Origin of the sequence: Dyella sp. (assembly GCF_035486915.1) — a bacterium.
Taxonomy (GTDB): Bacteria; Pseudomonadota; Gammaproteobacteria; order Xanthomonadales; family Rhodanobacteraceae; genus Dyella_B.
This window is the reverse complement of sequence record NZ_DATHMR010000020.1, coordinates 1-57,671: the sequence shown is the minus strand read 5'-3', so window position 1 is coordinate 57,671 and position 57,671 is coordinate 1. Positions and strand designations below refer to the sequence as shown.

Here is a 57,671-nt window from a genome sequence, read left to right as displayed (position 1 = left end):
CTCGCCGGAGTCCTTGGGGGAGGGGAGATGAGAGAGCGCTGCATGGCATCAACCCACTTTCTTCAGCTGAGGTTGCTCGGCTTTCGCGCCGGCTTGCAGCCATGGCATGCGTGCGCGCAGCTTTGCGCCAACCTGCTCGATCGGATGATCCAGATCGGCTTGCTTGAGCTTCTTGTAGTTAGGCAGGCCGGCCTTGTATTCGGCAATCCAGTTGCGTGCGAACGTGCCGTCCTGGATGTCCGTGAGCACGCCCTTCATGCGTTCCTTCGTGGCCGAATCCACAATGCGCGGGCCGCTGACGTAGTCGCCGTACTGTGCGGTTTCCGAAACGAATTGCAGCATGCGCGTGATACCGCCTTCGTAGAACAAATCCACGATCAGCTTCAGTTCGTGCAGCACTTCGTAGTAAGCGATTTCAGGCTGGTAGCCCGCTTCGACCAGCGTTTCGAAACCCTTGATGACCAGTTCGCTTGCGCCGCCGCACAAAACGGCCTGCTCGCCGAAAAGATCGGTTTCCGTTTCTTCCTTGAAATCGGTCTTGATCAGCATGGCGCGTGCGCCGCCGATACCGGCTGCATAGGCTTTGGCTTTCTCTTCGGCGTGGCCGGTCTTGTCCTGCTGCACGGCGTACACGCAGGGAACGCCGCGGCCGCGTTCGTATTCGCTGCGAACCAATGCGCCCGGGCCTTTCGGGGCGACGAGAATCACATCGATATCGCTGCGTGGTTCGATCTGTTTGAAATGCACGTTGAAGCCGTGCGCAAACAACAGTGCCGCGCCGGCCTTGATGTTCGGTTCGATCGATTCCTTGTACAGCGTCGGCTGCACCATGTCGGGTGTCAGCACGGCGACAAGATCGGCATCGCGCACTGCTTCGGCCGGCTCTACAACGTGGAAGCCATCGGCGACGGCCTTGCTCCATGTCGGCCCGTTCGGGCGCAGGCCGATCACAACATCCAGGCCGGAGTCTTTGAGATTGAGCGCGTGGGCGCGGCCCTGGCTGCCATAGCCAAGAACGGCGATGCGCGCCTTGGCGAGCGTATCGGTAGTTGCAGTGGTGCTCATGCGGGAACTCCTGCTGGGGTCTTTGTCGTGGTGTGTCGTTGAATGGAAGGTGGTGTCGAGACGGCGGTGCGCGGATGCGTCGTGGCGCCATCCGATGCAGAACCGACCAACTGCGCGTACTTGGCGAGTGCGCCGTGCGTGACTTTTGCGGCGGGCGCTTTCCAACTGGCGCGGCGGCTTTCCAGATCGGCGTCTGTGCGAAGTTCGCGGCTGTCGCCATCGATGAAGATGCGATCGCCGTCGCGCAGCAACGCAATCGGTCCGCCTCGCGCGGCTTCGGGCGCGATATGGCCGACCATGAAACCGTGCGTGGCACCGGAGAAACGTCCATCGGTAATCAGTCCGACGTCATTCCCCAACCCGCGCCCGACCAGTGCTGCCGTGACGCCGAGCATTTCGCGCATGCCGGGGCCGCCAGCGGGGCCTTCATTGCGAATGACGATGACGTCGCCCGGTTTGATCTTTCCGCCTTGCACGGCGGCGAAGGCTTCTTCCTCGCTTTCAAAAACGCGCGCAACACCTTCGAAGTGATTGGCGCCTTTTCCGGCGAGTTTGAGAATGCAGCCCTCCGGTGCGAGATTGCCGTAGAGAATGGAATAGCCGCCGCGTGGTTTGAGCGGCTTGTCGACCGGATGCACGACATCCTGTTGCTCGGCGCGCGGTGCCTTGGCGCATTCTTCAAACAGATGAAGGCCCGTTACGGTCGGGCGATCTTCGAGCATCCCTGCGGCGATGAGCTCCTGCGCCACACGCGCGCTACCGCCCGCGCCGAACAACTCCACGGCGGTGTAACGACCGCCGGGCAGTAAATCGGCAATGACGGGCGTGTGTACGGATGCCGGTTCGAAATCTTCAATCGTCCACGGGACACCTGCTTCGCGTGCGATAGCCAGCAAGTGCAGCACGGCATTCGTCGAGCCAGCCGTCGCGGCCACCATGCGCGCAGCGTTGCGGAATGCGGTGACATCCAGAATGTCCAGCGGTTTGCGTTCTGCGCGCAGACAATCCATCACCAGTTCGCCGCAGCGATACGCGGCATGCGCCTTGGCGGGGTGGGTGGCGGGAATGTCGTTGAAACCCATCGGCGACAGGCCCAAGGCCTGCATCACCATTGCCATCGTGTTCGCGGTGAACTGTCCTCCGCATGCGCCGGCACCGGGACATGCATCTTTCTCGACGGCGGCGAGTTCCGCATCGTCGATCTTGCCTGCACCGTGCGCGCCGACCGCTTCAAACACTTGTTGAATCGTGATGGGGTGATTGTTGTGCGTGCCATGCGCGATGCTGCCGCCGTACAGCGCAACAGCCGGAATATTCAAGCGCGCCATGGCCATCGCTGCGGCCGGAATGGTTTTGTCGCAGCCGCACAGCACCACCATCGCATCGAGACAGTGACCGTCCACGGCCAATTCGATGGAATCGGTAATCACTTCACGGCTGATCAGCGACGCACGCATCCCTGGCGTGCCCATCGCGATGCCATCGGTCACGGCAATCGTGTTGAACTCGATGGGCGTGCCGCCCGCCGCACGAATGCCGGCTGCGGTGTGCTCGGCCAGTTCGCGCAAATTGAGGTTGCACGGGCTGACGTTGGACCACGTATGCACCACCGCAACGAGTGGCTTGCTGATATCGGCATCCTGCAAACCCGTCGCGCGCAACATGGCGCGCGCGGGAGCGCGATCAGGACCGGTTTTGATGAGATCGCTTCGCATCGTTCCTCCGCTCAACCGCACGCACGCAGGCCGCACAGGAAGGCGGGCGTGGCGACGTCGTCCAGCGCACTGATCACGGCATCGCGCAATTGAGACGTAGTGGCTTTGCCGCCCAGATCGCGGCTGTAAGGTCCGTTGGAAAGCACCTGGGCAACGGCGGCTTCGACGGTCGTCGCTTCGATTTCCAGTTCCAGCGAATGACGCAACAGCAACGCCGCGGAAAGAATCGCGCCCAGCGGATTGGCGATGCCCTGGCCGGCGATATCCGGTGCGGAGCCATGAATGGGTTCGTACAGACCCACTTTGCCCGCGCCGAGCGATGCGGAAGGCAGCAAACCCAGCGATCCGGCCAGAGCCGCCGCTTCGTCGGTGAGAATGTCGCCGAACAGGTTTTCGGTCACGACGACGTCGTAACGCGCCGGCTGCGTCAGCAACAGCATGGCCATCGAATCGACCAGCTGATGTTCGAGCTTGACGTCCGGATAGTCAGCGGCGATGCGCTGCACGGTGCTGCGCCACAGGCGAGAGGTTTCCAGCACATTGGCCTTGTCGACCGACGTGACGTGCTGACGACGGTCGCGCGCCAATTCGAAAGCGCGGCGCGTCACACGTTCAATTTCCGCGACGGTGTATTTGCATTCATCGGTCGCGGTGTCTTCGGTGCGCGTCTTGGCACCGAAGTACGCACCTCCGGTCAGTTCGCGTACGAACAGCACGTCGACATTCTTCAGCTTCTCGTTCTTTAGCGGCGAGAACGAAGCGAGCGCCGGGTGCACCTGCAGGGGACGCAAGTTGGCGAATACACCCAGCGCCGCACGCAGCGCGAGCAAGCCCTGTTCCGGGCGAACTTTCGCGTGCGGATCGGACCATTTCGGGCCGCCGACTGCGCCGAGAAACACGGCATCGGCTTTCTTGCACGCGTTAAGCGTGGCAGCCGGAAGCGGCTCGCCGGTCGCATCGATGGCGCAGCCGCCAATGGCGTGCGATTCGAATTCAAAAGTGTGACCGCTGCGCTCTGCGACAGCTTTCAGTACGGCAACAGCCGCGTCGGTGACTTCCGGACCCACGCCGTCGCCGGGCAGGGTAACGATACGCGCTTTCATGCTGCCTTCTCCTGTTGCTGTTCGTAGTGTGTGATTGCGTTGTTTTGCTGAAGCAGAAAACCGAGTTGATCGACGCCGTTGAGCAGGCAGTGCCGTGCGAACGCTTCAAGCTGGAAACGGATGCGTCCGCCATCGGGTAATTCGATAGCCTGCTCGCGTACGTCGATGGACAGTTCGATCCCGGGGTTCTTGAGCAACCAACGGTGCTCCGCCTCATCGAGCACGATGGCGAGCAAGCCGTTCTTCAACGCGTTGCCGCGGAAGATGTCGGCGATCTCGCTGCACAGCACAGCTTGAATGCCGTAATCGAGCAACGCCCACGGTGCGTGTTCGCGCGAGGAACCGCAGCCGAAGTTGCGGCCGGCAACGAGAATGCTGCACCCACGCGCTTCGGGCTTGTTGAGTGGAAAGTCCGGGTTATCGCCGCCGTCTTGCACGTAGCGCCAATCCTGGAAGCAATACTTGCCCAGGCCACTACGCTCGGTGGTGGTGAGAAAGCGCGCAGGAATGATGCGATCGGTATCGATGTTTTCATCGACAAGAACGGCTGTACGCGAGTGAATGCGCGTGATGGGTTTCATGCGGCGACCTCCGTCAGGTATTCGCGCGGATCGGCGATTGCGCCGGCGATGGCCGATGCGGCAGCCGTGGCCGGACTGGCGAGCACGGTGCGTGCGCCTTTGCCCTGACGGCCTTCGAAGTTGCGGTTGGATGTGCTGACGACGAGTTGGCCCGGTTGCGCGAGATCGCCGTTCATGGCGATGCACATCGAGCAGCCGGGAATACGCCATTCCGCGCCGGCGGCGAGAAACACTTCATGCAAGCCTTCGCGCTCGGCATCGCGACGGACGGCTTCGGAACCAGGCACCACCAACACGCGCACGCCTTGGGCGACGCGATGTCCCCGAAAGACGTTCGCCGCTTCACGCAAATCGGACAGGCGAGAGTTGGTGCAGCTGCCGATAAACACTACATCCACCGACATGCCTTGCATCGGCTGGTTGGGTTTGGCCTGCATGTAATCGAGCGCGCGCTGTTCCGGCGCGTTGCGTGCCGCGGGAACGGGTTTATCCATCGCGATGGCCATGCCCGGATGCGTGCCGTAGGTGACGGTGGGGCGAATCTGGCTTGCGTCGATGTGCACTTCGCGGTCGTATTCGGCGCCGTCGTCAGTGCGCAGTGCACGCCAGCGTTGCACCGCCGTTTCCCATGCTGCGCCTTGCGGTGCGCGCGGACGTCCTTTCAACCAGGCGAACGTCGTTTCGTCGGGCGCAATCAATCCGGCGCGGGCGCCCGCTTCGATGGACATGTTGCACACCGTCATGCGTTCTTCCATCGATAGCGCTTCAATCGCGGCGCCGCGGTATTCCAGAACATGTCCGGTGCCCCCATCCACACCGATGTGGCCGATGATGTGCAGGATCAGGTCTTTCGCGCCGACGCCGCGCGGCAGTTGGCCGTCGACGTGGATGGCGAAGGTTTTTGGCTTACGTTGCAGCAGGCACTGCGTAGCCATCACATGGCCGACTTCCGTGGTGCCGATGCCGAAGGCCAACGCGCCGAAAGCACCATGCGTCGAGGTGTGGCTGTCGCCACACACGATTGTCATGCCAGGCTGCGTGGCACCGAGTTCCGGTCCGATCACGTGCACGATACCGCGATCGGCGCTATCCCAGCCGTAAAGCTGCACGCCGAATTCGCGGCAATTGGTTTCCAACTGCGCGACCTGCGCCTTCGCTTCGTCGTTCGCGTAGGGGCGTTCGCCGTTCGCTTTCGGCGGTAGCGTTGGTGTGGAGTGATCGAGCGTTGCGAGCGTACGATCGGGACGACGTAGCTTCAGTCCGCGCTGGCGCAATTCGCTGAACGCCTGCGGTGAGGTTACTTCGTGCACCAGATGCAGGTCGACATACAGCACGGATGGCGTGTCGGACGTTTCTGCGGCGACAACGTGGGCATCCCAAATTTTTTCGAATAGTGTGCGCGGACTCATGCCGAAACCTTTGCCGTAGCGTGCTTTTGGTGAGAAGTGCGGCCATGGATGGTCGCTTCTTGATCTTCGCGTTGATGGACGAACGCATTCACATGAGTCAGCCAGCCGTAGCGATCCTGTGTACGTCCGTCGAAAAGCCCGAAGAACGCATCGCGCAATGCGCGAGTGATCGGGCCGGGCGTCCCACTACCGACTTTTTTGCGGTCGACCGAACGCACCGGCGTAATCTCCGCGGCAGTGCCGGTCATGAACACTTCGTCGGCGGAGTACAACGCTTCGCGCGGCAGATCGCGTTCCTCGACGGCGATACCGAGATCGGCGGCCAGCGTAATGACCGTATCGCGCGTGATGCCTGCGAGAATGCCTGCGCTCGACGGTGGGGTGAGCAGTTTTCCGCGCTTCACCAGGAACAGGTTTTCGCCCGCACCTTCACTCAGCAGACCGTTGTGTCCCAGCGCGATACCCTCATCGAAACCGCCGCGACGCGCCTCCAGGCCGATCAGCTGGCTGCTCAGGTAATTACCGCCTGCCTTGGCCCAGCTGGGAAGCGTGTTCGGCGCGGGACGATTCCATGACGACACGCAAACATCCGCGCCCACTTCGGCGGCTTCGCCCAGATACGCGCCCCATTCCAATGCCATGATCGCGACGTCGACGGGCGCGCCGTCCCTGGGGAGAACGCCGAGCCCGCCGGCGCCGCGAAAAACAATCGGACGTACATAAGCCGATGCCATCCGGTTGGCGCGAATCAGTTCCAGGCATGCTTCATCGATCTGCTGCTCGGTGTAGCCGATCTCGATCTCGTACACGCGCGCGGATTCGAACAGGCGGCGCGTGTGATCGGCCAGGCGGAAATACGCCGGACCTTCCGGCGTTGCATACACACGTTCGCCTTCGAATACGGATGATCCATAGTGCAGCGCGTGCGTGCTGACGTGAACCGTCGCCTCGGCCCAGGGCTTGATACGCCCGTTATGCCAAAGAAAGGGCGTACTCATGCGATGACTCCTTGCGACATTCGTGCTGCTGCGGGGTTGTCGCTCACCTGCCGTTCGATGCGGTTGACGATGGCCAGTGCGGCATGCGCGGTGGCTTCGATGATGTCGGTGCTGACGCTGCTGCCATTCCAGTCGCGCTGCGCGTGACGTGCGGTGAGTTGCGCGTGTCCTTGCGCGTCGCCGCCCTCGCTCATCGCGCGTACTTGGAACCGCTTGAGCACCATGTCGGTGCCGGTGGCGCGCTCGATGGCGCGCAGTACGGCGTCGACAGGTCCGTCGCCGATGGCAGCCTCGCCGATTTCGCGGCCGTCTTCGTGGCACAGTTTCACCGTTGCCGATGCGCTGCCGCCCAGATGCGAGGTGGTGTTGAGCTGATCGATGCGCCACGGACCGATCGCATCCGGATCTTGGCCGAGCGCGAGGGCTTCCAGATCTTCATCGCGAATGTCGCGTTTGCGATCGGCAAGCGCCTTGAAGCGCTTGAAGATGCCCTCCATGGCGGCTTCGTCCAATGTGTGGCCGAGCGTTTCCAGGCGCTGACGCAGCGCATGGCGGCCGGAATGCTTGCCCAAAACCAGCGTGGTTTCTGCAATCCCCACGTCCTGCGGGCGCATGATTTCGTACGTGCCGCGATGCTTGAGCATGCCGTGCTGATGGATACCCGATTCGTGTGCGAAGGCGTTTTCGCCCACCACGGCCTTGTTACGCGGGACGGCCTGTCCGGTGACCTGTGTCAGCAGGCGCGAGGTGGGATAGAGCTTGCGTGTGTCGATGTGGGTGCGCAGCCCGAAATGCGGCGCGCGCACCTTCAACGCCATCACGATTTCTTCCAGCGCTGCATTGCCCGCGCGTTCGCCGATGCCGTTGATGGTGCACTCGACCTGGCGTGCGCCCGCGCTCACGGCGGCGAGGCTGTTGGCGACGGCCATGCCCAGGTCATCATGGCAATGCGTTGAAAACACCGCTTTGTGCGCATCGCGAACGTGTTTGCGCAGGTAGGTGAACAACTCGACCATTTCGGCGGGCGTCGTATAACCCACGGTATCGGGCGCATTGAGCGTCGTCGCGCCGGCGGCGATCGCGGCGCTGAATACTTCGACGAGAAAATCCGGCTCGGTGCGCAGCGCATCTTCGGCCGAGAATTCGACGTCCGCGCAGTATTTGCGTGCGCGCTCGATCGATGCGACGGCCGTTTCCAGCACCTGCGACTTGCTCATGCCGAGCTTGTGCTCGCGATGCAGTGGACTGGTCGAGAGAAACAGGTGAATGCGTGCATGGTGCGCGCGTTCGAGCGCGCGTGCTGCGGTGTCTATGTCCCCGTTCTGACAACGCGCAAGTGCGCACACCGTCGTGTTGCGCAACGTGCGTGCGATTTCATCGACCGCTGCAAAATCGTCGGGAGAAGCCTGCGGAAAACCCGCTTCCAGCACGTCCACACCAAGCGTTTCGAGGGCTTGTGCCATGCACAATTTCGCTCGCCGGTCCATGGAAAAACCGGGGGCCTGCTCGCCATCGCGCAGGGTCGTGTCGAAGATCCGTACGCGGTCTTCGGCGCTGTCGACGCTTTCGGCGGGCTCGTTCGGGTTTGCTGTTTCGGGATTCATGCCTGGCTCCGTTTGGGTCGGTGCCGAGGGGCAACAAAAAACCCCGCATCCTTATCGGGTGCGGGGTTCTTCGGGGTATCTAGGTTAGTTTTGCTTTACCTGGACACGCGCCCTCAGCCCGCACCTCCGTTAGTAATAAGGAGTACGAGTACGAGGGAAAGAAGAAGGAGGCCGCCCAGAGGCAACATGTCCGCAACCGTCGGAGGACGGATGGCTCGGGTCACGTAGCGGTGGCTGTTGCGCTGCGGCATGTCATGGACCGTACGGCACGCGGTAACGATGTGTCAATCATTTTTTTATGATTATTTTTCCGAACTGCGGATGCGTGCGCGTATGGACGGCTAAACGTCTGCATCTAACAACGACTTCGCGCCGTTTTTGTTTCATGAGTAACTAAATTAAGTTTCCTGTTCGCGACGCTGGCGATGTGCATATGTACGGAAAGGACGCCCTGCGTTGATGTAGGTCCGTGCGATATAGGGGCAGCGAGCGACATTCATGGTCATCTTCGATGCGTGAATGTGCGCGATGAGTCGGCAGAGCGTGTCGCGTATCGGTGGGCAGTGCAGCACTCATCGAGAAATGGGTGGCGACTCCATGCCGTCGTCATCCCGGCCCTCCCGAGATGCCGCAGGTGCCGGTGCAAGCGGATGGGAAAGCACTTACGCGCCCGCTTGGGAAACGTGCCGCGAGAATGCGCAAGATGACTTAAATCGTGGCGATAAACGTGCCGGGCACGTTGCTCGAGACGCTACCATGGCCGGCATGAGTCCCCGCCCCTCTCTGCCCCAACGACTCGCCCGGCGCCTTTCGCCGTTCAGTCGCTCCAGAAAGCAACCGGCGCAGCAGATGCCCGCGTTTGCCGTGCGTCCGGATGACATCCAGACGCTGGACGGACCGGCATCGTTTCGAAAAACGCTTTTGAAGCTGATCGAGCAGGCGAAACACCGAATCGTGCTTGTGGCGCTCTATCTGCAGGATGACGATGCGGGGCGGGAGGTACTCGAAGCGCTATACGCCGCACACCGGGCCAACCCAACACTGGATATCGAGATCTACGTCGACTGGCACCGTGCACGGCGCGGACTGATCGGCAAGACCGCGAGTGAGGGAAATGCCGCGATGTATCGCGAGTACGCCGCGCAATACGGCGACGCCGTGAAGGTGTATGGCGTGCCGGTGCAAAATCGCGAACTATTCGGCGTGCTGCATCTGAAAGGCTTCATCATTGATGATGACGTGCTCTACAGCGGTGCCAGCATCAACGATGTCTATCTCGCCAAACACGGGCGCTACCGGCTCGATCGCTATCATCTGATTCATCATGTGGGTTTGGCCGATAGCATGGTTCGCTTCGCGAAGCACTATCTCGCCGAGTCGGACGCTGTGACACGGCTCGATCAGCGGCCGCTGCCCTCCACGCGCGATTTACAGACGGCTATCCGGCATCTTCGCCGCACGTTGCAACATGCGCATTACACCACGCCGCATGCCGCATTGAAGGACGGCGATGTCGCTGTCACGCCACTGGTGGGCTTTGGGCGTAGTGACAATCAGCTCAACGATACAGTGTCGACACTGCTGCGCCGCACGCGAAAACGCGTGGTGATTTTTACGCCGTACTTCAATTTGCCCAGACAAGTGCGCGCGGTGCTGGGTCATCTGCTGCGTCGTGGCTGCACGATCGACATCATGGTCGGCGACAAAACCGCGAATGATTTTTACATTCCGCCGCAAGAGCCTTTCCGCAAGATTGGCCTGCTGCCCTATCTTTATGAGAACAACCTGCGCCGTTTTGCCCGCAACCATCGCGCACACATGCTTCGCGGGCAATTGAATCTCTGGTTGTGGTGCGATGGTGGCAACAGCTATCACCTAAAGGGTTTGCTGGTTGACGAAGAGATTGCTCTCCTCACGGGCAATAATCTCAATCCACGCGCGTGGGCGTTGGATTTGGAGAATGGATTGTTGTTGCACGATCCATCTCACCAATTGATCGCGCAACACGAGGCGGAGTGGGCAGCATTACGCCGCCACGCGATTCGTCTGGACGACTACCACACGCTGGATAATCCGCGGCATTACCCCGCCGAAGTGCGCACGTTGCTGCGTCGACTGCGCCGCGTTCGTCTGGATCGAATGCTCAACCGTTTGTTGTAACGCGCGGCTGCGCGCCAAGGCGCGTCAGCCGCATGTCGAGCCAGCGCTGTACGTCGGGCCATTCGCTGGCGATGATCGAATAACACACCGTATCGCGCAGCGTGCCGTCGGGCCGGCGCTTATGGGCGCGCAGCACACCATCGCGATGTGCACCGAGCCGTTCGATGGCGCGTTGCGAATCGAGGTTGCGGCCGTCGGTATGGAATTCGACGGCGACGCATTGGAGCGATTCGAACGCGTACTTCAAAAGCAGGCGCTTGCAAGCGGTGTTGAGATGGCTTTTTTGCCACCGTTTCGCATACCAGGTGTAGCCGATGGCGATACGCGGTAATTCCGGCGCAAAATCATAAAAGCGCGTGGTGCCGACGATCTGCCCGCTGCTTTTTTCACGCACCGCAAACGGCAGCATGGTGTTGGCGGCCAATCCATCCAGCGCTTTCTGGATATACGCGCGCGCCTGGCCAGGAGCCGGCGCGCTGGTGAACCAAAGATTCCACAGCTCGCCATCGGCCACGGCGGCTTCAAGGTCGAAAGCGTGGTGCAAATCCAGAGGTTCGAGCAGGACATAGTCGTCCTGGAGAGAAACCGGGGCGAGTGTGGACATCGGTTCAGGCGTCAAGGTCGGGGATTAACTTGCTTTCAAGCCGCGCAATAGTGTCTTTCAGCAGCAGCTTGCGTTTCTTCAGGCGTGTGATCTGCAGCTCGTCGCGGCCCACGGCCCGTGACAGCTGCTCGATCGCCGCGTCCAGATCGCGATGCTCCTGGCGAAGCTCTGCCAGTAAGTGGGCGATCTGGGTCGGATCCTGAGCCTGCATGGCGTAGGGGCGCTCGGGGTGGCAATAAAAACGTGATTGTAGCGCGCTCCCATGCGGCTGGCGCCTCGGAACAAACCGACCGGGCGGGGCAGGTACAATAGGCGCTTGCCCGTTCGATGCCGTTGCCATGTCCGCCCACCCCGACGTCGTTCCATTGGAAGTCACCCGCAAGCAGGCTTATGAAGCCGGCAAGCTTGCCAAGCGTCTGCGCCATCAAGTGGGTCAGGCGATGGCCGACTTCAACATGATCGAAGACGGCGACAAGGTCATGGTGTGCCTGTCCGGTGGCAAAGACTCCTACACCATGCTGGATATCCTGCTGTCGCTGCAGGCCAAGGCACCCGTGCGCTTTGAGTTGATCGCGGTGAATCTGGATCAGAAGCAACCGGGCTTCCCCGAGCACGTGCTGCCTGACTACCTCACCGAACGCGGCGTGCCGTTCCACATCATCGAACAGGACACCTACAGCACCGTCACGCGCGTGATCCCGGAAGGCAAGACGATGTGCAGCTTGTGCTCGCGTCTGCGCCGCGGTGCGCTCTACCACTGGGCGGCGGCCAATGGCGTCACCAAGATTGCGCTGGGCCATCATCGCGATGACATTCTCGGCACGTTCTTCCTCAACCTGTTCTATCAGGGCAGTTTGAAGGCGATGCCGCCGAAGCTGCGCTCCGATGACGGGCGCCACGTGGTGATTCGCCCGCTGGCGTATTGCAAGGAAGATGACATATCCGACTATGCCGAGCACAAGCAGTTTCCGATCATTCCCTGTAACCTCTGCGGCTCGCAGGAAAATCTGCAGCGCAAAGCGGTCAAGCGCATGATGCAGGAATGGGAGCGCCAGTTTCCGGGGCGCAGCGAAACCATCTTCCGCGCACTCGGCAACGTGGCGCCATCGCAATTGACCGATCGCAAGCTGTTCGATTTCTCTTCGCTTGGTGCGCGCGAAGGCGCCATCCGCGTCGATGCGCACGATTGGCTGGCCGGCTGCGACACCGGCGAGCATTGATTTAGACGTCCATTTCTTTCATCCCCGCTATCGAGTACTGCCGTGTCCCACTTTGCATCCGTTGAAATGACCCCTGGCGATCCGATCCTTGGCCTGACCGAGGCATTCGTGGCGGACAAACGTCCGGGCAAGGTCAATCTGGGCGTGGGCATTTATTACGATGAAACGGGCCGTATTCCTGTGCTGCGCGCCGTGAAGGAAGTGGAGCAGAAACTGGCGGCCGAATCGCTGCCGCGCGGTTATCTGCCGATCGACGGTTTGCCTGCTTACACGCAAGCGACGCAGAAGCTGGTGTTCGGTCCCGAATCGCCGTTGCTTGCTGCGGGCCGCGTGGCTACATCGCAAACCATTGGCGGTAGCGGCGCGTTGCGCGTGGGTGCGGATCTGCTCAAGAAAGCGTTGCCGAAGGCAAAAATCGCCATCAGCAGCCCGAGCTGGGAAAACCACCGCGTCGTGTTCACGGCAGCCGGCTTCGATGTCGTCGAATACACCTATTACGATGCCGCCACGCACGGCCTGAATTTCCCCGGCATGCTGGCCGATCTCAACAAGCTCGAACCCGGCACCGTGGTGCTGTTGCATGCATGCTGCCACAACCCGACGGGCGTGGACCTCACGGTCGATCAGTGGAAGCAGGTCGTTGCACTGGTGAAGGACCGCAATCTGCTGCCGTTTATCGATATGGCCTATCAGGGCTTCGACAAAGGCATCGATGAAGACGCTGCAGCGGTGCGGCTGTTTGCCGAGTCGGGCATCGAGTCGTTCATTGTCGCCAATTCGTATTCGAAGTCGTTCTCGTTGTACGGCGAGCGTGTGGGTGCGTTGTCGATCGTCGCGGCCAATCGCGATGAAGCGCTGCGCGTGCAGTCGTTGGTCAAGCGCGTCATCCGTTCGATCTATTCCAGCCCGGCCACGCATGGTGGCGCATTGGTCGCCGGTGTGCTCAACAGCGCGGAATTGCGCGCGCTGTGGGAGTCGGAACTTGCCGGGATGCGCGAACGCATTCATGCGATGCGTGCCGGCATGGTCGAAAAGCTCGCCGCGCACGGTGCACCGCAGTTTGGTTTCATCCAGAAGCAGGCCGGCATGTTCTCGTATTCGGGTTTGAGCAAGGCGCAGGTGGATGTTCTGCGCGAAGAGCATGCGATTTATGCGATCGGCACTGGCCGCATTTGCGTCGCCGCGTTGAATCGGGCCAACCTCGATAACGTGGTCTCCGCCGTCGCTGCTGTTATTCGTTGATATGTCGCCTTACTCCCTCTCCTGCGTGAAGCAGGGGTGGAGTAAAGCCCGTCCGTATGACTCCATCCCAGCCTTCTCCTGCACGCAGGGAAGGGGCGGAACATCTAAGTTGTCGGAACGCACTCAAAAGAAAAGGTCTTCATGTTTTTTCGCAACCTCACGTTGTTTCGCTTCTCTCCCGCCGTTGCCAAAGATCTGAAACGTCTCGATGAGGCGTTGGCCGATCATCGTCTTCGCCCCTGTGGCCCGCTGGAAATGGGTACGCGCGGCTTCGTGCCGCCGGTTGGTCGCGGCGACGACGCGGCGCTCACGCACGAAGTCAACAAGTGCACACTGTTGACGGTCGGCAGCGAAGAAAAATTGCTGCCTGCTGCTGTGGTCAACGACGAGTTGCAGCGCAAGGTGCAGAAAATCGCCGAAGAAGAGGGCCGCAAGGTCGGCGGCCGCGAGCGCAAGCGCATCAAGGAAGATCTGTTGACCGAACTGCTGCCGCGCGCGTTCGTGCGCAGCTCGCGCATGTCCTCGTACGTGGATCGCAAGAATGGCTGGCTGGTGCTGGATACGGCCAGCCGCAAGTCGGCCGAAAATGCGTTGACGCAAGTTCGCGAAGCGCTCGGCAGTTTCCCTGCCGTGCCGCTGGCGCCGGAAGAAGGCCCGCGTGCACTGATGACCGATTGGCTCGCTACCGGAAAGTTACCCGGCGGTCTGGTGCTTGGCGACGAATGCGAACTGCGCGATCCGGCCACAGCCACCGGTGCCATCGCTCGCTGCCGTCGTCAGGATCTCGATGCCGAAGAAGTGAAAGAACATCTACGCAACGGCAAGCAGGTCTTTCAGCTCGGCCTGGTTTTCGACGACCGCATGAGCTTCGTTTTGGGCGAGGATCTGGTCGTTCGCAAGCTGAAATTCCTCGATGTGGTGATGGACGAGCTGGGCGATAGCCAGCAGGACGCCGCCGCCGAGATGGACGCCCGATTCGCCCTCCTGACCCTGGAGCTGGAGCGTCTGCTGGCCAAAATGGAGGAATGGTTCGGCCTCCCGCGTCCCACCGAAAGCTGAGACGCGCGCCAGATCGGCCTTCCGGAGGGGCGGGCAAAATAGCCCTTGCGCAGGGCCTCGCCACCCCACATTCTCGCTGGAGCCGAGGGCCATTTTGGCCCCCGGTAGCAGTATGAAAAGGCAGGATCATGGCGTACCTCGACGGCGACTGGCTGGAGTTGGCAACCCCCAGCGGCAACACCATTCGCGTGCTCAAAGCTTCGCACCCGCGGGCGCGACGGCTGCGGCTCACCGTATCGCCAAAGGGCGCGCGCGTGACCTATCCGCAAGGTACCCATCCGTCCCAGGTCAACGCGTTTCTTCGCCACAACGCCGACTGGCTGGAGAAGAAACTCGACGAACTGAATCTCGTCGTCGAACCGCTGCCGCCGTTGCGGGTCGGTCACGTGCTGGAGTTTCCGCTGCGCGGTGAGCAGGTGGTACTCGATTGGGCGGAAGGCGCCTATCCGCGCGTCGTCGCTTACGACGGTGGCGTGACGCTGGAAATCCCGCGCCCGCATAGTCGTGCGTTGCCGGTCGCACGCGGCTTGCTTGCGTCGCACTTCGAAAACCTGATTCGCCGCGATGTATCGCGCTGGCTTGCCGGTTACGTTCCGCAACTCGGCTTGGCGCCGACTGCTCTGCGCATTCGTTCCATGAAAAGCTTGTGGGGCAGCCTCGACACGCGCGATCGCATCAACCTCGATCTCGCGCTAGCACTCGCCCCGCCCGCGGCACTGCGCTATGTGCTGGCGCACGAACTGTGTCATCTGAAAGTGCGCAATCACTCGCCGCGCTTCTGGGCCCATGTCGAATCGATTTTTCCCGATTGGCGCGAGCAGCGCGACTGGCTTCGCCAAAATGGCGCAACGTTGAAGGCCGAACTGGATCGACTGATCGCCGACGTCGCCGATTGATGGCGCGTTCGCCAAGATAGCCAATCACATTCACGAAGAGGATACGGATGTCGTTTTCATTCGGTTACTTGTTCGGCGGTGCGTGGCTGATCTGGCTGATTTACTGGGGTGTCAGCGCGCTGAACGTCAAAAGTGCAGTACGCGTCGAGTCGGGTCTCTCGCGGTTTGGCAAATACGCACTGCCACTCATCATCGCCGTGATGCTGCTGCAAAACTATCGCTTGTATCGCGGCACCTTTCTGGTTGAGCGTTTTGTGCCGGCCCAGTTGTGGGTCGTGTGGCTGGGGTTTGCGCTCACCGTCGCGGGTCTCGCCTTCGCGTGCTGGGCTCGCGTGATTCTCGGGCGCAACTGGAGCGGCGTCGTGCAGCTCAAGCAGGATCACGAGCTGATCGTCCGCGGTCCCTACAGCCTCGTCCGCCACCCGATTTACACGGGCCTTCTGCTCGCCTTTTTCGGCACTGCGGTGGCTATTGGCGAGTGGCGCGGATTGATCGCTACGGCGATCGTCGGAATGTCGTTCTGGCGCAAGTTACGGCTGGAAGAGCGCTGGCTGACCGAGTTGTTCGGTGAGCAATACCGCGCCTATATGCAGCGCGTGAAAGCGCTGATTCCGTGGTTGTTTTGATTCGATAGCGCTGATGCGCGGCAGGCTGCGCCATAACGCAGCCTGCCAGATGCATCTACTGATGCGCCAACGCAAAGTTGGTAAGAATCTGCGTGAATTGCTGAGGCTTTTCCATCTGCGGCATGTGGTTGCAGCCGTTGACGATGCTGGTGCTGATGGACGGCGAATGTGTCAGGCCATCACGCAGCGTGTCGAGCGCCGAAATATCGATGATCTTGTCGTCGTGACACCACAGTCCGAGCACCGGCATGGTGAGTTTGTCGAGGCGATCCTGCAGCGCCAGAGCCTGCGAGTTGTCACGCAATTCCTTAAACGTGCTTTCGATAAACGCGCGGTTTTTGATGTTGTCTTTCACAAACACATCGATAAATCGGCCCGGAATGTTCGGCACAGTCTCGAAGGCCAGCGCCGTGGCGCGCTCAAAGCCGGCGCGATCGTCGTAAACGAACGGATCGGTGCCAGCCAGGGCTTCCTTCGCGAACTCGTTCTCCTTGAACTTCAGGCCGAGCGAATCGATCAGCGCCAGCTCGGTCACGTTGTCGGGATGCTCCGACGCGTAGACGCCGGCGATGGCACCGCCCATCGAATGACCGACGAGCAGCATATGGTGCGCGTTGACGGCGTCCAGGAAATCACTCAGGCGTGCCGCCTGGCTATCGATGTTGTAGCTGGCACCGGCAACGCGTGAGGAGTCGCCCCATCCCGGAAGATCGGGAATGATCACGTGAAAGTGCGGGGTCAGTATGGGTGCCACTTTCAGCCACACATCTTTGTTCGCGGCGAAACCGTGCAGCAACACGATGGTAGGTCCCTGACCGCCTTCGTAATACACCCAGTTCGTGTCGCCTACCTGCACGGAGCGCGTTTCAAGCTGCGCATTCATCGCTTCCCACGCAACATGGCCTTTGAGGAGCAATTGCGGCGCGATGGCGTAGCTGCCGCCCAGGCCGACGATAGCCAATCCCGCGATAATGCCGAGAAATTTCAGGCGGCGAATCAGCAGGCGCTGCCAGAGTGGACGTGCGTTGGGACCAGTGGGTGTATTCATAGTTGATGCTCATAGGGACAGAACAGCGTTCGTCATTCCGATATGAAACGGAATGACGAAACGCGTGGCGTGGTGCTTCAGTGGTGACCTGCTTTGGCTTTCGCAAACAGGGCTTCGACGGCCTGCTGCGTCAGCGGGTGATAGCCGTCCTTCGCCTTGGCATACACTTGTTCGGCGTAAGCAAGACCCTCAGGCGTTTTACTCAATGCCGCATATACCGGCATCGTGAGATACAGACGGCCAATGCGCGTCATATGTTCAGCAGCAGCCGGCCATACAGCTTTGTCGCCGGCAGCAACGGCGTGTACGTACCAGCGCATGCCGATTTCCGCATTCGGCGTGCCGGTGAGATGCCACGCTGCGTCGATCGCTTGAATCTTGTCGAGCGGCGGCACATCCGGCAGACCGTTGAGGAAATACATCCATTCCTGCGTGTTCCAGTCTTTCGCATCGAGTTTGCCGGCCGTCAGCGTACCGGCAAGGAAGGCGCTGCGTTCCTTGTCGATGTTGTCGAAGCGCGGCGAATCCGGAATCGGCGCGTTCTTCGGAATGCCGGTGCCGTAAACCCAATCCTGCACTTCGGCCCAACTCATCTTGCCGGGGTATTTGTCGATCAGGTTCGGTTTCAGGAAACTGAGCATCTGTTCGGTGGTGATGCTCTGGAAGGCGAAATGATTGAAGTAGCTCTTCAGATAATTGTCGAACGTGTCGCGGCCGAAGCGTTGCTCTAGCGTACGCAGGAACCACGAACCCTTGGTGTAAGCGACGTCGGAGAGCGAATCGTCTGCATCGACCGCGCCCGGCTTGGGCGCAAGTCGCTGCGAATTCGCCGGCATCGAGCCGATTTCCTTTTGCAGCGTGTGAATGTCGAGCAGCGCTTCTTCATCCGCCTGGCGCTTGCCGTACAGTGCTTCGGTAATGCGGCCCTGCACGTACGTGGTAACACCTTCGTTGAGCCAGATGTCGCGCCACGATGCAGCCGTCACCAGATTGCCCGACCACGAATGCGCCAGCTCGTGCGCAACCAGCGACACCAGGCTCTTGTCACCGACCAGCACGGTCGGCGTGGCAAACGTCATGTTGGGATTTTCCATGCCGCCATACGGGAAGCTCGGCGGTAACACGAGAATGTCGTAACGGCCCCAACGATACGGGCCGTACAACTTCTCGGCGGTTTCGATCATTTTCTCGGTGTCTTCGAACTCATGCGCTGCCTTGCCGACCACGGACGGTTCGGCATACACCGCCGAACGCGGGCCGGTTTCGCGAACGTCCAGACCGCCTGCGGCGATCGCCAAAAGATAAGAAGGAATCGGATGCGTCTGATTGAAACTGAAATCGCCGTTCAACGGATGCTTCGGATCGTTCGGCGCACTCATCGCCACGCGGGTGTCCTGCGGTGCGGTGACATGGGCGTCGTAGGTGAAACGGATTGCCGGCGAATCCTGCAGCGGTACCCATGAGCGCGCATGGATGGATTCGGACTGGGAGAACATGAAAGGCTGCTTCTTGTCTGCCGTCTGCGCAGGCGGCAACCACTGCAAGCCACTCGCTGCAGGCGATGTCGTGTAGACGATGCGCACTTCATGCGGGCGCTGCAGGGTTTGAATGGTGAGCTTGCTGCCAAGCTGCTTGTCGCGCGCCCCGAGTACATATTTCAGTGCGGTGGTTTTGCCGCTGGCATCCACCGATTCCACGCTGCTGATGTTCAGATCGCGCGTATCCAGCACAAGATTCGTGGCTTTCGGATCCTTCCAGTCCAGCGTCAGTGTGGCCTGACCGTCGAGCTGGCGCTGGGCGAAATCCAGCTTCAGCTGAAGATCGAGATGGCTTACGCGCACCTCATCGGGTTGGGCATACGAATACGGATCGTTGGCGAAGGCCGCCACGGGCAAAAGCAGGGCGCCCAGGGCCAGAGTGCGGAGCGGGAACATCGTGCAGTTTCCGGAAGGTTTTGGGAGCGGCGAGTATGCCACTCCCACCCTCGTCCCGCCCCCTGGCAGAGGTCAGCTACGGCAACTCCTTGGTGCTGAAGGGGTCTTCTGCGTACGGATGCATGACTGACAGAAAATCCGGCTGCGATTTCACCCGCTCGATCCACGCACGAACATGCGGATAGGGCGCCAGCGAAAAACCGGCCTCTTCTGCGCGGCCGCCGTAGGCAAATACCGCGATGTCCGCAATGGTGTAACCGTAATCGGTCAGGAACGGACGTTGCGACAATTCGTGGTCCAGAATTTGTAAGGCACGTTCGCCGGTATCGCGTTTCATCTGAACCAGAAACGGCGGACGACGATCGAGTTTGCCGGTGAGTGTCCAGTAACGCAGCGATCCAATCTGCGATTCCACGCGTTCCTGTTCGAAGCTCAACCACTGTTGCACTTTGGCGCGACCAAACGCATCCGGTGGCAGATAGGGCGTATCGGTGGCGAGGAAAAACAGTATCGCGCTCGATTCGGACAAGACGCGACCATCTTCGAGCTGGATGGCAGGCACCGTGCCCGTCGGGCTGATGCGCTGATATTCGGGCGAGCGTCCCTCACCTTCGAAGATGCTCACATTCACCGTGACATAAGGGCGTCGCAAATGATGCAAAAGCTGGCGAACTTTCCAGGCATTCTCGGAAGCGGGGTAATCGAAGAGCGTGAGCATGGGTGCACCTTATGACGGGAACACGACTATTCTCGAGCGGCCCTGCGCATGGAACTATCCGTTTTTTGCGGACGACCGCATGCCTTCGGTCAACTCCACAACACCGGTTTCGCCACCATCAGCCAGAAAATGGCGATAACCGACAAGAAGGCGGGCCAGCCCAGCGCAAACCAGATGCGCATATAACGGTAATAGGCAGAAGGAAGGGCGGAGCGCTCGCGCCGCGCTATGTCAGCGAGATAAGCGGCGCGCCACTGCAGCCACACAACCGGCAACCAGCACAGGCCGGTAAAAATATAAAGTGCGGTCGCTGCCTGCAGCCATGCGCTGTGCAGATCGAAATGCATCAGTCGCATGAGCAGATAGCCCGTTACGGGTTGAACGATCACCGCCGGTGTGGTGAATAAAAAATCCGCGCGAACCGTCAGTCGCGCTGCTGTCGCGATGGCGGCGACCTCTCCGGTGCGATGCGTGAACCACATAAAGAATGCCGTTCCCAATCCCGTGCCGAACAGCAGCGTGGACGACAGGATGTGCAGGACTTTCAGGGCGACGTACTCATTCATCGGCGTTCATCCGTTGCAAGAAGAATGAGCAACACCGCAACGAGCGGCAGGTTCTTCAATAGCCCACCAAAAGGATCGAGCCAATGTTGCGGCCAAAAGATCCCAATACTCAAGGTGTAGCCAAGCAGCATCAGCAGCATGAGCGACAACACGACGCGCGAACGCCAGCGGGTCAGGTAAAGCGCGCCGAGTATGAAGTCGAGTGTGGCTGTGGCTCTCGCCAAAACAAGCAGAAGTATGGGTGAGGATGGGCTTGATTGCGTTGCTTCGACAATCTTCACCGCTGGCGTAAGCCAGCCCACAACGCCCGAAAGAATCCACAGCAACGCCATGGTGGTGCGCAGCACTGGCAATAAAAAATACAGGCGCGCATGCCAACGATCCTGGACATGGCTGGGCGATGCATCGAGTGCACGAGTCAACGTCCGGGGAACAACACCAAGTTCGTCTCGCAACTTCCTTAGTGCATGGGGAGAACCCACGTTACCGCGTTCGAGCATGCGAGTCATGGTCACGCCGAGCGGCCCGTTTCCGAATCGTTCTCCCAGATTGGCGGCGACACGAACCAACGGCGCGGGGATCGGCCAGATACGCGGCACGTCAAAACCAAGCCAGCGTCGCCATGTCAGAAGATATTCCCGCAAGCTCAGCACGTCGGGTCCGACGACTTCGAGGATTTGATGCGTGCAGGATGAATGTCTCAGCGCTGCCACAACACAAGCGCCGACGTCTTCGGCGGAAATGGGTTGTACGGGTTGATCGCCTTTTCCCGGTACGGGGATCAACCAAGGTAATGCGGAGAGTCCGCGAAGCAACGATGTGCCGCCGTACGAACCTTGTGCGCTGTAAACCAGCGATGGCCGCAGAACAAGCCAGTCCAGGAGAAGTTGCGCAAGCGCATCGTCACAGCGATGTTTGGATGCGACGAACTCGCCATCGTCGCGATCGCCAAGCGCCGAAATCTGGATGACCCGTCTTATCCCGCGCTGCACGCAGGCGTCGAAGAGTGCTTGCGGTGACTGCTCATGCACGGCATTGAATGTGTCGCTATCGGTTTCGCGAAGAATGCCCGCGCAGTTCACGACAGCGTCGATGCCATCGAGGCGTGGTAACCAGGTGCTTACGTCCGTATCGCGTGACATGTCGCACGCGATGGCCTTTAATCCTGGAAAACGGGAGTCGATGCGTGCTTCACGCACGGCGCAGACGACATCGTGGCCGCTCGCCACTAATGCCGCAGTGATATGTGCGCCGATAAAACCGTAGGCCCCTGTAACCAATACGCGCATGAACGATCCTTCGTGGCCCTGATGTCGTCAGCACCCTAAAAGCATGACGGGTTCGTGGTGGCCGGTGCAATCGGGTCTTATTGCGTCTTAAACATAGCGGTCAGCCAATCGATCCGTCGCCTGCACGAGCACATCGACAATAGCCGGTTCGGATGCGGCGTGTCCGGCCAGAACGATATGAAAATCGGCCTCGGGCCATTCGGCTGCAAGGTCGCAGGCATTTTTTGCCGGGCAGATGATGTCATAGCGCCCGTGCACAATGGTCGTTGGTATGCGGCGTAGCTTGTCGACGTTACGCAGCAATTGACCGGGTTCGAGGAACGCAAGGTGACGAAAGTAGTGTGCCTCAATGCGCGCTAGGCTAAGCGCTACGTCTGGAGCGGCAAAGCTGGCTTCGGTTTCCGGGCTTTCCTCAAGCGTGATACCACCGCCTTCCCACGCGCCCCACGCTTTGGCGGCGGCGAGTCGCACCGCCTCGTCGTCGCTGGTCAATCGCTGCCAGTAAGCATCGAGCATGTTGCCGCGCTCTTCCATCGGAATGATGGACGCATAACGCTGCCATTTCTCCGGAAGAATCCATGAGGCGCCACCTTCTTCGTAATACCAGCGAATCTCTTCGGGCCTGCATAGAAAGATGCCACGCAGCACCAGCCCGAGTACGCGTCCCGGATGTGTCTGCGCATAGGCTAGTGCGAGCGTGGAGCCCCATGAGCCGCCGAACACCACCCATCGCTCAATGTCGAATTGTTTGCGAAGGGTTTCGATATCCGCGACAAGATCCCATGTTGTGTTATCGGTGAGATCGGCAAAAGGCGTCGAACGTCCTGCGCCACGCTGATCAAAAAGCACGATGCGATAACGCGCCGGATCGAAGAAGCGCCGATGATACGGCGATAACCCAGCACCAGGACCGCCATGCAGAAAGACGACAGGCAATCCTGCCGGATTGCCGCATTCTTCGACATAAAGCGTGTGCCGAGCGTCCACCGCGATCTGGTGTGTGCAATAGGGCTTGATCTGTGGATACATGGTACGCATGGTTGGTAGTCCGATCGTGCACATGGCAGTGATGTCGATGAGAGAGGCGCTATGTATTTCGCGAGCGCAGCTGACGCAGAGCTTACCGATTTGCCTAACGCCAACAAAACGCGTCGCAGGTTTAACGCGCGTTAGCCCAATTATCACGACGGTATAGGCATACTCCAACTGCATTCGTGGCGGTTCGCGGCATGTTTGGGGAAAAAGCAGGTGTTAACGTCTTGCTAACTCCATGTCGCTGTAGGTCGGCGTGCCATACCTAATCAGGGGAAGTGACGATTTCCCTGCGACTGATATTTCGATGGAGTGATCTAGTGAACAAGCAACTTTCCCTGAAATTCGCGATCAGCGCAGGCTTGAGTACAAGCATGCTGTTGCTCGCCGGTTGCCCGTGGCAATCGTCGAATAACAACAATGCACCCGCGGCATCGTCGAGCGCGCCGGCATCGTCGTCGACAGCCGCCGGACAACAGGCGCAGGCCTACACGCCGCCCACCGCGGATCAGCTCTATCAGTTGGTTGCACCGATCGCGTTGTTTCCTGACAAGCTCGTCGCGCAGGTGCTGGCCGGGTCTACCTATCCCGATCAGATCACTGCGGCAGAAAATCTGCTGACGCAAAATTCGAATCTGAAAGGCGATCTGTTACAGGCGGCGGTCAATCCGCAGAGCTGGGACCCGAGCGTAAAGGGGCTGACCCAGTTTCCGTCTGTGTTGTCGCAGATGGCGCAGAACATCCAATGGACACAGTCGCTAGGCGAGGCGTACGTCAACGATCCCACGGATGTGTTGAACGCCATCCAGGTGATGCGCCAACGCGCTTCTGCGCAGGGCAATCTGCGCACGTCGGCGCAACAGCAGGTGACGACGCAACCGGCGCAACAGGTTGCACAAAGCGAACAGGCAAGCGGTTACGTCGATAATGGCGCCGCGCCGCCGGTGTATTCCGGCGATCCCGTCGTGCCGCCGCCGCAGCAGATCATCCAGATCGAGCCCGCGCAGCCGGATGCGGTGTACGTGCCGGTGTACAACCCGCAGACCGTCTACGGCGGCGACGTGGCTTATTACCCTGGATATGACTATCCGCCGCCGCAACCTTCCTACAACACGGGTGAAGTGATCGCGGTGGGTGCAGTGGCATTTACCGCTGCGATCGTGGTCGGTGCCATGTTCGATCACGGCGGTGGCGGTGGCGGCTGGCATTCCTGGGGCATGAACTGGGGTGGCGGTCGTGGCGGCTACAACGGCGGCAATTATGGCGGTGGCTTTCATCGTCCGGCGGTGGTGTACAACAATCAGACCTATGTGTCGAAATCGACGACGGTTATTAATCGCTACACCGTCAACAACCGTTACACCACGGTCAATAACAACAACTACGCCAACAATCGTACGATCAATAACAACGCTACGAACAATCAGTTCAGCCGTAACGTCGCCAATAACCAGTTCAATCGCAATGTCACCAACAACGTGACGAACAACCAGTTCAACCACAACGTTACCAACAACCATGCACCAGGGCAGCCGATGAGCATGCCCAATTTCGGGCGCTCGGCAAATGTGGCTCAAGCGCCGCATGCTGCTCCGGAGGCACGTCCCGTACCGAACATTCCGCATCAGGCGCCGGCGCAAATCGCGCATCCCGCTGCTGCGGCGCCTCATGCGCAGGAAGCATTCCGTCAGCCTGCGGCGGCGGCACGCGCGGTAGCGCATCCGGAGCCTGCGGCTCGTGCCGCGCCACAACCTCATCCGCAACCGGCGGCGGCACATGCGCAGCCGGCGTTCCATCCACAACCTCAACCGCACCCACAGCCGGCGGTAGTCCATGCGCAGCCGGCGTTCCATCCACAAGCGCAGCCGCATCCACAACCGGCACCGCGTCCGGCGCCCGCACCGCGTCCGGCACCGCCGCCACAGCAGCATGCGGCGCCGCAAGCGCATCCACAGCCACCTGCCCATCAAGCGCCACCGCCGAAGAAGAAAGACGATCATTCACATGATTGATGCAGAAAGCCTCCTTGCACGGCGACGTGCAAGGAGGCTTTGCTTCACGCGGCGCGGCTGGATAGACGTCTAATCATTCGTCCGACAGAAGGCGTGCCGCGTCCCACATCGCGCGCGTGATCGGGCGGTTCGCGTGTGGTGTCTGCAGCACGATCAACGTCGTCGTGCTGATGCTGGCGTGAATCTTCAGCAATCGATCGAGCACCGCTTCAAGATGTGCGATCGACATCGCCACAACACGAAGCAGGGCGGAGTCTTCGCCTGCCAATCGGCGGCAATCCAGAACCTCCGGCACGTCTGCCACGATTTTTCCGATACGTGCGCAAATCCCACCATCGCAACGCAGGCGCACCATGGCGTCGATGCCGTAACCCAACCGTTTGGGTTCGACCACGGCGCGATAGCCGGTAATGACGCCGGCTTCTTCCAGCCGTTTTACACGCTCGGCCACCGCCGGCGCAGACAGGCGCACCTTGCGTCCCAGTTCGGCATATCCCAGGCGGGCATCGTGCTGTAGGGCTTCCAACAGCTGCCAATCCTTGGGATCCATTTCGGGTTTCGATTCGTAGGTCATAGCGGCGTCCGGATATTTCGTTCGACGGCGAAACATGGGGTTGGGTTACGGGGGCATTATTCCTCGGCAACCGGCTGAAGACTAGGATTCGCACATTCCCTTTCCCCGCGGAATCGACTCATGGACAGTACCGAGCGCCTTGACGGGCGCGCTTTGATTTACATCGCCATCGCCTTGCTCACGTGGTCTTCCGCGTATGCGGCGATTGCTTATGCGCTTGCCTCGTTCACGCCAGGCCAGGTGGCGCTGGCGCGATTGGCGATCGGTTCGCTGTGTTTTGCGCTGCTGATAGCTGTGAGGCGCTCGCCGTTGCCGCAACGGCGCGACTGGCTTCGCTTAGCGATACTCGGTGTGATTGGCCTGACGACGTATCACCTGTGCCTCAATTACGCCGAAACGCGCATTGCGAGCGGAACGGCCGCCATCTTGATTGCATTGGTACCAGCGGCAACCACCACGCTGTCGGCCGTTTGGATCGGTGAACGCATCAGCGGACGTCGCATGCTGGGACTGGCGGTTGCATTGCTTGGTGTCGTGATGGTGGTACTGGCCAGCGGCAGACAGGTGACGTTTCAGCCGATGGCGGCATTGGTGTTGGTGAGTGTCGTCGCCTCGGCCATTTTCTTCGTCGGACAAAAACCGTTTTTTGTGCGCAACGACATGATCGGTGTGACGGCGTTTGGATTTTTCGCAGGCACATTGGGTGCCATGCCGTTCGGGATCGGCTTGCCGCATGCGTTGGTTGTGGCACCGTGGTCGCACATCGCTGCGTTGATCTGGCTGGGCGTCGCGCCCACGTTCGTCGGGTATCTGACCTGGAACGCAGCGCTGCGGCGTGCATCTGCATCGCAGGTTTCCAGCTTCATCTACTTCTCGCCGCCCATCGCAGTGTTGATTGGCTGGGTGTGGCTGGGCGAGCGTCCTGGCTGGTTAACCCTGGTAGGTGGCGTCATCACGGTGGGTGGTGTGGCGTTGGCGAACGCGCGGCGCAAGAATGCTCCCGCCGCGGCGGTTCCGATGACTCCGGTCGTAGCCAAGTCCGGTTGCGAGTCGTGACCTGCTGATGCCAGGGGTACAGATACGTCTGTGATCGCACATCGTTCTTACAAGGAGCATGCATGTACACGCTTTACATTGCGAACAGGAATTACTCGTCGTGGTCGTTGCGGCCCTGGGTGTTGTTGAGCGAATTGAACATCCCGTTCGATGAGAAACTGACGCCTTTTCAGCACGGCACTTCGTCAAGCTGGACGTTGTTCCGCACGTTTTCACCCACGGGCAAAGTGCCGTGTCTGCACGATGGCGACATCACTGTATGGGATTCGCTATCCATTGCCGAATATGTAGCGGAACACCATCCGGGTGTATGGCCAAGTGACGTGCAAGCACGCGCATGGGCGCGCAGTGCTGCGGCGGAAATGCATTCGGGTTTCGAGGCATTGCGTTCGCATTGTCCGATGAATTGCGGCATACGGCTCAAGCTGCACACCATTCCAGCGGCACTCTCAAGCAATCTCGCGCGACTGCAGGAGTTGTGGAGCGAGGGCCTCACGCGCTTCGGCGGCCCGTATCTGGCCGGTGCAACCTTTACTGCCGTCGATGCATTCTACGCGCCCGTCGTATTTCGCATTCAGAGCTATCAACTGGATGTGGGGAGTACCGCCAACACCTACGTGCAGCAGATGCTTGCTCTTGCGTCCATGCATCGATGGTATGACGCGGCGCTGAAAGAAACCTGGCGCGATCCCGATCATGAAGAGGAAACATTGCGCCAAGGCACGCTGCTTGAGGATTTGCGTGCGGCGTAAATGGAAAAATCGTCGCAAAAGCGACGATTTTTTTGCCGTAAACGTGGGATGACGGTCGCGGTCGAGCGGTTCCGATCAACCAGATGACGACGAAACTGTGAGTTTTTCAGCGCATCGCGTAGTTCGAAACATCGCGCGTCGATAGGGGTTCTATAATTTGTACGCGCGATGGATCGCGACAATGCCGTTGCTGAGATTGCGCACTTCGACGCGACCAAAGCCGGCGTGTTCCATCATGCCCTTGAGCGTTTCCTGATCCGGATGCTTGCGAATGGATTCGGCGAGGTACTGATAGCTGCCCGAGTCGCGTGCGAATAACTTGCCAAGTTTCGGCAGAACCTGGAACGAGTGGAAGTCGTAAAGCTTGCCGAACAGTTCGTTCTGAACTTTGGAAAATTCCAGCACCAGTGCACGGCCGCCGGGTTTGAGCACACGCTGGATATCCGCGAGCGCCTTGTCCTTGTCGGTCACGTTGCGCAGGCCGAACGCCATCGTCACGGCGTCAAAACTGTTGTCGGGGAAGGGCAGCGCTTCGGCATTCAACTGCGTCCAGCGCAAACCGGACACCATGCCGCGATCGGTGAGCCGGTCGCGGCCGACGTTGAGCATCGCGGCATTGATATCGCCCACGATCACTTCGCCTTCTTCGCCGACGACAGGCTTGAGCAACGCGGCGATATCGCCGGTACCGCCGGCCAAATCCAACACGCGGTCACCGCGGCGCACGCCGCTGACGGCGACGAAATGACGCTTCCACAGCCGGTGGACGCCGAACGACATCAAGTCGTTCATCAGGTCGTAGTTGCTGGCGACCGACGTGAAAACCTCGCCGACCAGCTTTTGCTTTTCCCCGACCGGAACGTCGCGGAAGCCGAAATGGGTGGTGGACTGCTCGCTCATCCGCTCATGGTACAGGATGGCGGGCGCGGATAAATCGACCTTATCTGTCATATAGACAACATGAAGTGGCCTGATGGCTTCAGGCGGCGTAGCCTTCGACAGGACGCAGCTGCGCGTTGCCTAGCGAGATGCAAGCATGAATCGTCCGACCTTGTTGCTGTGCTGTGCCCTTGGCCTTTTCGGTTGCGCTGCGGCCATGGCCGACAATGCTCCGGCTCAAGTCATTACCGCCGCGGGCGCCTATCATCCGCTGCCGCAGGCGGCCTATCAGCCCGATCGCAACGCCACGTACAAGGTTGTGTTTTCGCTCACCAAAGCGGGCGACAAGCCCGACCACATCAGTCCCAGCCTTGAGCGCGTGGCGCGCACCGTGAATCTGTATGCGTCGGCCGGCGTTCCGCTCGATCATCTGAAGTTCGTGGCCGTGGCCTCGGGCGACGCCACAGGCATCGTGCTGGACGATGCGCACTATCGCGCGCAATTTGGCACTGCAAACCCGAACCTTGCCGTGATCGGCCAGCTGCGCAAGGCGGGTGTGGATGTCGCCGTATGCGGGCAGGCGATGGCCGAACACCATTATCCGAACGATTGGGCATCGAAAGACGTGACGCTGAGCCTCTCGGCGCTCACCACGATCACCGTGCTGGAACAGCAGGGTTACGCCCTGATGCCACTGTAAGACGGGGAATCGAACATGTCGTCATCTTCGAATCGCCGCTGGCAATGCGCGTTGCTGGCAGGCCTGCTTGTTGCCGTCGCTGGTGCGGCGAGTGCTGATCAGACCGACTACCTGCCGCCGTGGAATCCACCGCCGGCGGGTGGCGTGTCATTCGCCGTGCCGCCCTTCGATGCCATCGCGGATCTGCATGGCGACATTGTCGATCCGCAACTCACGGTATTTTTTGCCGGCAACCAGTTCATGGTCGTGCATGATCTGGTGGAAGCGTTCAAGCACCGTTACCCGCAATACCAGCGCATTTACGTGGAAACCTTGCCGCCTGGCATTCTCGTCAAGCAGATCGAGACCGGCTCGCTTGTGATGGGCAATCTGCGTATTGCAGCCAAGCCGGACATCTTCACCAACGGCAAGGATTCGATTGCCGACCTGCAAAAGCAGCGAGGCTGGTTTGCGGACACCACCAACTATGCACGCAATCCGCTTGCGATCATGGTGGCCAAGGGCAATCCCAGGCACATTCAGGGATTGAAGGACCTCGGTCGTGCCGATGTGCGTGTGAGCATGCCCAATCCGCAATGGGAAGGTATCGCCAAGCAAATCGAAACCAGTTATCGCAAAGCAGGTGGCGACGCACTCGATCACACGATCATGGATGGCAAAGTGAAAGACGGCAGCACGTATCTCACGCGCATCCATCATCGCGAATCGCCGTTGCGCGTATTGCAGGGTGAATCGGATGCCGCGCCGGTGTGGTCGACGGAAGCGTACTTTCAGCAGCAGATTCTGCATCGGCCGATCGAGACCATTGCCATACCCGCCGATCAGAACGTCACGGCGACGTACACTGCGGCCCGCTTGAAAGCTGCGCCGCATGAACAGGCTGCGAAAGATTTTCTGGCGTTCATGACATCTCCCGATGCGCAGGCGATCTATCACAAATACGGGTTCCAGCCCGCACAGCCATGAAAGTATTCCACCTCATTACGCTGTTGCTTGGCGTGTTTTGCGCGTCAGCGGTACTGGCGGAAACGCCCGATGGCGCGACGCTGGCGCATCAGGGAAATGGACACGGCGTGGCGCCATGTCTGGCATGTCATGGCGCGGACGGTGGCGGTCAAACCGCAGCGGGCTTTCCGCGTCTGGCGGGTTTGCCGCAAGCCTATTTGCGCAAACAGCTGGACGATTTCGCAAACGGTTCGCGCACCAACGCGACCATGCAGCCGATCGCAACAGGATTGACCGACGCCGAACGCGATGCCGTCGCGGCGTACTACAGCAAGTTGCCGGTCCCCTCTTCACCGCCGGCGAATGCGCCAACCGGCGACGATGCGCAGCTTGCGCAAACCTTGGCGACGCGCGGACGCTGGTCCAAAGGATTGCCGGCATGCGAGCAATGCCATGGTCCCGGCGGTGTGGGTGTTGGCGATCATTTTCCGGCTTTAGCGGCGCAATCGTCGGTGTATCTGTCGAACGAATTGCACGCGTGGCAACAGGGCTCGCGTCATAACGATCCGTTGCTACTGATGCAAGCCGTCGCCAGCAAATTAAGCGACGACGACATCAACGCCATCAGCGCGTGGTACGCCGCGCAACCGGCGACGTTACCGAAGGAGGGGCAGCCATGAAAGCGATGCGCATGATGGTGATCGGCGCGACGTTATGGTTGGCTGCGTGCGATCACGCACCGGCGCCACAGTCGTCGGCCCCCGCTGCCAATGCGTCAGCGCCGGCAACGTCTGTAACGAAAACCGTCAGTCATTTTTCGCCACCGGATGAATCGGCGATTCCCAACGATGATTTCGGTAAACAGGTCGCGCTTGGCCGGCAGATTTTCATCGACCCGGGCCGTTATGCAAAAGCCTATGTTGGCAATCAACTCAGCTGCGAAAACTGTCACCTCGATGCAGGGCGACTGGCGAATTCCGCACCGTTGTGGGGTGCGTATCCCATGTACCCCGCATACCGCAGCAAAAATCATCACGTGAATACGTTCGCCGAGCGGCTGCAGGGTTGTTTCAACTACAGCATGAACGGCAAGGCACCACCGTTGGGCGATCCGGTGCTGGTGGCGCTGGAAACGTATGCCTACTGGATGTCGAAAGGCGAGCCGATCGGTACCTCGTTGCCGGGCCGAAGTTATCCAAAGTTATCCAAGCCTGCGATGGCGCCCGATTATGCGCGCGGTGAGAAGGTCTTCAAGAGCGATTGCGCGCTCTGCCACGGCGACAACGGCCAGGGCCAACAAGCAGCCGATCACACCGTGTTCCCGCCGCTTTGGGGGCCGCAATCGTTCAATTGGGGCGCTGGCATGGAACAAATCACCAATGCCGCCGGATTCATCAAAGCCAACATGCCGCTGGGCCGCGGCAACACACTGACCGACCAGGATACGTGGGACGTCGCGTATTTCATGAACGCTCATGAGCGCCCGCAGGACCCGCGCTTCAACGGCTCGATCCCTGCCACTCGCGCGGCTTATCACGACACACCCGATTCGTTATATGGCGTGATAGTAAACGGTCAATTGCTGGGGCAGGGTGCTGCGAAATAGCCGTCCATAGCGGACGCAAATTCATGCGACAGCTTGGCGAATGCTACCGCGGAGAAACGGTTATGCGTGACCAAATGTCAATGCCCGTGGCCGCGAAAATCGCGTAGCACTACCGGCGGAACGGGGGCTTCGGTAGCGGCACACACATGTATGTGCCGAACCATAACGACAGGGGATATGTGCGCATTGATCGATGCGCGCAACTTTTATCGAGCCGTCTACAAGCCATTTCCAAACATGGCGATGGTTCGTCGCGGCTGATGTTTTGACTGACTTGTAGCACCTGGATGTGACGCGAGGACGCCAAGTCGTCGTGCTTGGCATGTCTTATCAGGAATTCGAGGGATCGATGGTCAGTACTCAACCTACGTGCTCCTTGTTGCGTTTACGACAGCGACGTATGTCGTCCACTTGTGCGCACCGCCCATCAAGTAACCCGATTGTTCGACTCGCAAACGGTTTTGGCTCAACGCGAATGACTTACCGCGCGCGATGCATAGCGCCGCGCTTTTTTCAATTTCCAAGGCCGCGCAGGGTTCGCGTCATGCGGCATCTCAAACATCAAGGACACATGGAGTTGCAACGATGAGACTGTTAAGCCGTCAAAATGTGTTAGCCATTTCGGTAGCCATCGCGCTGAGCGCGACACTCACTGCCTGCGGCGGCGGCGGTGGTGGTGGCAACAGCAATATTCGTCCGTCTTCAACGACACCGGCCCCAACTCCTACGCCTACGCCAGCACCAACGCCAGCACCAGCACCAGCACCAGCACCAGCACCAGCACCAGCACCGTCTCCATCTCCGGCAGGATTGATTAGTCCCGCGCCGCAACCACCGACTCAGGCATTCACCAATTACAACCCGGGCTACAACACCCTGGTGCCCCAGAACGTGCCGCTTGCATGGGTATGGAACGGCAGCCAGACGGGCAATCAAGGTCAGGGTGTCAAAGTGGGCATTCTTGATTCGGGGGTGCAGGCGAATAATCCGGCGTTTACGAATAACCAGATCGCGTGGTTCCAGGACTATGTCGATCCGACCAATACCACGCCTCAGGATACGGAAGGTCACGGCACAACGATTGCCGAACTTATCGCCGGCACCCCCAATCAAGACGGTTCTGGTGGCAATTATTTCAATGGCGGTGTCGCCCCGCAGGCATCGTTGTATGTGGCACGAGTGGGTGCTAACAGCGACATAGATATGAATCTCATACCGCAGGCGCTGTCCGATTTGACGGCGCAGGGTGTGAAGCTCATCAACAATTCGTATGGCTCTGCGGTGCCCATCACCAGCGTCGGACCTACGAGTTCGCAGGTGACGCAGGATTACTCCATCTACGGATCGACAGCCAAAAACGGGCAGTTGATGGTCTGGGCTGCTGGCAATAATGGAAATGCGCAACCAAGCGTCGAAGCCGGGCTGCCGTATTGGGAACCATCTCTGCAAAACAATTGGATTGCAGTAGTGAGCGTGGCGCTGAATGCAAGCGGGCAGGTGACGGGGTTGGATGAAGACAACGGGGCTCCGTCCAATGCATGCGGTGCGGCTCTCGCATGGTGCCTGGCGGCACCGGGGCTCAATTATTTTTCGCCTGTGGCCAACACGTCCTTTTCAACGGGCGGCTCCGATGGAACGTCCGATGCCGCCGCGATCGTCACCGGTGTCGCTGCACTGGTTTGGCAGCGCTTTCCGTTCTTTACTGCAACGAACGTGCAGGAAACGCTGCTAGGAACGACGACATCTTTGGGCAGCCCAAGCTACTACGGCTATGGACTTGTAAACGCCGAAGAAGCAGTACATGGCCCGAGTTGGCTTATCTGGGGCAATTTCGACGTCAACATTCCTGCCGGAGAGTCAGGAACGTTCTCCAATATGTTGGTTGGCGCGGGAGGCATCCAGCTCGACGGTAGCGGATCCCTCACGCTTGCCGCAGGTGGCTCCTATGGCGATATCGTTCAAAACGGTGGCACGCTCACCATAGACGGACCGATTAACACCCAGCTTACCGGTACGGTGCAGATCAACGGTGGTACGTTCGACGTAGTGGGCAATACTCCCCATGTCTACCAATTGACGGCCACGCAAATCGCGATTGCGCAGAACGCTACGATGCAAGCGGTAGGCTCTATCGATGCGAACATCACCAACGCCGGAACGCTTGACGCTAGAGCCCAACAGGCCACGGCGGTTACAGGATTGTCCATTGCGGGTAACTACACGGCGACCTCCACGGCCAACACCATCATCCAGACAGGGACGCCTATCTCGGTAACAGGTCAAGCGACGCTGGCCGGTTCCGCCCTGACAGTCTACGTACCGTCCGGTTACACGCCCAGCTCGAGTGAGCTGCTGTTGAGCGCAGGAAGTATTTCTGGTGGGTTTGGTCCAGTGACGGTAGATGGAGGCATTTATTATTCAAGTGGAGCACTCAGCTATACACCAACTCAAGTTGATGTGACGTTACAAGCAGCATCCGTTACGGCCGTCGCTAAATCCTCGCTGCCAGATGTTGCAACCACTCAGCAGACGGCTGTGCACTTGCAAACTGCACTCTCTCAGGTCAGCAATTGGGCGACTACGAATCCAGCCGCTCACGAATCGTTTATAAGCGCGGCTGGCGAATTTTTCAGTGTCTACTCTGCTCCGCAAGCGGCTCTTTCCATCGATTCACTTTCTGGCCAGTTGCTTGCTTCCTCGCAAGGCTTGACGTTTGAGCAAGCAGGCATCGTAAACCGCACTGTCGCGGATCGTCTTGTGGATGTGGGGAGTGGCGCCGCGCCGCAAGGCGCGTGGTTCCAGGGTATCGGTGCGAGCGGGGACATCGCACGTAGCGGTTACGCCACCGGCAGCTACAGCGGGGGCGGCTCGGTTGCCGGTTTCGACACGAAGCTCAACGACAACTTCACGCTCGGTGTCGGTCTGGATTGGAACCATCTTGGTTCCAGTTACAGCATGCAAGGCGGCAACAGCAGTTCGCGCAGCACGGGCGCGATGCTTTATGCGAAATACAGCGATGGCAATGCGTACGTATCAGGTCGTCTCGGCCAGGATTGGATTCACAGCGACACCAGCCGCTGGGGTTTGCTCGGTATCACTCCTGCAGCCATCACCAGTTCGCGCGACGACACGATGACGTCGGCCTACCTGGAAGGCGGTTTCGACGTGAAGTCGAATGCGTGGACGACAACGCCATTCGTTTCCGCAGGCGATGAACGTCTGGATCGCGCGGCCATCGCAGAGCAAGGCGCCGGTGGCTTTGGCATCGCTGCACCGAGCGATGACTTCAACCAGAGCTATGCGCAGCTCGGTGCACGCCTTGCCTACAACTGGACGTGGAGTACGGGACAGATTTCGCTGAAAGGCTTCGCATTGTTCCAACGAGTACTCGGCGGCCAGAACCTTGGATTCACCGCAGCGTATGCGGGTGCGCCGACGGCAACGTTCCAGCTTGAAGGCGTGAATTCGCCACGCAATAGCGGTTGGGTTGGTGTGGGCGTGAATGCCGCGCTGAATAGCCACTGGTCGTGGTTTGCCAATCTGGATGGGCAAGTGACGGGTGGCGATACCAAGGCGACGGTGTTCAGTGCCGGTGCGCAGTATCGATTCTAATCAGCGTGGAACGGCATGGCATCGCAGCAAGTCCGATGCCATGCCCTTGCGAATGCTCCGCGATCGCCGTGCAGCGCCGACTCAGTCCTCGTTCGCAACGCGCAGCAGAAGCTTGCCGCGATGGCTGCCGTCGAAAAGTTTGTTGAGCACAACGGGCGCGTTTTCCAAGCCATCTTCGATAGTTTCTTCGGCTTTGATACGGCCTGTTTGTACCCAGCCGGCGAGATCGTGCACCGCTTTGTTTGTATCGGCATAGTCGAATACGAGAAAACCGCGCACGGAAAGGCGCTTGACGATGATGACGCTGTAGTCGTCGCTCGGACGCGAGCCGCTGCTGTAGTTGGCAATCAGTCCGCACAGCGCCACGCGGCCGCCGTTGACCATGCGTGACAGCACGCCACGCATCACGGGGCCGCCGACGTTTTCAAAGTTCACGTGCACGCCATCAGGCGTGGCATCGGCAAGCGCTTTTTTCCAGTTCTCGTCTTTGTAATCCACGGCTGCGTCGAAGCCGAGTTCGTCGACAACATAACGACATTTGTCCGCGCCACCAGCGATGCCCACCACACGAGCGCCGCGCAATTTACCGATCTGTCCGGCAATCGACCCCACCGAGCCTGCAGCGGCTGACACCACCAGCGTTTCGCCCGGTTGCACGGGTGCGATGTCGGTGAGGCCGTAATAGGCGGTGACGCCGCTCATGCCGCATGCACCTAACAACGTAGGCAATGGTACGGATAGTTGAGGTGGCAACTTCACGTAGTCCTTGCGGCGGCGGTCCTCGATGACGGCGTAGTCCTGCCAGTTCATCAAACCCTGCACGAGATCGCCTTCGGCGTAGTGCGGCGATTTGGAAGCAACCACGCGGCCCAATCCCAGCGCACGCATCACCTCGCCGATTGCAACAGGTGGCATGTACTGCGGAATGTCGCTCATCCACACGCGATTGGTCGGGTCCATCGACAGGTACAACACGCGTACGAGAAATTCGCCGTCCTTGAGTTCGGGAACGGGCTGCTGTTGCAGATCGAAGTCTCCGCGCTTGACCAAACCTTCCGGGCGGGACTTGAGCCGAAGCTGACGATTGATGAGTGACATCGTGGGATACCTATGATGGTTTGTATTTAAACAGCGCAAGCGCCGCCGTCGAGCACCAGCTCGGCGGCTGTGACGTAGCGACTTTCGTCGGAAGCGAGATATAAAACGGCATAGGCGACATCGTCCGGTTCGCCGAGGCGTCGCATCGGAATGCCGCGTGTGAGTTTGCGTGTGGCTTCTTCTTCGCCAAGCGAATCGAAAAAGGGTGCCACGATGCCGGTACGGATAAACGCCGGATGGATGGAGTTGCAGCGCACATCCATCTTTTGTCGCGCGCAGTCGACCGCGACGGATTTGGTCAGCATCGCCACGGCCGCTTTGGAGGTGTTGTACGCTGTGTAATCCGGGTCTACCTTGAATGCTGCAACCGAAGAAATGTTGATGATCGAGCCGGGCTGCTGTTCGCGCAGAAACGGCATCGCGTATTTGCATCCCAGTACGATGCTTTCGACATTGATCGCCATAACGCGGCGCCATTCTTTCATTTCTATGTTTTCGACGCTTCCTAGCGAGCCGACACCAGCGTTGTTCACCAGCACGGAAAGTCCGCCCATGGCCTGCGCTGCTTCGGCCAGCAAGCGTTGCCACGTTGCTTCGTCACGCACATCCTGCGCAGCGGACCATGCGACGTGCGAGTCCGCATCCCGATTGATCTCGTCGGCCAGCGTTTTGACCGCTGCATCGTCGATGTCCGTGATGAACACCTTGGCACCGTGCCTGGCGAGCATCCGCGCCGTCGCGGCCCCCAGTCCACCTGCAGCACCTGTGATGAAAGCGCGCTTACCGGCGACGCGTTGAGCTGTCATGTCTGTCATGTCCATATCCGTGATTTAAACGCTGAGATAACCGCCATCGACATTCAGCACGGCGCCTGTGGTGTAGGACGCCGCGTCCGAAGCAAGATAAAGCGCGGCGCCGGCCATTTCCGATGGTTGCGCAACGCGGCGCATGGGTACATGTGCGAGCGCGTTCTTGAGAATGGCGGGCGTGTTGACAAGCACCGATGCAAACTTGGTATCGGTGAGTCCCGGCAACAGTGCGTTGCAGCGCACGCCTGATTCCGCACACTCCACTGCAAACGCTTTGGTCATCGAGATCACGGCGGCCTTGGTGATCGAGTAGATGCCTTGTTGAGGGCCGGGCACTACGCCATTGACCGACGCAACATTGACGATCGCGCCGCCACTGTTCTTGGCCATCAATCGCGCACCATGCGTGGACATGTAAAAGTAGCCGCGGATGTTCACGTCGACCGTCTTCTGGAAAATAGAAGGCTCGGTGTCGAGAATATTTCCAAAGAACGGATTCGTCGCGGCGTTGTTTACAAGAATGTCGAGGCGGCCGTGCTTCTTTTCGACGTGCGCGAACAACGCTTCGATTTGATCCAGTTCGCCGATATGGCATGCCACCGCTTCCGCGGAGCCACCCAGTTCGGTGATTTCACCTACCACTGTTTCGCAATCGGCGTGTTTGCGGCTCGACACGATGACGTGCGCGCCGCATGCGGCGAACAATTTGGCGACCTCTGCCCCAATGCCGCGGCTTGCCCCCGTGACGATGGCTATCTTGCCGGTGAGATCGAAGCTTGGCTGTGTGCTCATGATGTGTCGTCCAGTGGGTCGATGAGGTTAGCGAAGCGTGACCAGATGCTGGTCTTCACTTCGCTCCAGGTGAGGCCATGCGTTGTAGGTGACGAGACTCGGGCCTTGTTTACCAAGGCGCAGCCTCGTGAGGCTTGTGTTTACGAGCGACCAGCTAAGCATGAACGTCTGCGCGACAGGTGCTTCGAGAAGGCTATTGGCGATGACGGCGATCGGTCCGCCAGAGGTGAACGCCCAAATGGCTTTTACCTCGTGTTGTGCGAGAACCTTCATCGCTTGTTGCACATTGCTGCGAAACTGCGGCCATGTTGTCGTGTATTGGTCGTCATGCTCGCCACTGATCCAGCGCGTAACAGCCGATGCGAACAGCTGCTGAAATGCGCGCTGCGGATCGGGCGACTGCTTCAGTTCGGCACGCAGTGTTTCGTAAGAGGCAACGTCCGGGCGAAGACGCGCCAGCAGTTCTTCGTGATCCACCTCATCCAGGCCGTCGAGCTTCAGGAGCGGACGTTCGATGTTAGCGGCACGCAGGCACTCCTCCGCCGTCCGTTCATGTCGCTGGCGTGGCCCGATGGCAACAAGATCCGGTACGGCGCCACACGCCGCCAACCACGCACCAAGACGGCGAGACTGTTCTTCGCCGATTTTCGACAACCGATCATAGTCGGCGGCTCTAAAACTGGCCTGGCCATGACGGATGAGCAGCAGATTGCGCACGGTCAAAGCACCGAACGGGCAATGATGTTGCGGCAGCGGTTACCCATATAGCGCGCGGCATGGCCGAAGCCCGCAAACTGTGGGTTGGTCGTTTGACCAAGCACGACGCGCCGATAAATCTGCTGAATGATGACCATGAGACGGAACAGGCCGAATACCTCGTAGAAATCGAAGTTATCGACACTCCAACCCGTGCGCTGGCCGTAATAGTCGACTACTTCCCGGCGCGTGAGCATGCCGGGTGCATTGGACGGCTGGCGACGGAACGCCTGAAACGTGGCATCGTCATCCGTCTGTACCCAATACGCCAGCGAGGAACCCAGATCCATCAGCGGGTCCCCGATGGTCGCCAGCTCCCAATCGAGCACGCCAGTGATATGGAGCGGTTGCTCCGGATCGAGCACCACGTTATCGAAACGGAAATCGTTGTGGATGACACACGCCGCGTTATCGCGTGCCGGTTGTTTTAGCGCAAGCCACGCGAGCACGTCTTCGCAAGCGTCCGTGCCCTCGGTGAGTGCCTGATGCCAGCGTTCGCTCCAGCCGCCCACTTGCCGCCCGATGTAGCCCTCACCGCGTCCAATGGATTGCAGGTCCGGGCTCGATGTATCGACTTTATGCAAGTCGATCAGGCGATCGACAAAGCCAGTGCATAAAGTGCGGACATTGTCGGGCGTCCATTGAAGATCGTCTGGAATGTCGCTGCGCAGGATGATGCCGCGCAGCCGCTCCATTACGAAGAAATGCTGGCCGATGACGGATTCGTCTTCGCACGCGGCGACGATGGCTGGCACGTATGGATAGTGAGGTTTGAGCGCGGACATGATGTGCGCCTCACGCAGCATGTCATGTGCAGATTTTGCCTTGGCGCCTTTGGGTGGCCGACGAAGCACAAGTTCGCGATCCGGATAGGAAAGCAGATACGTCAGATTGGAGGCGCCGCCCGGAAACTGCCTGACAGTCGGTGCGCCGCGCAAGCCTTCGACATGTTGCTTGAGAAACGCATCGACCCCGGCGACATCGAACGCATCTTCATCGCGCAGAGTACGTGCCTGATCGACCGAGCCGCTCATCAGAAAAACTCCTTGCTGGCTTGCGCTTTGACTTCCAGTTTTGCGACAACGCCGCGATGCACTTCGTCCGGGCCATCAGCAATACGCAGCACGCGGGCGTACGCGAACAGTTGCGTCAGGGGAAAATCGTCGGAGAGGCCGGCGGCACCGTGAATCTGTATCGCAGCGTCAGCCGCTTGTTGCGCGACATTCGGCACCACCACTTTGATCTGCGAAATCAGGCTTAGTGCAGCCTTGGTGCCGTGTGTGTCGAGTGTCCACGCGGTCTTGAGCGTTAGTAGCCGCGCCTGATCGATCGCCATGCGCAGATTCGCGACGATATCCGCATTGCCGCCAAGTTCCGACAGCGGCTTTCCAAATGCGACGCGCGATGCGGCACGTTTGCATAGCAATGACAATGCACGTTCCGCGGCACCGATGGCGCGCATGCAGTGATGCACGCGCCCGGGTCCCAGTCGGCCCTGTGCGATTTCGAAGCCGCGTCCCGGTCCAAGGATGATATTGCTGATCGGCAAGCGCACATTGGTGAAGCTCAGTTCGCCGTGACCCGATGGTTCGTCGTAATGATGAAACACCGGCAACATGCGTTCGATCTTCACGCCCGGTGTATCGAGCGGACAAATCACCATCGTGTGCCGTTGGTACGGCTGCGCATCCGCGTCGCTTACACCCATAAAGATCACAAAGCGGCAGTGGGGGTGACCTGCACCCGTCGTCCACCACTTGCGGCCATTCAACACAACCTGGTCGCCGTCGATGCGAGCGGTGGCTTGCATGTTGGTCGCGTCGGAGGAGGCCACGTCCGGCTCGGTCATGCCGAAGGCGGAACGTATCTCACCCGATAAAAGTGGCTTCAACCACCGCGTTTTCTGTTCGTCGCTGCCGTAACGGTGCAGCACTTCCATATTGCCGGTATCCGGCGCGCTGCAGTTGAACACTTCCGGCGCGATGAAGGCGTGCCCCATGATTTCCGCGAGCGGCGCGTACTCAGCGTTACTAAGCCCTGCGCCGTGTTCGGCGTCGGGCAGAAACAGGTTCCAGAGTTCCGCATCGCGGGCCTTGGCTTTCAGCGTTTCCATGATGGCCGGTTGCCGCCAGGCGCTGTGATCGGGGCTGCCGGTTAGCGAGGCTGCGTAGACCGATTCGGCGGGAACGACCTCCTCGCGCATAAAGCGGATAAGGCGTTCGGCCAGGGCCTGGCTGCGTTCGGATGGGGCGAAATCCATGGATTCTCCTCCTGAATCCGGTCAGCCTACGCACTTCCATGGAATTAGTGAAATGAATATGCCTTATGGGTGGTCATTAATTTTGTGCATGGACTGGCGTATCCTGTCGACGCCTCTGGAGCCGTTATGGATCGCACCGACAGCCGTATCGATCTCAATCTTTTTCGCGTGCTGGATGCGATCTACACCTATGGCGGCGTGAGCGCCGCCGCACGTGTGCTGCACCTTACGCAGCCGGCCGTGACGCACGCGTTGAAACGTCTGCGCGATCATCTGGGCGATCCGCTTTTCGTTCGGCAGGGCAATCGTCTGCTGCCCACCGAAAAGGTGCGCACGATGATGCCCGCGGTGCAAATGCATCTGGAAGGGTTGCATGCGAGCACGCATGCGCAGCGGCATTTCGATCCTGCCAGACTGGAGCTGGAGTTCACGATTGGTTTTCGCGACATCCTCGAGTCGATTGCGTTGCCTGCGCTGTTAAAGCAGATCGAGCGCGAGGCGCCGCAGGTGCGCGTGGTGAGTCATCGTATTGCAGCGGACGATGTGGAGCGCGAATTGCGCGCTGGTACATTGAATCTCGTCGTGGACCGCCCGCTACGCGCGGGGCCACAAATCGTTCGCCAGCATCTCGTCGATGAATCGCTGGTGGTGATCATGCGTAAGGGGCATCCGTTATCGGCGCAACTGAAACGCAATGATTATCTTGCGGCCGAGCATGTCACCGTGTCGCCGTTAGGCGAAGCAAGCGCGCTTGATGTGTTGCTGAGGCAAAGCGGCACGTTCCGTCACGTGCGGTTGGTATGTCAGCACTATTTTTCAGCGTGTCAGATTGCGTCATCGACGGATCTGCTGATGACGGTTCCGCGTTCCTACGCCATCCATCTGTCGTCGTTGTTGCCGATGGCGGTCGTGCCGCTGCCGATCAAGCTGAAAGCCGTGCCGATTCTTGCGTTCTGGCACGAGTCGACGAATGACGATCCGGCACATGCATGGTTTCGCCAGTGCGTCATCGATGCGGTGACAAAAGGCATCGCACCTTAGGGTGCGATGCTGGCGGGTACGCGAAACAACGCAACTGCCGCCATCGGCTGCTCGATCAATCCTTGCCTTGATCGATGTGCTCGTGTTCGTGTTCGTGGTGTTCCGCGATCACGTGGCGCTGGTGCAGTTCTTCGCTGGTGTTGAGCGTCTCTGCCGGCGCAGGTGCCACCACTTCCTGCTCGGGAGCGGTACGCTGCGTTTCCGTGTCGTTGCCGGTGATCTTGAGAATGGAGTGACGCATCTCGCGGGCGAGAATCACGCGTGCGTCGCGCACCATGTCTTCGAGCGCGGCGTCGTAATCGAGCTTGCCGTTATCGTCGGTCCACACCACGCGTTGTTCGCGCAGCTTCTGGATGAAGCCGCGGAACAGCGCCTTGTCGAAAAATTCCGGTGCGGAGGGTTCGCTGAGCAGACTCAGACGTTGCGCGGTAAGCGTGCAGACGTTTTCGAGTTCCGCCGCGGTAATCGTGTGCGGGCCGTTCTTCGCCAGAGCAGCGATGGCGATGTAATAACGCTCAAACGCCTGTATCAGACTGCGTGCGATCACTTTCAGCTGATAAGCCGCGTCATCCTGGCCCGGGCCGCGTTCGAGCACGCGGCCTTCGCCGGTTGCTTCGAGCAAGCCTCGGCGCACGAAGAATTCGATAGTCGCCTGCAGCTGTGTGGCGAAACCCTCGTTATCCCACGGCAGGAATAGTTCGTTCTGGATGAAGGGGTAAATGATGCGGCCCAATCGCAGAATCGACGCGCGTGTCATGCGGCGGTTGTTAAGGAAGCAGCACGCCACCCATGCCGCGCACGCCGTCAGGTGCAGCACGTTGTTGCGGAAGTAGCTCAGCAACACCGCCTGCTCGGGTTCCATGGTCAGCACGTCGCCGAGCGGATGGCGCACGCGCGTGGTCCAGCCCATCTGTTCGCCGTAAGCGACGATGGCGGCCGGGTCCATCGGTGTCAGCGTCATGCGATCGGAGTAGGGCAGCTCTTCGAGCAGCGCTTTCATCAGGTCGAGCTGCGCGAGCAGATCGCTTTCCGCCATCGCGTGCTTGGGTGTCGCCAGCAAGGCGAGTGCGAGCAGATTGATCGGATTGACGTCTGCAGCACGATTGATGTTGACCTGGATCTTTTCAGACAGGTCATCGACCACCTTGTTGAGCCACTCCGGCTTGCTGCTGGGATCGACGACCGTATCGCGCCAGTTTGCGCTGGCTGCATCGAGCAGTGGCGTCAATTCAATCGGCTCGCCGAAATTCAGCGCGACGTGACCGTAGCGTTGGCGCAGCACGCCAAGGCCGCGAATCAAACCGATCAGCGATTCCTTTTCTTTCGGTTGACCAGACAATTCGCCTGCGTAGCTCTTGCCTTCCATCAGCTTTTCGTAGCCGATGTAGACCGGCTGGAACAATACCGGGCGGCGTGGCGCGCGCAGGAATCCGCGAACCGTCATCACCAGCATGCCAGCGCGTGGCGCGAGCAAACGGCCGGTACGAGAGCGGCCGCCTTCGATGAAGTATTCCATCGGCACGCCGCGATCGATCAACTGCGCGACGTATTCGTTGAAGACGACTGGATAGAGCGCGCTACCTTTCTTGAAGCTGCGGCGCAGGAAGAACGCGCCACCGCGACGGAGAATCGGTCCGATCAGCGGAAGGTTGAGATTCACGCCTGCGGCGATGTGCGGTACGACCACGCCCGATGCATGCAGTTGGTAAGACAGCAGCAGATAGTCTGCATGGCTGCGATGACTTGGCACATATACCACTTCATAGCCTGGTGCTGCGGCGCGGGCCTTGTCGAAGTGATGCATCGTGATGCCGTCGTACAACTTGTTCCAGAAGTTGCGCAGCAGGAACGACGCCGATCGCACCACGGGGTGCGAATAGTCGGCGGCGATTTCCATCATCATCTTGTGTGCGTTCTGCCACGACTTGGCGTAGCTGATGTTTTCCTTCACCGCCGTGGCGGTGATGGCGGCGCGCACGGGTTCGGCATTGAGCACGGCATCGACCACCGTGCGGCGGTGCGAAAGATCCGGACCGATCACCGCAGCACGAATGCGCCGGAAATGCGTGCGCAACACACGCGCCATCTTGCGGGCAAAGCGTTCTGGCTGTACTTCGCCGGCTTCATTCAAAACTTCGCGCAGCGATACGGGCGCGGAAAAGTGCACCACCGTGTCGCGTCCGTTGAGCAACAGCGCAAGCATGCGGCGGAAGCGGCCGACCATGACCCAGTTTTCCGAAAACAGTACGCGGAACCACCCGGTTTCACGCGACGGTGCGCGCCCCACATAGATGGACACCGGCACGATCTGGATATCGCGATCCGGGAAGCCTTCGATCGAACGCAACAATTGACCGAACGGTTCGTTCGGCGAGCGGGCGCGGTTGCGTCCGAACACTTCACCGTCACGACGTGCAAGCGCGAACACCGAACGCCTGCGGCGCGTGTGCAGCAGCGGCTGCATCGGACTTGGCAAGCCGGCTTCGCGACAGGCGCGATCGAGAATCAACGCATCGGAAAAACCGTCGCGTTCGATGACGTAGCAAACCGGCGCGTCGCTTTTGAGTAACGCAGCCGGTTCGGCTGGGTCGCGACGGATGCGGACCCAGGGTTCAAGCAGGTGCCCGGCGAGGTTGAACCACCAGGGGGCGCGGCTGCGGTATGTAGTTTCCGCGGTCGTAGAGCCTGTCTTCATATTCCAAGTGCCTCGCGCTGGGAGCTGCTTGCACGTAAGCCAAGGAAGAGGGAAGGCGCGTATGTCGATACGAAACTGGGTGATGACGCAGGATTGCGGGCAAACAGACCCAGCCCGAAGGGTTGTGTCTGAGTGGCCGCCATGCGGCAGCGCGCGGCTTGACCAGACAGCCAGTCTGGCGCTGCGCCACGCGCTACCACCTGACGGCCACTCAGCCATAACGCGAGGTACTTGGAATATGAAGACAGGCTCTTCAGCATCTGCATAGTGTAGCGGCTACCGCCTTATCTCACGGTTTAGCAGGCGCAGCGCTGGCCATCTTCACGCTACTGGCAGGTGCGGGCGCTGTGCCGGCGGGTGCCGGAGCGCTGCTGCTTGCCGCCGGTGCCGGATGCAGGATTTGCTCATGCTGGGCGTGTTCGCTGTTGATCAGATCCTGGCTGTACCAACGACCGTCGACCTGCACCAGTTGCGAGTCGCTGCTGAGCGGTTTGCCAAGCAGCGTGTAATCGATCTTCACATGCGCCTGATTGTTGTCCTGACTGACGGTGGTGACTTTCACGGAATTGAGCGTGTCGTCGACAGAGAGCCCATAAATCGTCAGAAGTTGTTTGATGCCGCCGTACGCGACGGAGTACTTCTTCATCGCGGTGTCGAAATCCATGTTCTGCAGTTGGTCCGCACTCTTCAGATCGAGCTGTCGCGTGGTGACGACAGCCACGCCCACAGCCTGCTTGGCCTTGTCCTGATCGAACCACGGCGTCTGCTGCGCCCACGGAAGCAGCACGTTGAGCACGTCGCGCGCCTGCTGTTTCTGCGGTTCGGTCATCGTCTTGTTCTGCGCGATGCCGGTGCTGATGATCGCCTGGCCGATACCGATCATGACCGGCAGCTGGTCGTGATACTGGGCATCCATCTGGGCGAGCTTGGGTTTGAGCTGGTCGTAGAGCTTGGTTTCCGCGTCGGGTGCGGTGAGCTGTTGGACGGCCTGGGTGAACCGGGCGCGGTCGTCGTCGGTGATCGGGCGTTGATTGGGGTTGGCGTGCGTCCAGTCGGCGCGCATGTTGGCGTAATCGGCCGGGGGCAGGGCGTGCTTCCAGAAGCCGTCGAAATCGCCGTTTTTGATCAGCGTCACAGATTGCTCCACGGCCGCCTCAGGCGTGGCGCCGCCGGGCGTGGCCACAGAGGCCTCTTCCTTGTTGTGGCAGGCAACCAGAGCGAGCATCGCCAGAAGCAGCAGGCTGCGACCAAGTGTCTGAAAACGCATGGAATATCTCATTTAGGAGGGCGGTCTCGTACGACCGGGCCAGCATGAGGCTGGCGGTGCATCTTAAAGAAAAACCCCACGGGCGTTGGGCCTCGCGGGGTGATGCCGGCATCGCCGGAAGGGAAATGGCCGTGCCCGCAGAAATTGGAGGTCAGCAGGATCGGCGGACGCCATGATACGGGTCCGCCTAAGTTCATGCAATACTTTAGCTATAATCAATTAACTCATTGATTTTAAATCAATCAATGCGCAACAGGTCGATCTTCTGGCGACGGCGTTGATCGCGTGGAGTGCCCCATTCGTTGTTGAACAACGCCGGTTCCCACGAGCCGTACGTCGGATTGGGCAGGACGAACCAGCGAGTGCCGATCCAGTTCATGTACGGAGCGATCGCCTGAGCGCGGCCTGCATCGGTGTTGGTCAGCACGCTCACGAAGTCACCGAGCTGATCGCCGAACTGCATCAGCACGCGATAGTGCTGACTCACCAACTGGCGGCGGCAGTTCTTCTCCGTGCCGACCTGATCGCAGCCACGCAGGATGGTGCCCAGACCGAGGAAGGCATCCGGACCGGATACGGGAAAACCGACCTTGCGCAGGTTGTCGATGGTCGCGGTGTCCAGATCCTGCGAGCGGTTGGAAATGTAGATCACCGCAATGCCGTGCTTGGCCGCGAACTGCGTGAACGCCACGGCACCCGGCAACGCGCGTGCACGTTCTTCCTTGCACCACGCTGCCCAGTCGGCTTCGTTGTATTCGCCTCCGTTGCGGATCAGACGCGCCTGATAGGGCGAGTTGTCGAGTGCGGTTTCGTCGATATCCAGAATGACGGCAGGTTTCAGACCTTTGTACGGCGCGATGCGATCGTCCTTGGGCAGCGCATCCCACTGCTTGTCCTTCAGCGCGCCAAGCAATTGCGTCTGTGCGTTACGGTAGGTTTCCAGATAGATCAAGTCGTGCTCGACCGCCGTCTGAGTCCACGCGACCGCATTGAGGTTGTCATCGGCAGGCGTGGCAGCGACAGGCGTTGGAGCGCTGGCTGCGGCAGCAGGCGCGGACGCCGCGGGCGAGGATGAATGCGGCACCTGGCTGGCGCAGCCGCAAAGCAACAACAACGCGCCGGTAAGCGCGGGCAGAGACTTGGACATGGAACACCCTGTAAAAGACGAACGAAGTCTGCGGAGCATGAAGTAAGTTTATGACAGACTTGCCGCCATCTGGGTCCCCCGCCAAGGTCAGCCACGTGCCAGCCATTTCCGCATCTGCTCGTGGTATCCGCATCGCCAGCTACATCCTTGCGGCGGGTGCTTTGCTAACGGTGCTCCTGCTGCATCTGCTTCCGGCCTTGTTTGCCGGGTTGCTGGTCTACGTCGTGGTCCATGCGATGACGCCGCTGCTTGGCCGGCGCATTTCCGGCGAACGCGCGCGACTGGTCGTGGTGACTCTGCTGGGTACCATCGTGGTGGGTGCGATCATTCTGCTGGTGATCGCTGCGATTGGCTTTTTCCGGAAAGAGTTCGGCGATCCGGACCTGCTGTGGCAACAGCAGCTGATGCCGATGGTTGAAAAAGCGCGTGAGCAACTGCCGGCGATGCTGTCCGGCTGGCTGCCCGACAGCGTGGACGAATTGCGCGATATGGCGCTCGATCTCACACGCAAGCATGCGTTGAGTTTGCAGACCGCAGGCAAGGAAACCGCGCGCGTGGTGGTGCGCATACTGGTGGGTCTTGTGCTCGGTGCACTGGTGGCGCTGAATCGTGAGCGCCCGCCGCATCAGGTCGGTCCGCTTGCCGCGGCGCTAGGTGAGCGCTGCCAGCATCTGGCCGAAGCGTTTCGCAACGTTGTGTTTGCGCAGGTGAAGATCTCGCTGATCAATACACTGGCGACCGGCATCTTCCTGCTCGGTGTCCTGCCGCTGATGGGCATTCACGTGCCGCTGGCCAAGACACTCACCGTGCTTACGTTTGTCGCCGGTCTGCTGCCGGTCATCGGCAATCTGATTTCCAACACCGCCATCACTATCGCGGGTTTATCGATATCGATCTGGGTTGCCGTGGCAGCGCTGGGCTTTCTGATCGTGATCCACAAGCTGGAATACTTCCTCAACGCGCGCATCATTGGCACGCAGATTCGCGCGCGCGCGTGGGAGCTGCTGGTGGCGATGTTGTTGATGGAAGCGGCGTTCGGCATCGCGGGACTTATCGCTGCGCCGATTTACTACGCGTATCTGAAAAGCGAGCTTGAAACCGAAGGAATGGTCTGAGCGCGCTCAGCTTGCATCGAACGGTTTGCGCACGGCACCTAGCAGCGCCTCGTCTTTCACCGCGTTATCCCACGTATTGGCATGGAGTAATTGCTCCAGCGGCAATCGCGAACGCCATCCGGCAATTTCAAGTTCCGGCTGCGGCAGAAATTCACTGACGTGGCCAAGACAAAGATAGGCAACCGGTTGCACGTGTTCGGGAAGGCCGAGCGTCTGCGCCAGCTTCGCCTGATCGACAATACTCACCCAGCCCACGCCGATACCTTCCACGCGTGCCGCCAGCCAAAGGTTCTGCACGGCAAGGCATGTGCTGAAAAGATCGGTTTCCAACATCGTGTTACGGCCCAGCACATGCGGGCCACCGCGTTGGCGATCGCAGGTGATGCAAAGATTGATGGGGCTGTCGACGATGCCTTCCAGTTTCAGTCGGCGATACAGCGCGGCGCGATCGCCCGAATAGTTGGCGGCGGCGTCGGCGTTGGCGTCATCGTAAAGCGCCTTGACTGCCCGCTTGACGTCGATGCTGTCGATCACCAGAAAATCCCACGGCTGCATGAAGCCTACCGACGGCGCGCGATGCGCGGCGTGCAGCAAACGTGCGAGCACCTCGGGCGCAATGGGATCGGGCAGAAACTGCGAGCGAACATCGCGGCGTTCGCGAATGGCGCGATACAGGCCTTCGCGTTGCTCGTCTGAAAAACAATGGTCAGTCATGATGCACCTCAATTGCCGGCGAGCATCGCCGCAATTTTCGCCATATGCGATTCCGCTGTTTCGCGCACGGCTTCCTTGTCCGCCTCGGGGTCTTTGCCTTCCCAGTGCAGATCGTCCTGCGGCAATTCATGCAGGAAGCGGCTTGGTTGATTGCTATGCACTTCGCCGTAGCGCTTGGTTTTCGACGACCACGAAAGCGTCAGCAACTCTTTCGCGCGAGTGATGCCTACGTACATTAGGCGGCGCTCTTCATCTGCACGGCCTTCGTCGATCGCGCCTTCGTGCGGCAGCGTACCTTCTTCGCAGCCGACGATGAAAACGAAACGGAATTCCAAACCTTTGGCGGCGTGCAGTGTCATCATGCGAAGTTCGTTGCCGGGTTCATCGCGGTCGGCATGATTTAACAGCGCCAGTTGCGATGCCAGATCGCCCGCGCCGCTGCCACCGCGTTGCATGGCGCGGAACCAATCGGCGAGTTCGCGCAGGTTGCCCAGGCGTCGCTCGCGCAATGCCGGATCTGGCGTGCTTCCCGCCACGTGGGCGGCGTAATGGGTGCGAGTGAGTACGCGCTCCACCAGATCCGCGGCGCTTTCGTGAAGCGAGGCGCTGCGAAGTTCATCGAGAATGTCGGAGAACGATGCGAGCGCCGCAGCGGGGCGCGGGGTGAGCTGCTTCAACACGCTATCGCTGCGCGTGGCTTCGAGCAGGGAGCAATGTCGTGTTTGTGCGATCTGGCCCAACTTCTCCAGCGTCGTCGCGCCGATCTCGCGCTTGGGTACATTCACTACGCGTAGGAACGCGGCATCGTCGCTGGGATTGGTCAGTAGGCGCAGATAGCAAAGCAGATCTTTCACTTCGGCACGATCGAGAAACGACATCGAGCCGGTAAGGTGATAGGGAACGCGCGCCAATCGCAGCGCTTTCTCCAGCGGACGCGCCTGGAAATTGCCGCGGTACAGAATGGCCATGTCGTGCCAGCGCACTTTGTGCTTTTCCGCCAGCGTAGCCGCCATGCCGGCGATGCGTTCGGCTTCGTGCTCCCCGTCCTTGCATTCGATGATGCGAATCGGCGCGCCTTCCGGGTGTTCGCTCCACAGCTTCTTGGTATGAAGGTGCGGATTGTTGGCGATCAATTGGTTCGCCGCGCGCAAAATGCGTTTTCCGCAACGGTAGTTTTGTTCCAGCTTGATCACGCGCAAGGTTGGCCAGTCCTTACCGAGCTGGTCGATATTTTCGGGATTGGCGCCGCGCCATGCGTAGATCGACTGGTCGTCGTCGCCCACGCAGGTGAAATTGCCGCGATCGCCAGACAACGCCTTCAGCAATCGATATTGCGCATCGTTGGTGTCCTGGTATTCGTCTACCAGCAAATAGCGCAAACGTTCGCGCCACGCAGTGCGGCAAGTTTCATCGTTTTCGAGAGTGCGTAGAGGAAGGCGGATCAGGTCGTCGAAGTCGACGGCGTTGAACGCGGCAAGGCGTTGTTGGTACATCTCGTAAATCGTTGCCGCCTCAAGCTCGCGCGGACTGCGCGCTGCAGCGAGCGCTTCCTCCGGCGACAGGCCGCTGTTCTTCGCGCGGCTGAGCAGATTGCGCAAGCCGAACAGCACGTCAGGCTTTACACCCTTCGGCGCCAGTTCCTTGACGATGTTCTCGGTGTCATCCGCATCGAGCACGGAAAAGCCGCGACGCAGACCGGCGCGGTCGTGTTCGATCTGCAGGAATTTCAAACCCAGCGCGTGGAACGTGCAGACGGTCAGCGCTTGCGCATCCTCCGCGCTCACCAGCTTGCTCACACGCTCGCGCATTTCGCGCGCCGCCTTGTTGGTGAACGTGATCGCTGCAATCTTCGACGCCGGCAGCTTTCGCCGCTGCACCAGGTGCGCGATTTTCTGCGTGATCACGGAGGTCTTGCCGGAACCGGCGCCAGCCAGCACCAGCAGTGGGCTTTCGACGTGTTCGACGGCAGCCAATTGTTGGGGGTTCAGCATGTGGCGGCTAGTTGGATGAGGTGGCTACGGCGTAGCGGTCGATCCTAGCAAACCGGCGGTTACCGGAGCAGGCTTGTATTGAGGAGCCTGTCTATGATCTCTGCGTGGCCCGGGCCACGCAGAGATCATAGACAGGCTCCGTACGTCCCGATGGCAGCGCCTCGCGTTACCATGCGCCATCCCGCAAGCCCGGATCCGCATGGCCAAGCTCTACTTCTACTACTCGGCAATGAATGCCGGAAAGACCACCAACCTGCTGCAAAGCGCTTACAACTACTACGAGCGCGGCATGCGGACGCTGATTCTCACGCCTGCGCTGGACAATCGCTATGGGGAGGGCGTGGTCGCCTCGCGTATCGGGCTGAAATCGCAGGCACGCCGTTTTGGCGGCAAGGAAGATCTGCTGGCGCTAGTGAATGCGGATATCGCCGCGCATGGTGCACTGCACTGCGTGTTCGTCGATGAGGCGCAATTCTTAAGCAAGGCGCAAGTCTGGCAGCTCGGCGACGTGGTCGATCAGCTCAACATTCCGGTACTGGCGTATGGTCTGCGCACCGATTTTCGGGGCGAATTGTTCGAAGGCAGCAAATACCTGCTGGCCTGGGCCGACAGTCTTGAGGAGATCAAGACCATTTGCCACACCGGCCGCAAAGCCACGATGGTGGTGCGCGTGGATGAACAAGGTCGTGCGATTACCGAAGGCCCGCAGGTTGAGATTGGCGGCAACGAGCGCTATGTCTCGGTGAGCCGCGCCGAGTTCAAGAAGATTACGCAGGGACGCGGCCGTATCGAACTGCTACAGCCGGGTTTGCCGCTGGATGGCAAGCACTGATCCACATCAGCGCCGCATATCAAGGAACAACGCATGAGCAATCCGATTTACTTTCCCGCGTGGGAGCGCCCCCATTGGCAGCCGAACGATGAGGAAATCATTCTGCACTTCTACGTGTTCGGCGATTTCAAGCCGATTCGCGTCCCGTCCGAACCGTATGGCAGCGATGGCTTGCCCGAAGGCATGGAAGTAAACAGTTATCACAACCACGTGCTGCGTGACTGGGAAGGCTATCCACTGAAAGGCGCACTCGGCGACCTGTTCAAAAGCGATTCGCCGGAGGCCTTCGAAGCGGCCACGAAAGCGCCACAGGTTCTCGTGGTTCGCGGACGTTTCAAGGATAGCCGCGATACCGGCTACCTGCGTGACACGTTTGGCGTACTGGCCGGTTTGCTCGATATCGGTGGCGTGGCGATTGTCGATCCGCAAATCCTATCGATGTTCTCTGCGGACGAATGGCGTCAGCGCTACCTCATCAAGGACGGTGCACCGTTGCGCAATCACATGCTGATTCTGCGCGATCAGGAAGAAGAACCCGGCCGTATCTGGATTCATACGCGCGGGCTGCGCAAATTCGGTCGCCCCGACATCAGCCTGCATAACGTGCCGGTCGAACAAGGCGATCACGCCGGCGCGCTTTGCCAGCGGCTTGCGGAACTGCAGGCGCTGGGTGCGCATTTTGTCGACGGGCAGACACTCGAAGTCGACGGCCTTTTCGGCGGATTGACTGCCGAACTCGGCGGCGGTTACGACGATCCGCATTTCAACAACACCTGCGTCGAATTTTATTGGCCCGGTTCCGAGGAAGCGTGACCCTCGCTCACTTCTGACAAGTGGGGCACCAGAACGTCGAGCGCTGTCCGATCGCCTGTTGGCGAATGGGTGTGCCGCAGACTTTGCACGGTTCGCCTGCGCGCCCGTAGACGAACAATTCGCGGAAGAAGTAGCCAGGCGCACCATCGGGATTGAGAAAGTCGCGCAATGTGGTGCCACCACGCTCGATGGCCCAGGCAAGGATGCGTTTTACTTCGGCGGCAAGACGTTGATAGCGCGCGCGTGAGATAGATACCGCCGGCTTGCGTGGATCGATACCGGCGGCAAACAGCGCCTCGCTCGCATAAATATTGCCGACGCCGACCACAATGGCGTTGTCCATCAAAAACAGTTTCACCGCGGCCTTGCGGCCGCGCGAACGTTGCCACAGCAGATCGCCGTCGAACGCATCGGTGAGTGGTTCGGGGCCAAGTCCTGCCAGCAGCTCATGCGTGGTGCCAAGCGGTTGCCAAAGCAGACAGCCGAAACGGCGTGGATCGGTGAAACGCAGGATGCGTGCAGGCTTTCCCTTGGCGGCATCGACGAGTATGTCAACGTGATCATGCGCACCTGGTGCGATATCCGGCGGTAGTACGCGCAATACGCCACTCATGCCCAGGTGCAGGATCGCGCTGCCTGCTTGCGTCTCCAGCAAAATGTATTTGGCGCGGCGCTCTATGGCTTCGATGCGTTGTCCGGGAAGAAGCTCGGAGATCTCGCGCGGAATCGGCCAACGTAAATCCGCGCGGCGAAGCGTCACGCTGACGATGCGCCGACCGACAAGGTGCGGTGCGATGCCTCGTCGGGTGGTTTCGACTTCGGGTAATTCAGGCACGTCAGAACGCCTTGATGTTGCTGCTTTGCGCAGAGCGCGGCATATAACGCAGCGAGACGATGCCCACGCGATCGCCGACGCTCGCATAGGCACCCTGGCCGATGGCCGTCATGCCGCCGAACAAAATCGTTTGGCCGTCGAGCTCCAGTTTGGCTTGTGGCGGCGAAAGGCCGATCTTGGACAGGTCGTACGTAGTTGCCGGTTGCCAACTTTGCACAGGAGCGGCAGCAATGTTTATCAATTCGCCAAGGCGCAGATCGTCGGCGCGTTCGGGTTCGGCCTGATCGACGCGCCACCAGTGGTTGTCACGTTTGATGTAGTGCTCCGTTGCGGCTTTGCCCACTTCCAGATTCACGCGTGTAATTGAATCGGGCTTGAGCGATGTCAGTGTGCCAGGCGCTGATTGTTGATCGCTGCGCACCTGCCACCACGCGGCGGCGCCCAAGACGACCACCGCCAAAGCAAAACCTATCAGTCGACGTGTCGATCGCGTCATGCGCGACGGCGGCGCCATGTAATTACGCCCCCGATGATCAACAGCAACAAAGGAAGCAGGACGATGAAGCCGATGCTCAACACATCCAGCTCCGTTTGCGACACGTTGAGTGCGCGATCCGGCGCACCGCGTGGCGGCATGCTGAGCAACTGATCGTCACCCAGCAGCCAGTTGAAAATGCGTTCGCCCAGTGCGCGATTTCCCCCGTTGCCGAGGAAACTGTTGGAGAGAAAATCGCCGTTACCGATGACGACAACGCGTTGTTCGCTTTTTGCCGGGCTCGGTGAGAGACGGCTCAGTGCGAAGCCAAAATCGAGTGGCCCCTTCAACGGTGCCGAAGGTGCACTATCCAACGATTGCATGGTCGCTTGAGGACTGGTGCGCAGAATCGGATCGATTTTCCATTCGCTCTTGCGCGTTTGCGCAAGCGGAGCCACTTCAGGAAACAACGTAGCCAACGTAAAGCCGCGTGTGATCGCGCTAGGCGGGTAATCGCCCAGCGCAATCATGCGAGGATCTTTCAGTCCCAGTGCAGCGTTGGAGGCATCGATCACTACACCCGGAAGCACGCGTATACCCAGTGCATCGGCGATCGGCTGCAGGCTCGGATCCTGATTGCCCGGATCGGCGAGCCACAACACGTTTCCGCCGTTGGCGATGTAATCGCCCAGTGCCTTGCTGGCGCCGGCCGAGAGCGCCGCTTGCGGACTGGCCAGCACCACGAGGTCGGTGTGGTCCGGAACGCTTGTCACTTGCGAGAAATTCAACGGTACCGCGCGCATGCCGCTATGTTCGAGCTGCGACATGAATGTACCGAGATCGGCGTTGGCATCACCGCCGGCGCGCCGTTCGCCATCGCCGGTGACAAACGCAACGATGCGATCGCTACCTCGAACAAGACGCTCAAACGCATCGGTGAGTGTGAGTTCCGTCATCGTGTCGAGGCGCTGCTCGCGATCGCGGTAGCGCAAAATCAATTCGCCATCCACCGTAATGCCGAGGTTGCGCATGGAGGCGGGATCTTGCTGCGGGTCGACAAAGCTCAAATGCAGATCGGGTTTGACCTGCTGATAGCGTTTGAGCTCCCTGGCGACGCTTTCGCGCAGATCGCCTTGCGGACTGGCATAACTCACGATATCGACGGGTCCGTCCAGCTTTGCCAATATCGCGCGTGTTTCGGGCGGCACGCTGGCGCGACTGCGATAGGTCCAGTCGCAGACGATGGCGTGGCGTGACGTAAGAAAACCTAGCGCGCCTGCAGCGACCAACACCAGCAGCGCAAACAGCCAGCCATGCAAGCGTCGGGTGAACGACATGCTCATCAGCCGCGCTCCCGGTCTGATGCCAGACGGCGTATGCCAAGCGCCAATGCCACAGCAATAGCTAGCACGAACCACGCGATGTCCGCACTGGAAACCACGCCGTGCATCAGGTTGTCCTGATGCGTGCTCATCGCCACCCAATTGATAAAGCCGTTGTCGATGCCAGCGCGTTGGGCGCCGAGGTTGATGCAATACAGAGTGAGACTGATGATCAATGCCGCGACGGCAGCGACGGCAGAATGCTGCGCAAACGCAGAACACGCCAAGCCGATGGCAGCCAACACAGCTAGCGCCAGAAACGTACCGAGCGTGGCGGCGGCGAGCTTGCCCCAATCGAGCGTTGCACCGTGCGCGAGGCTGACCGGAATGGCGAGCGCAAGCAGCAACCACAGCGCAAGCCAAACGAGCACCGCCAGATACTTGCCGATCAGAATACGTGTGGCCGACAAACCGCTGGCGAACAGTAGCGATAGCGTTCCCGCTGAGCGTTCGGACGCCAGACTCGACATCGTCAACAGCGGCACGATCAGTAAAGCCAATTCGATCAGCGCGAACGGCAGCGCAAAACTGCTCAACAGCGGTATCAGAACAATGTCGGTATATCCGGGGCCATCAGGAATACTGGCAAGTTGCACCTGACTCAATAGAAAGAATTGCAGCAGCAGCGCAAAGCGCCAGCCGAGTTCGGCCAACGCGAGCGCGGTGATCACCCAGCCAAACGGGCGCACAAAAAGACGACGCAATTCCAGGCGCGTCACAGCGAAAAGTGTCATGCGGCTTTAGCCATCGCGATATCGAAGAATGTTTTTTCCAGCGCGTCGTGCTTGTCGGCATCCAAGGGCGCGTCGTAACGCAACCGGCCTTCATGCAGGATCGCAACGCGATCGCACACCGCGGTCACTTCCGCCAGCTGATGCGTGGAAAGAATCACGGCGGTTCCATTCGCCGCCAGTTCGCGCAACAGATTGCGCAATGCGACAACTTGCACGGGATCGAGCGCATTCGCCGGTTCATCGAGCACCAGCAGGGCAGGGCGATGCAACAGCGCACAGGCAAGCCCCAATCGCTGGCGCTGACCTTGTGAAAGTACGCCGGCGAGCCGCCGCTGCAGATCGGTCAACTCCAGCTTCTGGATGATCGCGTCACATGCCTGAGTCAGATTCACACCTTTCAACCCACGCAGCCGGCCATGCGCCAAGAGATGTTCCCGTACGGTCAGTTCTGGCCACAAAGGGGCACCTTCGGGCAGCCAGCCGATCGCCTGTCGGGCTAGTTCGGGGCGCTCAAGGAAGTCATTTCCCTGAATGCGAAGCATGCCGCTGTCGGGTGTCAGCGCCCCTGCGATCATCGCCAATGTGGTGGATTTGCCCGCCCCGTTCACGCCGAGCAGCCCAAGGACCTGCCCAGCCTCCAGCCGCAGGCTCAGGTTGCTCACGGCGGGACGTCCGGCACGGTGCCGGGTGACATCTTCAAGTTGCAATATGGAAGGTGAAGCGGGTTTCGGCGCGTTCATTGCTTGATTGTCGGGGCGACCCCATACGTTACACAACCGTTCGCCGTCACGAAGCGGTGTTTTAACGGAAGTGCAAGCGGTGGAGCATTAGCATGGTCCGATCCGTGCTGGTGGGTATGGACGCCCTCGACTAGACTGCCTTTTCAACGTACCCGGGTATATCCAGATGTTTGATGCTGTGCTGAATTTCCTCTCCGGCGGTCTGCTCCATACCGGTTGGTTGACGATGGTCGTCTACCTGCTGGTGATGACTCAGATCACCATTTTCACGGTCACGCTTTATCTGCATCGCTGCCAGACGCATCGCGGTGTCGATCTGCATCCGCTTATCGCGAATTTCTTCCGTTTCTGGGGCTGGCTCACCACGGGCATGGTTACCAAGGAATGGGTGGCGGTGCATCGCAAGCACCATGCGAAGGTGGAAACCGAGGAAGATCCGCATAGCCCCCAGATCTATGGCCTGAAGAAGGTCTTCTGGGATGGCGTCGGTCTTTATCGCGACGCCAGTGAAGTGAAGGAAGATCTGGAAAAGTACGGCCGCGGCACGCCCGACGACTGGATCGAGCGCAAGCTGTATAGCGGACATCCGTACTGGGGTCCTACGTTGATGCTGCTCATCAACCTCGCACTGTTCGGCGTCATCGGCGCAGCGGTGTGGGCCGTGCAGATGGCGTGGATTCCGTTCTGGGCCGCTGGCTTCGTCAACGGTGTCGGCCACTGGTGGGGCTACCGTAACTTCGAAAGCTCCGACACGGCGACCAACCTCGTTCCATGGGGCGTTTGGATCGGCGGTGAAGAACTGCACAACAACCATCACGCTTTCCCCAGCTCGGCCAAATTCGCGCTGCGCAAGTGGGAGTTCGATATCGGTTGGGCTGCCATCTGCACGCTGCGCGCCGTGGGTCTGGCCAAGGTGTTGCGTGTAGCGCCGACGCTGGATGTACGGCCTAACGTGCATCTACCCGATGCCGAAACGCTGAAAGCCGTGCTCACCCACCGTTTCCAGGCCATGACCGACTTCTATCGCAACGTCATCGTGCCGACCCTGCGCGACGAAGCGCAGCATGCGGGCGAAAGCATCAAGGCGACGCCGCGCCGCATGCGTCGAGCACTGGCCGATGGCGGCCGCTGGCTGGACGGCGAAAGCCGCGAACGCATGCAGGCCGTGTT

The 57,671-nt window shown here is 59.9% G+C and carries 52 protein-coding genes and 1 pseudogene; 20 read left to right on the top strand and 33 right to left on the bottom strand.

The genetic code is table 11. From position 1 onward, the window contains the following. Positions 1-48 precede the first annotated feature (48 nt). The 7 genes from ilvC to VK725_RS02355 are packed head-to-tail and all read right to left on the bottom strand — an operon-like array spanning position 49 to position 8,475. Complete coding sequence (gene ilvC / locus VK725_RS02385; protein ID WP_325316457.1) at positions 49-1,065, bottom strand: ketol-acid reductoisomerase; 1,017 nt, start codon at positions 1,063-1,065, stop codon at positions 49-51. Continuing rightward, positions 1,062-2,780 (bottom strand): dihydroxy-acid dehydratase, encoded by a 1,719-nt coding sequence (gene ilvD / locus VK725_RS02380; protein ID WP_325316456.1) that lies wholly within the window; start codon positions 2,778-2,780, stop codon positions 1,062-1,064. Before ilvD ends, ilvC begins: the two co-directional genes overlap by 4 nt. An 11-nt stretch (positions 2,781-2,791) precedes the next feature. Then, on the bottom strand, positions 2,792-3,883 hold the full coding sequence (leuB, locus tag VK725_RS02375) for a 3-isopropylmalate dehydrogenase (RefSeq protein WP_325316455.1): 1,092 nt from the start codon (positions 3,881-3,883) through the stop codon (positions 2,792-2,794). After that, positions 3,880-4,464 (bottom strand): 3-isopropylmalate dehydratase small subunit, encoded by a 585-nt coding sequence (leuD, locus tag VK725_RS02370; protein ID WP_325316454.1) that lies wholly within the window; start codon positions 4,462-4,464, stop codon positions 3,880-3,882. Before leuD ends, leuB begins: the two co-directional genes overlap by 4 nt. Continuing rightward, on the bottom strand, positions 4,461-5,873 hold the full coding sequence (leuC, locus tag VK725_RS02365) for a 3-isopropylmalate dehydratase large subunit (protein WP_325316453.1): 1,413 nt from the start codon (positions 5,871-5,873) through the stop codon (positions 4,461-4,463). Before leuC ends, leuD begins: the two co-directional genes overlap by 4 nt. After that, positions 5,870-6,871 carry a branched-chain amino acid transaminase gene (locus tag VK725_RS02360; RefSeq protein WP_325316452.1) on the bottom strand — a complete coding sequence of 334 codons (1,002 nt, stop codon included), beginning with the start codon at positions 6,869-6,871 and terminating at the stop codon, positions 5,870-5,872. Before VK725_RS02360 ends, leuC begins: the two co-directional genes overlap by 4 nt. Beyond that, complete coding sequence (locus tag VK725_RS02355; protein ID WP_325316451.1) at positions 6,868-8,475, bottom strand: 2-isopropylmalate synthase; 1,608 nt, start codon at positions 8,473-8,475, stop codon at positions 6,868-6,870. The genes VK725_RS02360 and VK725_RS02355 overlap by 4 nt, the downstream gene beginning before the upstream one ends. Positions 8,476-9,324: 849 nt before the next feature. Between VK725_RS02355 and pssA the strand changes: the two genes are divergently transcribed. Then, positions 9,325-10,635: a CDP-diacylglycerol--serine O-phosphatidyltransferase gene (gene pssA, locus VK725_RS02350; RefSeq protein WP_414648435.1), complete on the top strand. Its 1,311-nt coding sequence runs from the start codon at positions 9,325-9,327 to the stop codon at positions 10,633-10,635. Here pssA and VK725_RS02345 read toward each other — a convergent pair. Continuing rightward, positions 10,619-11,239 carry a GNAT family N-acetyltransferase gene (locus VK725_RS02345; protein ID WP_325316450.1) on the bottom strand — a complete coding sequence of 207 codons (621 nt, stop codon included), beginning with the start codon at positions 11,237-11,239 and terminating at the stop codon, positions 10,619-10,621. The two genes, pssA and VK725_RS02345, sit on opposite strands and share 17 nt — an antisense overlap. 4 nt (positions 11,240-11,243) lie before the next feature. Continuing rightward, positions 11,244-11,450, bottom strand: coding sequence for a YdcH family protein (locus VK725_RS02340; RefSeq protein WP_325316449.1), 207 nt, complete (start codon positions 11,448-11,450; stop codon positions 11,244-11,246). Positions 11,451-11,577: 127 nt separating this feature from the next. On the opposite strand from VK725_RS02340, the gene ttcA reads away from it, so the two are divergent. The 5 genes from ttcA to VK725_RS02315 all read left to right on the top strand — a co-directional run bounded on the left by ttcA (position 11,578) and on the right by VK725_RS02315 (position 16,282). Then, positions 11,578-12,459, top strand: a complete 882-nt coding sequence (gene ttcA / locus VK725_RS02335) for a tRNA 2-thiocytidine(32) synthetase TtcA (protein ID WP_325316448.1) — start codon at positions 11,578-11,580, stop codon at positions 12,457-12,459. A 42-nt stretch (positions 12,460-12,501) separates the two neighbouring features. Then, the gene (locus VK725_RS02330; RefSeq protein ID WP_325316447.1) at positions 12,502-13,701 is read left to right on the top strand and encodes an amino acid aminotransferase; all 1,200 of its coding nucleotides are present in this window, start codon (positions 12,502-12,504) and stop codon (positions 13,699-13,701) included. A gap of 141 nt (positions 13,702-13,842) precedes the next feature. Beyond that, on the top strand, positions 13,843-14,760 hold the full coding sequence (locus VK725_RS02325) for a recombination-associated protein RdgC (protein WP_325316446.1): 918 nt from the start codon (positions 13,843-13,845) through the stop codon (positions 14,758-14,760). Positions 14,761-14,888: 128 nt separating this feature from the next. Next, on the top strand, positions 14,889-15,656 hold the full coding sequence (locus VK725_RS02320; RefSeq protein ID WP_414648434.1) for a M48 family metallopeptidase: 768 nt from the start codon (positions 14,889-14,891) through the stop codon (positions 15,654-15,656). 47 nt (positions 15,657-15,703) lie between these two features. Further along, entirely contained in the window at positions 15,704-16,282 is a 579-nt protein-coding gene (locus VK725_RS02315; protein WP_325316445.1) for an isoprenylcysteine carboxylmethyltransferase family protein, read from the top strand. Between the two features lie 55 nt (positions 16,283-16,337). Here the strand turns inward: VK725_RS02315 and VK725_RS02310 are convergent, their stop codons facing one another. The 6 genes from VK725_RS02310 to pip all read right to left on the bottom strand — a co-directional run bounded on the left by VK725_RS02310 (position 16,338) and on the right by pip (position 22,875). Beyond that, positions 16,338-17,330: an alpha/beta fold hydrolase gene (locus VK725_RS02310; RefSeq protein WP_325316444.1), complete on the bottom strand. Its 993-nt coding sequence runs from the start codon at positions 17,328-17,330 to the stop codon at positions 16,338-16,340. Positions 17,331-17,407: 77 nt separating this feature from the next. Continuing rightward, positions 17,408-19,264 (bottom strand): M1 family metallopeptidase, encoded by a 1,857-nt coding sequence (locus VK725_RS02305; protein WP_325316443.1) that lies wholly within the window; start codon positions 19,262-19,264, stop codon positions 17,408-17,410. A gap of 76 nt (positions 19,265-19,340) precedes the next feature. Beyond that, a complete protein-coding gene (locus VK725_RS02300; RefSeq protein ID WP_325316442.1) occupies positions 19,341-19,982 on the bottom strand; it encodes a glutathione S-transferase family protein in 642 nt (213 codons plus the stop codon). Between the two features lie 89 nt (positions 19,983-20,071). Continuing rightward, positions 20,072-20,548, bottom strand: coding sequence for a DUF2269 domain-containing protein (locus VK725_RS02295; protein WP_325316441.1), 477 nt, complete (start codon positions 20,546-20,548; stop codon positions 20,072-20,074). Beyond that, positions 20,545-21,837, bottom strand: coding sequence for an SDR family oxidoreductase (locus VK725_RS02290; RefSeq protein ID WP_325316440.1), 1,293 nt, complete (start codon positions 21,835-21,837; stop codon positions 20,545-20,547). Before VK725_RS02290 ends, VK725_RS02295 begins: the two co-directional genes overlap by 4 nt. An 87-nt stretch (positions 21,838-21,924) precedes the next feature. Next, entirely contained in the window at positions 21,925-22,875 is a 951-nt protein-coding gene (gene pip, locus VK725_RS02285; protein ID WP_325316439.1) for a prolyl aminopeptidase, read from the bottom strand. Positions 22,876-23,189: 314 nt separating this feature from the next. On the opposite strand from pip, the gene VK725_RS02280 reads away from it, so the two are divergent. After that, positions 23,190-24,881: a DUF3300 domain-containing protein gene (locus VK725_RS02280; RefSeq protein WP_325316438.1), complete on the top strand. Its 1,692-nt coding sequence runs from the start codon at positions 23,190-23,192 to the stop codon at positions 24,879-24,881. Between the two features lie 73 nt (positions 24,882-24,954). On the opposite strand, the gene VK725_RS02275 is transcribed toward VK725_RS02280, so the two are convergent. Further along, positions 24,955-25,455, bottom strand: a complete 501-nt coding sequence (locus tag VK725_RS02275) for an Lrp/AsnC family transcriptional regulator (RefSeq protein WP_325316437.1) — start codon at positions 25,453-25,455, stop codon at positions 24,955-24,957. Positions 25,456-25,575: 120 nt separating this feature from the next. Between VK725_RS02275 and VK725_RS02270 the strand changes: the two genes are divergently transcribed. Then, on the top strand, positions 25,576-26,511 hold the full coding sequence (locus tag VK725_RS02270) for a DMT family transporter (protein WP_325316436.1): 936 nt from the start codon (positions 25,576-25,578) through the stop codon (positions 26,509-26,511). Between the two features lie 62 nt (positions 26,512-26,573). Next, positions 26,574-27,263, top strand: a complete 690-nt coding sequence (locus tag VK725_RS02265; RefSeq protein ID WP_325316435.1) for a glutathione S-transferase family protein — start codon at positions 26,574-26,576, stop codon at positions 27,261-27,263. A gap of 150 nt (positions 27,264-27,413) precedes the next feature. Here the strand turns inward: VK725_RS02265 and ubiE are convergent, their stop codons facing one another. Continuing rightward, positions 27,414-28,163, bottom strand: a complete 750-nt coding sequence (ubiE, locus tag VK725_RS02260) for a bifunctional demethylmenaquinone methyltransferase/2-methoxy-6-polyprenyl-1,4-benzoquinol methylase UbiE (RefSeq protein WP_325316434.1) — start codon at positions 28,161-28,163, stop codon at positions 27,414-27,416. Between the two features lie 136 nt (positions 28,164-28,299). On the opposite strand from ubiE, the gene VK725_RS02255 reads away from it, so the two are divergent. From VK725_RS02255 to VK725_RS02235, 6 genes and pseudogenes are all read left to right on the top strand, one after another. Then, on the top strand, positions 28,300-28,842 hold the full coding sequence (locus VK725_RS02255; protein WP_325316433.1) for a DsrE family protein: 543 nt from the start codon (positions 28,300-28,302) through the stop codon (positions 28,840-28,842). Positions 28,843-28,857: 15 nt separating this feature from the next. After that, on the top strand, positions 28,858-29,808 hold the full coding sequence (locus VK725_RS02250; RefSeq protein ID WP_325316432.1) for a substrate-binding domain-containing protein: 951 nt from the start codon (positions 28,858-28,860) through the stop codon (positions 29,806-29,808). After that, on the top strand, positions 29,805-30,467 hold the full coding sequence (locus tag VK725_RS02245) for a c-type cytochrome (RefSeq protein ID WP_325316431.1): 663 nt from the start codon (positions 29,805-29,807) through the stop codon (positions 30,465-30,467). Before VK725_RS02250 ends, VK725_RS02245 begins: the two co-directional genes overlap by 4 nt. Beyond that, positions 30,464-31,393: a c-type cytochrome gene (locus VK725_RS02240; RefSeq protein WP_325316430.1), complete on the top strand. Its 930-nt coding sequence runs from the start codon at positions 30,464-30,466 to the stop codon at positions 31,391-31,393. The genes VK725_RS02245 and VK725_RS02240 overlap by 4 nt, the downstream gene beginning before the upstream one ends. A gap of 585 nt (positions 31,394-31,978) precedes the next feature. Beyond that, positions 31,979-32,212 (top strand): annotated as a pseudogene (locus VK725_RS18585) (hypothetical protein); the annotation flags it as partial. A 60-nt stretch (positions 32,213-32,272) separates the two neighbouring features. Beyond that, positions 32,273-35,005, top strand: a complete 2,733-nt coding sequence (locus tag VK725_RS02235) for a S8 family serine peptidase (protein ID WP_414648436.1) — start codon at positions 32,273-32,275, stop codon at positions 35,003-35,005. Positions 35,006-35,086: 81 nt separating this feature from the next. Here VK725_RS02235 and VK725_RS02230 read toward each other — a convergent pair whose 3' ends face one another. From VK725_RS02230 to VK725_RS02205, 6 genes are read right to left on the bottom strand one after another with little or no spacing between them, the layout of a single operon-like run. Further along, a complete protein-coding gene (locus VK725_RS02230; RefSeq protein WP_325316428.1) occupies positions 35,087-36,103 on the bottom strand; it encodes an NADP-dependent oxidoreductase in 1,017 nt (338 codons plus the stop codon). A 26-nt stretch (positions 36,104-36,129) separates the two neighbouring features. Further along, the gene (locus VK725_RS02225) at positions 36,130-36,918 is read right to left on the bottom strand and encodes an SDR family oxidoreductase (protein WP_325316427.1); all 789 of its coding nucleotides are present in this window, start codon (positions 36,916-36,918) and stop codon (positions 36,130-36,132) included. A 15-nt stretch (positions 36,919-36,933) separates the two neighbouring features. Next, positions 36,934-37,704 carry an SDR family oxidoreductase gene (locus tag VK725_RS02220; protein WP_325316426.1) on the bottom strand — a complete coding sequence of 257 codons (771 nt, stop codon included), beginning with the start codon at positions 37,702-37,704 and terminating at the stop codon, positions 36,934-36,936. Between the two features lie 27 nt (positions 37,705-37,731). Next, positions 37,732-38,421: a histidine phosphatase family protein gene (locus VK725_RS02215; protein WP_325316425.1), complete on the bottom strand. Its 690-nt coding sequence runs from the start codon at positions 38,419-38,421 to the stop codon at positions 37,732-37,734. Between the two features lie 2 nt (positions 38,422-38,423). Then, a complete protein-coding gene (locus VK725_RS02210; RefSeq protein ID WP_325316424.1) occupies positions 38,424-39,494 on the bottom strand; it encodes a phosphotransferase family protein in 1,071 nt (356 codons plus the stop codon). Continuing rightward, entirely contained in the window at positions 39,494-40,720 is a 1,227-nt protein-coding gene (locus tag VK725_RS02205; protein ID WP_325316423.1) for an acyl-CoA dehydrogenase family protein, read from the bottom strand. The genes VK725_RS02210 and VK725_RS02205 overlap by 1 nt, the downstream gene beginning before the upstream one ends. Before the next feature lie 126 nt (positions 40,721-40,846). Here VK725_RS02205 and VK725_RS02200 point away from each other — a divergent pair, with 126 nt between their 5' ends. After that, the gene (locus VK725_RS02200; protein WP_325316422.1) at positions 40,847-41,761 is read left to right on the top strand and encodes a LysR family transcriptional regulator; all 915 of its coding nucleotides are present in this window, start codon (positions 40,847-40,849) and stop codon (positions 41,759-41,761) included. 55 nt (positions 41,762-41,816) lie between these two features. Here VK725_RS02200 and plsB read toward each other — a convergent pair whose 3' ends face one another. The 3 genes from plsB to VK725_RS02185 form a co-directional block, all read right to left on the bottom strand. Continuing rightward, positions 41,817-44,456, bottom strand: a complete 2,640-nt coding sequence (plsB, locus tag VK725_RS02195; RefSeq protein WP_325316421.1) for a glycerol-3-phosphate 1-O-acyltransferase PlsB — start codon at positions 44,454-44,456, stop codon at positions 41,817-41,819. 289 nt (positions 44,457-44,745) lie between these two features. Further along, complete coding sequence (locus tag VK725_RS02190) at positions 44,746-45,723, bottom strand: hypothetical protein (protein WP_325316420.1); 978 nt, start codon at positions 45,721-45,723, stop codon at positions 44,746-44,748. Between the two features lie 238 nt (positions 45,724-45,961). After that, positions 45,962-46,870 (bottom strand): 5'-nucleotidase, lipoprotein e(P4) family, encoded by a 909-nt coding sequence (locus VK725_RS02185; RefSeq protein ID WP_325316419.1) that lies wholly within the window; start codon positions 46,868-46,870, stop codon positions 45,962-45,964. Positions 46,871-46,920: 50 nt separating this feature from the next. Between VK725_RS02185 and VK725_RS02180 the strand changes: the two genes are divergently transcribed. Beyond that, complete coding sequence (locus tag VK725_RS02180) at positions 46,921-47,985, top strand: AI-2E family transporter (RefSeq protein WP_325316418.1); 1,065 nt, start codon at positions 46,921-46,923, stop codon at positions 47,983-47,985. A gap of 6 nt (positions 47,986-47,991) precedes the next feature. Here the strand turns inward: VK725_RS02180 and bluB are convergent, their stop codons facing one another. Beyond that, complete coding sequence (bluB, locus tag VK725_RS02175) at positions 47,992-48,699, bottom strand: 5,6-dimethylbenzimidazole synthase (RefSeq protein WP_325316417.1); 708 nt, start codon at positions 48,697-48,699, stop codon at positions 47,992-47,994. An 8-nt stretch (positions 48,700-48,707) separates the two neighbouring features. Then, the gene (locus tag VK725_RS02170; RefSeq protein WP_325316416.1) at positions 48,708-50,690 is read right to left on the bottom strand and encodes a UvrD-helicase domain-containing protein; all 1,983 of its coding nucleotides are present in this window, start codon (positions 50,688-50,690) and stop codon (positions 48,708-48,710) included. Between the two features lie 199 nt (positions 50,691-50,889). On the opposite strand from VK725_RS02170, the gene VK725_RS02165 reads away from it, so the two are divergent. Both VK725_RS02165 and VK725_RS02160 read left to right on the top strand, forming a co-directional pair. Continuing rightward, positions 50,890-51,522: a thymidine kinase gene (locus tag VK725_RS02165; RefSeq protein WP_325316415.1), complete on the top strand. Its 633-nt coding sequence runs from the start codon at positions 50,890-50,892 to the stop codon at positions 51,520-51,522. Positions 51,523-51,555: 33 nt separating this feature from the next. Continuing rightward, positions 51,556-52,335 carry a hypothetical protein gene (locus VK725_RS02160; RefSeq protein ID WP_325316414.1) on the top strand — a complete coding sequence of 260 codons (780 nt, stop codon included), beginning with the start codon at positions 51,556-51,558 and terminating at the stop codon, positions 52,333-52,335. A gap of 7 nt (positions 52,336-52,342) precedes the next feature. On the opposite strand, the gene mutM is transcribed toward VK725_RS02160, so the two are convergent. Genes mutM through VK725_RS02135 form a run of 5 tightly spaced genes read right to left on the bottom strand, consistent with a single transcriptional unit; the run spans position 52,343 to position 56,501 of the window. Further along, positions 52,343-53,170, bottom strand: coding sequence for a bifunctional DNA-formamidopyrimidine glycosylase/DNA-(apurinic or apyrimidinic site) lyase (gene mutM / locus VK725_RS02155; protein ID WP_325316413.1), 828 nt, complete (start codon positions 53,168-53,170; stop codon positions 52,343-52,345). 1 nt (position 53,171) lies between these two features. Continuing rightward, positions 53,172-53,666, bottom strand: a complete 495-nt coding sequence (locus tag VK725_RS02150) for a hypothetical protein (RefSeq protein ID WP_325316412.1) — start codon at positions 53,664-53,666, stop codon at positions 53,172-53,174. Beyond that, complete coding sequence (locus VK725_RS02145) at positions 53,663-54,988, bottom strand: GldG family protein (RefSeq protein WP_325316411.1); 1,326 nt, start codon at positions 54,986-54,988, stop codon at positions 53,663-53,665. Before VK725_RS02145 ends, VK725_RS02150 begins: the two co-directional genes overlap by 4 nt. Further along, positions 54,988-55,761 carry an ABC transporter permease gene (locus VK725_RS02140; RefSeq protein ID WP_325316410.1) on the bottom strand — a complete coding sequence of 258 codons (774 nt, stop codon included), beginning with the start codon at positions 55,759-55,761 and terminating at the stop codon, positions 54,988-54,990. Before VK725_RS02140 ends, VK725_RS02145 begins: the two co-directional genes overlap by 1 nt. Continuing rightward, the gene (locus tag VK725_RS02135) at positions 55,758-56,501 is read right to left on the bottom strand and encodes an ABC transporter ATP-binding protein (RefSeq protein WP_325316409.1); all 744 of its coding nucleotides are present in this window, start codon (positions 56,499-56,501) and stop codon (positions 55,758-55,760) included. Before VK725_RS02135 ends, VK725_RS02140 begins: the two co-directional genes overlap by 4 nt. A 166-nt stretch (positions 56,502-56,667) precedes the next feature. Between VK725_RS02135 and VK725_RS02130 the strand changes: the two genes are divergently transcribed. After that, on the top strand, positions 56,668-57,671 hold a 1,004-nt coding region (locus VK725_RS02130; protein ID WP_325316408.1), incomplete at its 3' end, for a DesA family fatty acid desaturase.

Coding starts and splice junctions, on each gene's coding strand:
- ilvC (WP_325316457.1), bottom strand. CDS start 1,065: ATGAGCACCACTGCAACTACCGATACGCTCGCCAAGGCGCGCATCGCC.
- ilvD (WP_325316456.1), bottom strand. CDS start 2,780: ATGCGAAGCGATCTCATCAAAACCGGTCCTGATCGCGCTCCCGCGCGC.
- leuB (WP_325316455.1), bottom strand. CDS start 3,883: ATGAAAGCGCGTATCGTTACCCTGCCCGGCGACGGCGTGGGTCCGGAA.
- leuD (WP_325316454.1), bottom strand. CDS start 4,464: ATGAAACCCATCACGCGCATTCACTCGCGTACAGCCGTTCTTGTCGAT.
- leuC (WP_325316453.1), bottom strand. CDS start 5,873: ATGAGTCCGCGCACACTATTCGAAAAAATTTGGGATGCCCACGTTGTC.
- VK725_RS02360 (WP_325316452.1), bottom strand. CDS start 6,871: ATGAGTACGCCCTTTCTTTGGCATAACGGGCGTATCAAGCCCTGGGCC.
- VK725_RS02355 (WP_325316451.1), bottom strand. CDS start 8,475: ATGAATCCCGAAACAGCAAACCCGAACGAGCCCGCCGAAAGCGTCGAC.
- pssA (WP_414648435.1), top strand. CDS start 9,325: ATGCCCGCGTTTGCCGTGCGTCCGGATGACATCCAGACGCTGGACGGA.
- VK725_RS02345 (WP_325316450.1), bottom strand. CDS start 11,239: ATGTCCACACTCGCCCCGGTTTCTCTCCAGGACGACTATGTCCTGCTC.
- VK725_RS02340 (WP_325316449.1), bottom strand. CDS start 11,450: ATGCAGGCTCAGGATCCGACCCAGATCGCCCACTTACTGGCAGAGCTT.
- ttcA (WP_325316448.1), top strand. CDS start 11,578: ATGTCCGCCCACCCCGACGTCGTTCCATTGGAAGTCACCCGCAAGCAG.
- VK725_RS02325 (WP_325316446.1), top strand. CDS start 13,843: ATGTTTTTTCGCAACCTCACGTTGTTTCGCTTCTCTCCCGCCGTTGCC.
- VK725_RS02320 (WP_414648434.1), top strand. CDS start 14,889: ATGGCGTACCTCGACGGCGACTGGCTGGAGTTGGCAACCCCCAGCGGC.
- VK725_RS02315 (WP_325316445.1), top strand. CDS start 15,704: ATGTCGTTTTCATTCGGTTACTTGTTCGGCGGTGCGTGGCTGATCTGG.
- VK725_RS02310 (WP_325316444.1), bottom strand. CDS start 17,330: ATGAATACACCCACTGGTCCCAACGCACGTCCACTCTGGCAGCGCCTG.
- VK725_RS02305 (WP_325316443.1), bottom strand. CDS start 19,264: ATGTTCCCGCTCCGCACTCTGGCCCTGGGCGCCCTGCTTTTGCCCGTG.
- VK725_RS02300 (WP_325316442.1), bottom strand. CDS start 19,982: ATGCTCACGCTCTTCGATTACCCCGCTTCCGAGAATGCCTGGAAAGTT.
- VK725_RS02295 (WP_325316441.1), bottom strand. CDS start 20,548: ATGAATGAGTACGTCGCCCTGAAAGTCCTGCACATCCTGTCGTCCACG.
- VK725_RS02290 (WP_325316440.1), bottom strand. CDS start 21,837: ATGCGCGTATTGGTTACAGGGGCCTACGGTTTTATCGGCGCACATATC.
- pip (WP_325316439.1), bottom strand. CDS start 22,875: ATGCGTACCATGTATCCACAGATCAAGCCCTATTGCACACACCAGATC.
- VK725_RS02275 (WP_325316437.1), bottom strand. CDS start 25,455: ATGACCTACGAATCGAAACCCGAAATGGATCCCAAGGATTGGCAGCTG.
- VK725_RS02270 (WP_325316436.1), top strand. CDS start 25,576: ATGGACAGTACCGAGCGCCTTGACGGGCGCGCTTTGATTTACATCGCC.
- VK725_RS02265 (WP_325316435.1), top strand. CDS start 26,574: ATGTACACGCTTTACATTGCGAACAGGAATTACTCGTCGTGGTCGTTG.
- ubiE (WP_325316434.1), bottom strand. CDS start 28,163: ATGAGCGAGCAGTCCACCACCCATTTCGGCTTCCGCGACGTTCCGGTC.
- VK725_RS02255 (WP_325316433.1), top strand. CDS start 28,300: ATGAATCGTCCGACCTTGTTGCTGTGCTGTGCCCTTGGCCTTTTCGGT.
- VK725_RS02250 (WP_325316432.1), top strand. CDS start 28,858: ATGTCGTCATCTTCGAATCGCCGCTGGCAATGCGCGTTGCTGGCAGGC.
- VK725_RS02245 (WP_325316431.1), top strand. CDS start 29,805: ATGAAAGTATTCCACCTCATTACGCTGTTGCTTGGCGTGTTTTGCGCG.
- VK725_RS02240 (WP_325316430.1), top strand. CDS start 30,464: ATGAAAGCGATGCGCATGATGGTGATCGGCGCGACGTTATGGTTGGCT.
- VK725_RS02230 (WP_325316428.1), bottom strand. CDS start 36,103: ATGTCACTCATCAATCGTCAGCTTCGGCTCAAGTCCCGCCCGGAAGGT.
- VK725_RS02225 (WP_325316427.1), bottom strand. CDS start 36,918: ATGACAGACATGACAGCTCAACGCGTCGCCGGTAAGCGCGCTTTCATC.
- VK725_RS02220 (WP_325316426.1), bottom strand. CDS start 37,704: ATGAGCACACAGCCAAGCTTCGATCTCACCGGCAAGATAGCCATCGTC.
- VK725_RS02210 (WP_325316424.1), bottom strand. CDS start 39,494: ATGAGCGGCTCGGTCGATCAGGCACGTACTCTGCGCGATGAAGATGCG.
- VK725_RS02205 (WP_325316423.1), bottom strand. CDS start 40,720: ATGGATTTCGCCCCATCCGAACGCAGCCAGGCCCTGGCCGAACGCCTT.
- VK725_RS02200 (WP_325316422.1), top strand. CDS start 40,847: ATGGATCGCACCGACAGCCGTATCGATCTCAATCTTTTTCGCGTGCTG.
- plsB (WP_325316421.1), bottom strand. CDS start 44,456: ATGAAGACAGGCTCTACGACCGCGGAAACTACATACCGCAGCCGCGCC.
- VK725_RS02190 (WP_325316420.1), bottom strand. CDS start 45,723: ATGCGTTTTCAGACACTTGGTCGCAGCCTGCTGCTTCTGGCGATGCTC.
- VK725_RS02185 (WP_325316419.1), bottom strand. CDS start 46,870: ATGTCCAAGTCTCTGCCCGCGCTTACCGGCGCGTTGTTGTTGCTTTGC.
- VK725_RS02180 (WP_325316418.1), top strand. CDS start 46,921: ATGACAGACTTGCCGCCATCTGGGTCCCCCGCCAAGGTCAGCCACGTG.
- bluB (WP_325316417.1), bottom strand. CDS start 48,699: ATGACTGACCATTGTTTTTCAGACGAGCAACGCGAAGGCCTGTATCGC.
- VK725_RS02170 (WP_325316416.1), bottom strand. CDS start 50,690: ATGCTGAACCCCCAACAATTGGCTGCCGTCGAACACGTCGAAAGCCCA.
- VK725_RS02165 (WP_325316415.1), top strand. CDS start 50,890: ATGGCCAAGCTCTACTTCTACTACTCGGCAATGAATGCCGGAAAGACC.
- VK725_RS02160 (WP_325316414.1), top strand. CDS start 51,556: ATGAGCAATCCGATTTACTTTCCCGCGTGGGAGCGCCCCCATTGGCAG.
- VK725_RS02150 (WP_325316412.1), bottom strand. CDS start 53,666: ATGACGCGATCGACACGTCGACTGATAGGTTTTGCTTTGGCGGTGGTC.
- VK725_RS02145 (WP_325316411.1), bottom strand. CDS start 54,988: ATGAGCATGTCGTTCACCCGACGCTTGCATGGCTGGCTGTTTGCGCTG.
- VK725_RS02140 (WP_325316410.1), bottom strand. CDS start 55,761: ATGACACTTTTCGCTGTGACGCGCCTGGAATTGCGTCGTCTTTTTGTG.
- VK725_RS02135 (WP_325316409.1), bottom strand. CDS start 56,501: ATGAACGCGCCGAAACCCGCTTCACCTTCCATATTGCAACTTGAAGAT.